General features: G+C 74.7%; 47 protein-coding genes, 2 tRNA genes and 1 pseudogene (1 of these 50 cut by a window edge). 20 read left to right on the top strand and 30 right to left on the bottom strand.

Annotated features, from left to right (window positions below; genetic code table 11):
- Nucleotides 1–70, top strand: partial view of a YbaK/EbsC family protein gene (locus tag ACQFYA_RS08095; protein WP_499127478.1) — the 3' portion only. 431 nt of this gene lie to the left of the window's left edge; only the last 70 of its 501 coding nucleotides appear in the window; the start codon falls outside the window, past its left edge; the stop codon is at nt 68–70.
- Nucleotides 71–79: 9 nt separating this feature from the next.
- On the opposite strand, the gene ACQFYA_RS08090 is transcribed toward ACQFYA_RS08095, so the two are convergent.
- Entirely contained in the window at nt 80–976 is an 897-nt protein-coding gene (locus ACQFYA_RS08090; RefSeq protein ID WP_499122859.1) for an SGNH/GDSL hydrolase family protein, read from the bottom strand.
- Nucleotides 977–1,131: 155 nt separating this feature from the next.
- Nucleotides 1,132–1,581, bottom strand: a complete 450-nt coding sequence (locus ACQFYA_RS08085; RefSeq protein ID WP_499122856.1) for a TIGR03667 family PPOX class F420-dependent oxidoreductase — start codon at nt 1,579–1,581, stop codon at nt 1,132–1,134.
- 134 nt (nt 1,582–1,715) lie between these two features.
- On the opposite strand from ACQFYA_RS08085, the gene ACQFYA_RS08080 reads away from it, so the two are divergent.
- A complete protein-coding gene (locus tag ACQFYA_RS08080; RefSeq protein ID WP_499122855.1) occupies nt 1,716–2,081 on the top strand; it encodes a VOC family protein in 366 nt (121 codons plus the stop codon).
- An 11-nt stretch (nt 2,082–2,092) separates the two neighbouring features.
- On the opposite strand, the gene ACQFYA_RS08075 is transcribed toward ACQFYA_RS08080, so the two are convergent.
- The 5 genes from ACQFYA_RS08075 to ACQFYA_RS08055 form a co-directional block, all read right to left on the bottom strand.
- A complete protein-coding gene (locus ACQFYA_RS08075) occupies nt 2,093–2,503 on the bottom strand; it encodes a hypothetical protein (protein WP_499122853.1) in 411 nt (136 codons plus the stop codon).
- 91 nt (nt 2,504–2,594) lie between these two features.
- Nucleotides 2,595–3,410 carry a coenzyme F420-0:L-glutamate ligase gene (gene cofE, locus ACQFYA_RS08070; protein ID WP_499122850.1) on the bottom strand — a complete coding sequence of 272 codons (816 nt, stop codon included), beginning with the start codon at nt 3,408–3,410 and terminating at the stop codon, nt 2,595–2,597.
- Nucleotides 3,407–4,417 (bottom strand): TIGR03557 family F420-dependent LLM class oxidoreductase, encoded by a 1,011-nt coding sequence (locus ACQFYA_RS08065; protein ID WP_499122847.1) that lies wholly within the window; start codon nt 4,415–4,417, stop codon nt 3,407–3,409. Before ACQFYA_RS08065 ends, cofE begins: the two co-directional genes overlap by 4 nt.
- Nucleotides 4,418–4,472: 55 nt before the next feature.
- Complete coding sequence (locus ACQFYA_RS08060) at nt 4,473–5,396, bottom strand: bifunctional helix-turn-helix transcriptional regulator/GNAT family N-acetyltransferase (protein WP_499122845.1); 924 nt, start codon at nt 5,394–5,396, stop codon at nt 4,473–4,475.
- Nucleotides 5,397–5,436: 40 nt separating this feature from the next.
- Nucleotides 5,437–5,799, bottom strand: coding sequence for a hypothetical protein (locus ACQFYA_RS08055; protein WP_499122843.1), 363 nt, complete (start codon nt 5,797–5,799; stop codon nt 5,437–5,439).
- Between the two features lie 114 nt (nt 5,800–5,913).
- Between ACQFYA_RS08055 and valS the strand changes: the two genes are divergently transcribed.
- Nucleotides 5,914–8,703 (top strand): valine--tRNA ligase, encoded by a 2,790-nt coding sequence (gene valS / locus ACQFYA_RS08050; protein ID WP_499122840.1) that lies wholly within the window; start codon nt 5,914–5,916, stop codon nt 8,701–8,703.
- 101 nt (nt 8,704–8,804) lie between these two features.
- On the opposite strand, the gene ACQFYA_RS08045 is transcribed toward valS, so the two are convergent.
- Nucleotides 8,805–10,055: a baeRF2 domain-containing protein gene (locus ACQFYA_RS08045; RefSeq protein ID WP_499122839.1), complete on the bottom strand. Its 1,251-nt coding sequence runs from the start codon at nt 10,053–10,055 to the stop codon at nt 8,805–8,807.
- A 132-nt stretch (nt 10,056–10,187) separates the two neighbouring features.
- The gene (locus ACQFYA_RS08040) at nt 10,188–10,577 is read right to left on the bottom strand and encodes a chorismate mutase (RefSeq protein ID WP_499122836.1); all 390 of its coding nucleotides are present in this window, start codon (nt 10,575–10,577) and stop codon (nt 10,188–10,190) included.
- A gap of 204 nt (nt 10,578–10,781) precedes the next feature.
- Here ACQFYA_RS08040 and ACQFYA_RS08035 point away from each other — a divergent pair, with 204 nt between their 5' ends.
- Nucleotides 10,782–12,584 (top strand): AMP-dependent synthetase/ligase, encoded by a 1,803-nt coding sequence (locus ACQFYA_RS08035; RefSeq protein ID WP_499122834.1) that lies wholly within the window; start codon nt 10,782–10,784, stop codon nt 12,582–12,584.
- Nucleotides 12,585–12,626: 42 nt separating this feature from the next.
- Here ACQFYA_RS08035 and clpX read toward each other — a convergent pair whose 3' ends face one another.
- The 7 genes from clpX to ACQFYA_RS08000 all read right to left on the bottom strand — a co-directional run bounded on the left by clpX (nt 12,627) and on the right by ACQFYA_RS08000 (nt 18,542).
- Nucleotides 12,627–13,901: an ATP-dependent Clp protease ATP-binding subunit ClpX gene (gene clpX / locus ACQFYA_RS08030; RefSeq protein ID WP_499122832.1), complete on the bottom strand. Its 1,275-nt coding sequence runs from the start codon at nt 13,899–13,901 to the stop codon at nt 12,627–12,629.
- A gap of 143 nt (nt 13,902–14,044) precedes the next feature.
- Nucleotides 14,045–14,761 (bottom strand): ATP-dependent Clp protease proteolytic subunit, encoded by a 717-nt coding sequence (locus tag ACQFYA_RS08025; protein WP_499122830.1) that lies wholly within the window; start codon nt 14,759–14,761, stop codon nt 14,045–14,047.
- Nucleotides 14,762–14,825: 64 nt separating this feature from the next.
- Nucleotides 14,826–15,446, bottom strand: a complete 621-nt coding sequence (locus ACQFYA_RS08020; RefSeq protein WP_499127477.1) for an ATP-dependent Clp protease proteolytic subunit — start codon at nt 15,444–15,446, stop codon at nt 14,826–14,828.
- A 181-nt stretch (nt 15,447–15,627) separates the two neighbouring features.
- Nucleotides 15,628–16,206 carry a TetR/AcrR family transcriptional regulator gene (locus tag ACQFYA_RS08015; protein ID WP_499122829.1) on the bottom strand — a complete coding sequence of 193 codons (579 nt, stop codon included), beginning with the start codon at nt 16,204–16,206 and terminating at the stop codon, nt 15,628–15,630.
- A 159-nt stretch (nt 16,207–16,365) separates the two neighbouring features.
- Nucleotides 16,366–17,736 (bottom strand): trigger factor, encoded by a 1,371-nt coding sequence (gene tig, locus ACQFYA_RS08010; protein ID WP_499122827.1) that lies wholly within the window; start codon nt 17,734–17,736, stop codon nt 16,366–16,368.
- Between the two features lie 185 nt (nt 17,737–17,921).
- Nucleotides 17,922–18,464, bottom strand: coding sequence for a DUF4190 domain-containing protein (locus ACQFYA_RS08005; RefSeq protein ID WP_499122825.1), 543 nt, complete (start codon nt 18,462–18,464; stop codon nt 17,922–17,924).
- Nucleotides 18,465–18,468: 4 nt separating this feature from the next.
- A tRNA-Pro gene (locus ACQFYA_RS08000) sits at nt 18,469–18,542 on the bottom strand.
- Nucleotides 18,543–18,697: 155 nt separating this feature from the next.
- On the opposite strand from ACQFYA_RS08000, the gene ACQFYA_RS07995 reads away from it, so the two are divergent.
- From ACQFYA_RS07995 to ACQFYA_RS07975, 5 genes and pseudogenes are all read left to right on the top strand, one after another.
- Nucleotides 18,698–18,768, top strand: a tRNA-Gly gene (locus ACQFYA_RS07995).
- A 468-nt stretch (nt 18,769–19,236) separates the two neighbouring features.
- Nucleotides 19,237–20,170, top strand: a pseudogene (gene cysK / locus ACQFYA_RS07990) (cysteine synthase A).
- Between the two features lie 67 nt (nt 20,171–20,237).
- The gene (gene epsC / locus ACQFYA_RS07985; protein WP_499127476.1) at nt 20,238–20,849 is read left to right on the top strand and encodes a serine O-acetyltransferase EpsC; all 612 of its coding nucleotides are present in this window, start codon (nt 20,238–20,240) and stop codon (nt 20,847–20,849) included.
- Between the two features lie 134 nt (nt 20,850–20,983).
- Complete coding sequence (locus ACQFYA_RS07980) at nt 20,984–21,337, top strand: GntR family transcriptional regulator (protein ID WP_499122824.1); 354 nt, start codon at nt 20,984–20,986, stop codon at nt 21,335–21,337.
- A complete protein-coding gene (locus tag ACQFYA_RS07975; RefSeq protein WP_499122821.1) occupies nt 21,334–22,353 on the top strand; it encodes a DUF1648 domain-containing protein in 1,020 nt (339 codons plus the stop codon). Before ACQFYA_RS07980 ends, ACQFYA_RS07975 begins: the two co-directional genes overlap by 4 nt.
- Before the next feature lie 46 nt (nt 22,354–22,399).
- Here ACQFYA_RS07975 and ACQFYA_RS07970 read toward each other — a convergent pair whose 3' ends face one another.
- Nucleotides 22,400–22,792 carry a hypothetical protein gene (locus ACQFYA_RS07970; RefSeq protein WP_499122820.1) on the bottom strand — a complete coding sequence of 131 codons (393 nt, stop codon included), beginning with the start codon at nt 22,790–22,792 and terminating at the stop codon, nt 22,400–22,402.
- Nucleotides 22,793–22,931: 139 nt separating this feature from the next.
- Between ACQFYA_RS07970 and ACQFYA_RS07965 the strand changes: the two genes are divergently transcribed.
- Complete coding sequence (locus tag ACQFYA_RS07965) at nt 22,932–24,068, top strand: LLM class F420-dependent oxidoreductase (RefSeq protein ID WP_499127475.1); 1,137 nt, start codon at nt 22,932–22,934, stop codon at nt 24,066–24,068.
- 33 nt (nt 24,069–24,101) lie between these two features.
- Here the strand turns inward: ACQFYA_RS07965 and ACQFYA_RS07960 are convergent, their stop codons facing one another.
- Nucleotides 24,102–24,506 (bottom strand): MGMT family protein, encoded by a 405-nt coding sequence (locus ACQFYA_RS07960; RefSeq protein ID WP_499122818.1) that lies wholly within the window; start codon nt 24,504–24,506, stop codon nt 24,102–24,104.
- A 74-nt stretch (nt 24,507–24,580) separates the two neighbouring features.
- On the opposite strand from ACQFYA_RS07960, the gene ACQFYA_RS07955 reads away from it, so the two are divergent.
- The gene (locus ACQFYA_RS07955; protein ID WP_499122817.1) at nt 24,581–25,894 is read left to right on the top strand and encodes a GNAT family N-acetyltransferase; all 1,314 of its coding nucleotides are present in this window, start codon (nt 24,581–24,583) and stop codon (nt 25,892–25,894) included.
- A 20-nt stretch (nt 25,895–25,914) separates the two neighbouring features.
- On the opposite strand, the gene ACQFYA_RS07950 is transcribed toward ACQFYA_RS07955, so the two are convergent.
- On the bottom strand, nt 25,915–28,806 hold the full coding sequence (locus ACQFYA_RS07950) for an ATP-binding protein (RefSeq protein WP_499122814.1): 2,892 nt from the start codon (nt 28,804–28,806) through the stop codon (nt 25,915–25,917).
- Between the two features lie 179 nt (nt 28,807–28,985).
- Between ACQFYA_RS07950 and ACQFYA_RS07945 the strand changes: the two genes are divergently transcribed.
- On the top strand, nt 28,986–33,647 hold the full coding sequence (locus ACQFYA_RS07945; RefSeq protein WP_499122812.1) for a S8 family serine peptidase: 4,662 nt from the start codon (nt 28,986–28,988) through the stop codon (nt 33,645–33,647).
- 79 nt (nt 33,648–33,726) lie between these two features.
- On the opposite strand, the gene ACQFYA_RS07940 is transcribed toward ACQFYA_RS07945, so the two are convergent.
- Nucleotides 33,727–34,719, bottom strand: coding sequence for an Fpg/Nei family DNA glycosylase (locus tag ACQFYA_RS07940; protein WP_499122810.1), 993 nt, complete (start codon nt 34,717–34,719; stop codon nt 33,727–33,729).
- A 1-nt stretch (nt 34,720) separates the two neighbouring features.
- Nucleotides 34,721–35,188: a ribose-5-phosphate isomerase gene (locus ACQFYA_RS07935; RefSeq protein WP_499122808.1), complete on the bottom strand. Its 468-nt coding sequence runs from the start codon at nt 35,186–35,188 to the stop codon at nt 34,721–34,723.
- Nucleotides 35,189–35,253: 65 nt separating this feature from the next.
- On the opposite strand from ACQFYA_RS07935, the gene ACQFYA_RS07930 reads away from it, so the two are divergent.
- Entirely contained in the window at nt 35,254–37,266 is a 2,013-nt protein-coding gene (locus ACQFYA_RS07930) for a M13 family metallopeptidase (RefSeq protein WP_499122805.1), read from the top strand.
- 78 nt (nt 37,267–37,344) lie between these two features.
- Here the strand turns inward: ACQFYA_RS07930 and ACQFYA_RS07925 are convergent, their stop codons facing one another.
- Nucleotides 37,345–37,929, bottom strand: a complete 585-nt coding sequence (locus tag ACQFYA_RS07925; protein ID WP_499122804.1) for a hypothetical protein — start codon at nt 37,927–37,929, stop codon at nt 37,345–37,347.
- Nucleotides 37,930–38,673: 744 nt separating this feature from the next.
- Here ACQFYA_RS07925 and pepN point away from each other — a divergent pair.
- The gene (gene pepN, locus ACQFYA_RS07920; protein WP_499122801.1) at nt 38,674–41,238 is read left to right on the top strand and encodes an aminopeptidase N; all 2,565 of its coding nucleotides are present in this window, start codon (nt 38,674–38,676) and stop codon (nt 41,236–41,238) included.
- 88 nt (nt 41,239–41,326) lie between these two features.
- Here the strand turns inward: pepN and malQ are convergent, their stop codons facing one another.
- Complete coding sequence (malQ, locus tag ACQFYA_RS07915) at nt 41,327–43,462, bottom strand: 4-alpha-glucanotransferase (RefSeq protein ID WP_499127474.1); 2,136 nt, start codon at nt 43,460–43,462, stop codon at nt 41,327–41,329.
- Nucleotides 43,463–43,729: 267 nt separating this feature from the next.
- On the opposite strand from malQ, the gene ACQFYA_RS07910 reads away from it, so the two are divergent.
- Nucleotides 43,730–44,815 carry a mechanosensitive ion channel family protein gene (locus ACQFYA_RS07910; protein ID WP_499122799.1) on the top strand — a complete coding sequence of 362 codons (1,086 nt, stop codon included), beginning with the start codon at nt 43,730–43,732 and terminating at the stop codon, nt 44,813–44,815.
- 21 nt (nt 44,816–44,836) lie between these two features.
- Here ACQFYA_RS07910 and ACQFYA_RS07905 read toward each other — a convergent pair whose 3' ends face one another.
- Nucleotides 44,837–45,085 carry a PTS sugar transporter subunit IIB gene (locus ACQFYA_RS07905; RefSeq protein ID WP_499122797.1) on the bottom strand — a complete coding sequence of 83 codons (249 nt, stop codon included), beginning with the start codon at nt 45,083–45,085 and terminating at the stop codon, nt 44,837–44,839.
- Between the two features lie 125 nt (nt 45,086–45,210).
- Between ACQFYA_RS07905 and ACQFYA_RS07900 the strand changes: the two genes are divergently transcribed.
- From ACQFYA_RS07900 to ACQFYA_RS07890, 3 genes are read left to right on the top strand one after another with little or no spacing between them, the layout of a single operon-like run.
- The gene (locus ACQFYA_RS07900; RefSeq protein WP_499122794.1) at nt 45,211–45,597 is read left to right on the top strand and encodes a globin; all 387 of its coding nucleotides are present in this window, start codon (nt 45,211–45,213) and stop codon (nt 45,595–45,597) included.
- A gap of 49 nt (nt 45,598–45,646) precedes the next feature.
- The gene (locus tag ACQFYA_RS07895; RefSeq protein WP_499122792.1) at nt 45,647–46,570 is read left to right on the top strand and encodes an acyl-CoA thioesterase; all 924 of its coding nucleotides are present in this window, start codon (nt 45,647–45,649) and stop codon (nt 46,568–46,570) included.
- A gap of 51 nt (nt 46,571–46,621) precedes the next feature.
- On the top strand, nt 46,622–47,608 hold the full coding sequence (locus ACQFYA_RS07890; protein ID WP_499122790.1) for a DNA topoisomerase IB: 987 nt from the start codon (nt 46,622–46,624) through the stop codon (nt 47,606–47,608).
- Between the two features lie 20 nt (nt 47,609–47,628).
- On the opposite strand, the gene ACQFYA_RS07885 is transcribed toward ACQFYA_RS07890, so the two are convergent.
- From ACQFYA_RS07885 to ACQFYA_RS07875, 3 genes are all read right to left on the bottom strand, one after another.
- On the bottom strand, nt 47,629–48,132 hold the full coding sequence (locus tag ACQFYA_RS07885; RefSeq protein WP_499122788.1) for an acyl-CoA thioesterase: 504 nt from the start codon (nt 48,130–48,132) through the stop codon (nt 47,629–47,631).
- A 79-nt stretch (nt 48,133–48,211) separates the two neighbouring features.
- On the bottom strand, nt 48,212–49,942 hold the full coding sequence (locus tag ACQFYA_RS07880; RefSeq protein WP_499122786.1) for a GTPase: 1,731 nt from the start codon (nt 49,940–49,942) through the stop codon (nt 48,212–48,214).
- The gene (locus ACQFYA_RS07875) at nt 49,939–51,984 is read right to left on the bottom strand and encodes a dynamin family protein (protein ID WP_499122784.1); all 2,046 of its coding nucleotides are present in this window, start codon (nt 51,982–51,984) and stop codon (nt 49,939–49,941) included. The genes ACQFYA_RS07880 and ACQFYA_RS07875 overlap by 4 nt, the downstream gene beginning before the upstream one ends.
- Before the next feature lie 181 nt (nt 51,985–52,165).
- Here ACQFYA_RS07875 and ACQFYA_RS07870 point away from each other — a divergent pair, with 181 nt between their 5' ends.
- Nucleotides 52,166–52,951, top strand: coding sequence for an SDR family NAD(P)-dependent oxidoreductase (locus ACQFYA_RS07870; protein ID WP_499122782.1), 786 nt, complete (start codon nt 52,166–52,168; stop codon nt 52,949–52,951).
- 30 nt (nt 52,952–52,981) lie between these two features.
- Here the strand turns inward: ACQFYA_RS07870 and ACQFYA_RS07865 are convergent, their stop codons facing one another.
- Together ACQFYA_RS07865 and ACQFYA_RS07860 are read right to left on the bottom strand one after the other, a co-directional pair.
- A complete protein-coding gene (locus ACQFYA_RS07865) occupies nt 52,982–53,962 on the bottom strand; it encodes a phosphotransferase (protein ID WP_499122780.1) in 981 nt (326 codons plus the stop codon).
- Nucleotides 53,963–54,069: 107 nt separating this feature from the next.
- A complete protein-coding gene (locus ACQFYA_RS07860; RefSeq protein WP_499122778.1) occupies nt 54,070–54,471 on the bottom strand; it encodes a RidA family protein in 402 nt (133 codons plus the stop codon).
- Nucleotides 54,472–54,599: 128 nt separating this feature from the next.
- On the opposite strand from ACQFYA_RS07860, the gene ACQFYA_RS07855 reads away from it, so the two are divergent.
- Nucleotides 54,600–55,574 (top strand): helix-turn-helix transcriptional regulator, encoded by a 975-nt coding sequence (locus ACQFYA_RS07855; RefSeq protein WP_499122777.1) that lies wholly within the window; start codon nt 54,600–54,602, stop codon nt 55,572–55,574.
- 62 nt (nt 55,575–55,636) lie between these two features.
- Here ACQFYA_RS07855 and ettA read toward each other — a convergent pair whose 3' ends face one another.
- Nucleotides 55,637–57,319 carry an energy-dependent translational throttle protein EttA gene (ettA, locus tag ACQFYA_RS07850; protein ID WP_499122775.1) on the bottom strand — a complete coding sequence of 561 codons (1,683 nt, stop codon included), beginning with the start codon at nt 57,317–57,319 and terminating at the stop codon, nt 55,637–55,639.
- Nucleotides 57,320–57,374: the final 55 nt, after the last annotated feature.

Raw genomic sequence — 57,374 nt, 5'->3', positions numbered from 1 at the left:
GACGTCGTTCGACGAGCTGGTGCGGATCACGGGCGGCACGCCCACCCCGGTCGCGCCGCCCGCGGAGTGACCCGGTTCCTCAGCGACCGAGCGCGGCCAGCGCCGCGTCCGCCATCGCGCTCTCGCCCCGCGCGTTGGGGTGCACGGGCACCACGTTGGTGCCGAACAGCAGGGGCTCCACCCAGCGCTCCCGCGCGGGGGCGCAGGCGTCGTGACCCTCGCTGCGCTCCGCGAGGTCGACGTACGTCGTGCCCGTCTCGTGGGCCGCGCGCTCGATGACGCCGTTCAGGGTGGCCTGCAGGTCGCGCAGGTAGGGCACGTCCCCTGCCGCGACGGGCAGCTTCGCGAAGCAGCCCTTCTCGGCGGGCAGGATCCAGGGGTAGCCGAGGATCACGACCTCGGCGTGCGGGGCCCGCGCCCGGATGTCCGCGAGCGCCTGCCGGACGGCCGGGTACGTGGACTCCTCCACCTGGCTCGTGAACCGGTCGCCGTACGTCTTCTCGCACGGATTGCCGTGGCCCGCGCTGAGGGCTCCGACCGAGCCGCAGGCCAGCAGGGCCCCGATGAAGGTGCTGTTGTCGTTGCCGCCGATCGTGAGGGTGACCAGGTCGGTGTCCTCGGACAGCGCGTCGAGCTGCGGCGCGACGCCGGGGTGCTGGGACTCGGCGAGGTGGGAGGTCTGCGCGGCTCCGCACGTGACGTCGACCAGGTCCACGTCCAGGCGGTCGGCGACGAAGTGCGGGTAGTTGAGGGTGGAGCGCAGGCAGGCGAGCGGGGCCTCCAGGTCCGCCGGCAGGATGCCGGACCCGGCCGAGTACGAGTCGCCGAGCGCCACGTACTGCTGCGGGTCGGGCGCCGCCCCGGCGGGGGCGGCCGCCGCGACGATCGCGGCGGTGGCGACGGCGAGGGCGGAGAGCGCGGCGCCGGCGCGCCTGCTCGGCCGGGCGGTGCGGTGGCTGTGACGTGCGTGGTGCATGAGACAACTCCCTTGTATGTCCGCAGGCGCTCGTCATCGAACGCCGAGACCGAGTATCACGACCTGCGACGCCGTCTACCACGCGACGCGCCGCACATCCTTGCCTCCGGCACCCGCCTGCCTCGGGAAGGCCGGGGCACGCCCCGGCGCTGCGCCTACCAGCCGCGCAGCCGCTCGGGGACCGCGCGCAGCAGCACCGCGTACTGGGCGTGGAACTCCTCGGGCGTCGTCCCGAGCCGGCGGATCGCCGCCGCGTACTTGCGGTCGAACGCCGCGACCTGGTCGGGGGCGAGGCCCACGTCGTCGACGTCCGCCCGGCCGAGGAGGACGACGACGTCGTCGCCGACCGCGTCGGTGCCGAAGTGCAGCGCCACCCGCGGCGCGCGGCGCACGTTGCGCAGCTTCGCCGTCCCCGGCCGGGAGACGATCAGGAGCTCGCCGCCGCCCGCCGCGCCCCCCGGCTCCCAGAGGAACCACACGGGCGTGGGCTGCGGCGTCCCCGCCGGGTCGACGGTGGTCAGCCACACGACCTCTTCGGTGCGCAGTCGCTCGGCGGCACGTCGCCCGTGGGTCGTGGAGAGGTCGATGGTCGCGGAGGCTGTCATGGGAGCAGGCTGGCAGACACCCGCCGACCGGCCGCGCCGGCACCCCTCGACACGCCGGGCGGGTGCGCCGCGGCGCGCCTAGCGTGAGGACCGGAACGACGCCCGCTGCCCCGCCCACGGCAAGGAGCACGACGATGGCTCACGGCGACATCACGCACATCGACATCCCCGTCACGGACACCGACCGTGCCAAGGGGTTCTACTCCGGCCTGTTCGGCTGGCAGATCGCGGAGCCTCCCGGTTTCGAGGGCTATCCCATGTGGCGCGCGCCCAACCAGATCAGCGGCGGCGGGCTCGCGCCGCGCAGCGAGGGCTTCGTCCAGCCGCGCAGCTACGTCGAGGTGGACTCGATCGACGACGCCCTCGCCAAGGCGACCGAGCTGGGCGGCACGGTGGTCATGGCCAAGTCCGAGATCAGCCCGACCAGCTGGTGGGCCGTGCTCGAGGACCCGGACGGCAACAGCGTCGGACTGTACGAGGGCACCACGGACGCCGGCTGACGGCCGAGCGCTCAGCGGGCGAACAGCACCCGGCCGTCGGGGTCGCCGTCGCGCCGCGGTCGCAGCGCGGCCGGCGCCGGCCACGGCAGCGCGAACCGCTCGACGGCCACGTCGATCGCGCCGAAGTCGTCGGTCTGCACGACCACCCGGCCGGGCGTGACCTCGACGAGCCGCACCCGCAGCGGCTCGTCGCCGTCCCGCTCGAGCATCCAGACGTCCGCCATCCACGTCAGGCCGGCCTCCTCGAGCGCCTCCTCCGCGGCGGTCCAGTCGAGCGGCCCGCTGACGTCCCTCCCGAGCAGTGACACAGCCACCCAGTCGTCGCCGACGGGGCGGAGCCAGCCGAGCGCCTCGCGGTCGTCGGGGCGGCGGTGCTCGATCCAGTCGGCGGGCAGGCCGGTGGGTGTCTCGGGCGCAGGCATGCCGGCACCGTAGGCGACCACGCACCTCCGCCGCGAGCGGAATCCCCCGAACTACCTCGCGAAGTCTCGAACTACCTCGCGGACACCTGGACTACCTCGGCGAGCCGGCGCGTCCGGCGGCGAGCCCGCGAGCATAGGCCTCGGCGCTGCCCTCGCGGAAGAGGTCGTCGGCGCTGGGGCGCACCAGCGTGCGGGCGCCGGGCCCGTCGGCGTCGGGCCCCTCCCCCGCGCGCACGTGCCGGGCGACCCCGCGCACGACGGCCACCGGGCGGCCGTCGGCCTTGCCGCGCACCAGCTCGGAGGCGGCGGCGACCTCGTCGGCCACGGCCGTGACGGTCACGGCGAGCGGGCGACCGTGCGCGTCCACGCCGCCGCGCAGGTCGTCCACGACGTCGACCCCTGCCGCGCCGATCGCGATGTCGGTGAGCCCGTCGCGCCACGGCCGGCCCGCGGTGTCGGTGACGACGACCCCGAGCCGGTCCAGCCCGAACCGCTCGCGCAGGGCGGCCCGCAGCGCGCGGGCCGACGCGTCCGGGTCCTCCGGCAGCAGCAGCACCGTGCCCTCGGGCGTGTTCGACGCGTCGACGCCTGCCGCGGCCATCACCAGGCCGAGCCGGTTCTCGACGATGCGCAGCGGGGACAACCCGCCCGGCCGCTCGCGCGTCGCGACCACCCGCACGGTCTCGTCGGTGATCGCCTGCTCGCGGTCGTCCGCGTGCACCACGCGCCCCTCGGCCTTCGAGACGATCTTCGACGTCACGACGACGACGTCGCCCTCGGCGACCGGGTCGCCCGAGGCCGCGCCGTCGGCCGCGAGCGCGTCGCCGACGAGGCGCGCGAGGTCGTCGCCGGGTCGCACCTCGGGCACGCCCTCGGGCGCCCAGGCGACCAGCCGGGGAGCGGTCACCGGCCGAGCTTCGGGAGCACATCGCGGCCGAAGACCTCGATCCACTCCTTCTGGTTGCGCCCCACGTTGTGCAGGTAGATGCGGTCGAAGCCGAGGTCGACGTACTTCTGGATGGCGGCGCGGTGCTCGTCCGGGTCGGAGGAGATCACCATGCGGCCCTCGAAGTCCTCCGGGCGCACCAGCTTCGCCATCTGCGCGAAGTCGTGCGGCGAGCGGATGTCGGCCTTGGGGAACTTCATGCCGCCGTTGGGCCACTCCGTCATCGCGTTGGCCATGGCCTCCTCGTCGGTCGGCGCCCAGGACATGTGCACCTGCAGCACCTTCGGCATCCCCTCGGGGTCGCGGCCCGACTCGCGCACGCCGTCGTCGAACTTGCCGAACAGCATCTCGATCTTCTCCAGCGGCGCCCCGACGGTGATGAGGCCGTCGGCGTGCTTGCCGGCCCGCTTGGCGGTGATCGGCCCGGCCGTGGCGACGAGGATCTCCGGCGGCACCTCGGGCATGGTCCACAGCCGCGTGGACTCCATCTTGTAGTACTGCCCCGAGTGCTTGACGTCCTTGCCGTCGATGCCCGACGCGAAGAGCTTCTTGATGATGTCGATGGCCTCGAACATGCGGTTGATCCGCTCCGGGGCCTCCGGCCAGTAGCCGGCCACGACGTGCTCGTTGAGCGCCTCGCCCGACCCGAGCCCGAGCCAGTGCCGGCCGGGGTACATGGCGGCGAGCGTGGCCGAGGCCTGCGCCACCATCGCGGGGTGCCAGCGGAACGTCGGCGCGGTGACGCCCGGGCCGAGGTCGCCGCGCGTGCGCTCGCCGAGCGCCGTCAGCACGTTCCACACGAAGGCCGCCTCGCCCTGCTGGGGCACCCACGGCTGGAAGTGGTCGGCGGCCATGACGCCGGAGAAGCCGTGCTCCTCCGCGTACGCCGAGTAGTCGACGACCTCGGTGGGGTGGAACTGCTCGAGCATCGCGGCATAGCCGATGGTCAGGTCGGGGTTCGCAGCCATGGTCCCGACCCTATCCCCGTCGGCGGACGGGGTACGTGGTACCGACCCGGGCCGGTCAGCCCAGGCGCTTGGCGAAGAAGTGCTCGGCGTACGGGTTGTCGTTGTACCGCGCGACGCGGCGGTAGCCGGCGCGCTCGTACATCGCGACCGCCTCGGTCAGCGACCCGTTCGTGTCGAGCCGCACCTCGTGGTGCCCGAGGTCGCGGCTGACCCCCTCCAGGTGGCGCAGCAGCCGCGAGCCCAGGCCGGCGCCGCGCCAGCCCGGGTGCACCCACATCCGCTTGATCTCCCCCACGCCGGCACCCAGCGACCGGACGCCGCCGCACGCGACGGGCTCGCCGTCGCTCGTCGCGACGACGAACGCTCCCGACGGCGTGGCGAGGCCCGCCGCGTCGGGGTCGGCCGTCGTCGCGGCGGGGCCCGGGTCGAACCCCCCGGGGAACCGTTCGTCGAGCTCTTGCACGTACGCCGCCACGGCCGTCCGCGCGAGATCTGACGTCGGGTCCACGCGCTCGAGCGTGACGGTGGCCGCGCGGACCAGGAGGTCGGCCTCGGCGAGCGCCGCCGCCAGGCGGGCGCGCTGGCGCGGCGTGAGGGGCGCGACGAGGTCGCGCGCGCGGTCCACCGACCGGCGCTCGAGGTCCGCCCAGGCGCGGCGACCGGCGGCCGTGAGGTCGACGCGGCGCCGGCGGCGGTCGTCGTCGTCCGGCACGACCACGGCGAGGCCGTCCGACTCCAGCCGCCGCAGCAACCGGCTCAGGTACCCCGAGTCCAGGCCGAGGCGCGCGCGCAGGTCGCGCGTGGTGCCGGGCTCGGTGCCGATCTCGAACAGCAGCCGGGCCGTCCCGAGCGGCATCCCCGTGCCCAGGAACGAGTCCTCGAGCGCGCCCACGCGCTGCGTGTAGCTGCGGTTGAACCGCCGCACGACGTCCACCGGCCCGGCGACGTCGTCGGCGGCGCCCTTCCCTGCTGTTCCCATATCTCTGACTCTAGTCAGAGAACTCACGCCTCGACAGGGGTCAGGCCCTCGCGCGCTCGCGCCGACGACGCTCCTGCAGCTGCGGGTCCGCGACGGGCGCCGCGCCGACGAGCCGGCGGGTGTACTCCTCCTCCGGGTCGCCCAGCACGCGCGCCGTCGGGCCGCTCTCGACGATGCGGCCCGCCTGCATGACGGCCACCCGGTCGCTCACCCGCTCCACGACGGGCAGGTTGTGCGAGACGAAGAGGCACGCGAACCCCAGCCGGGCCTGCAGCTCGGCGAACACCTCGAGCACGCGCGCCTGCACCGACACGTCGAGCGCGTTCGCCGGCTCGTCGGCCACCAGCGCAGCGATGCGACCGGACGATTTCGAGGGATGGCGTCCGAGGACGTCGGCCGTCACCCTACGACGGTTCCGACGCCCTCCAGAGTGCCTGTCCATACTGTGACACGGGCATCCATCAAGTGAGATATCGATGAGCGGAAGCGCCCCGCAGATCTGGGAGAATGGCCGACCATGAGCGACTTCCCGACCCACGAGGCGCCGACCGCGCCCGCGCAGACCCCCGCAGCGCCCCCCGCGACCGGCAGCAGCGCTGCTCAGGTAGCCGGCGACGTCGTGCGCGCGGTGGTCCGGGAGGTACCGGACAAGGTCAGCCTCGACGGGCTGGAGCAGCGGTTCGACGAGCGCTGGTCCGCCGAGGGCACGTACGCGTTCGACCGCACGGCCACGCGCGAGCAGGTCTACTCGATCGACACGCCCCCGCCCACGGTCTCGGGCTCCCTGCACGTGGGGCACGTGTTCAGCTACACCCACACCGACACTGTCGCGCGCTTCTGGCGCATGCGCGGCAAGAAGGTGTTCTACCCGATGGGCTGGGACGACAACGGCCTGCCCACCGAGCGCCGCGTGCAGAACTACTACGGCGTGCGCTGCGACCCCTCGCTGCCCTACGTCGAGGGGTTCGAGCCGCCGCACCAGGGCACCGACGGCAAGAACGTCAAGCCCGGCGACCAGGTGCCGGTCAGCCGCCGCAACTTCATCGAGCTGTGCGAGCGCCTCACCGCCGACGACGAGCGCCAGTTCGAGGAGCTGTGGCGCCGCCTCGGCCTGTCGGTCGACTGGGCCCAGAACTACCAGACCATCGACGCCACCTCCCGCGCGGCGTCACAGCGCGCCTTCCTGCGCAACCTCGCCCGCGGCGAGGCCTACCAGGCCGAGGCGCCGGGCCTGTGGGACGTCACGTTCCAGACGGCCGTCGCGCAGGCGGAACTCGAGGCCCGCGAGTACCCGGGCTTCTACCACCGGGTCGCGTTCCACCGGCCCGACGGCGCGGAGCCGGTCTACATCGAGACCACGCGGCCCGAGCTGATCCCGGCCGTGGTCGCGCTCATCGCACACCCCGACGACGAGCGGTACCAGGGCCTGTTCGGCACCACCGTGACGTCTCCCCTGTTCGGCCTCGAGGTGCCGGTGCTCGCGCACCCGGCCGCCTCCATGGACAAGGGTGCGGGCATCGCGATGTGCTGCACCTTCGGCGACCTCACCGACGTCCAGTGGTGGCGCGAGCTGCAGCTCGCCACGCGCTCGGTCATCCAGCGCGACGGCCGCCTGAGCCGGGAGACCCCGGCCTGGATCACCGGCGGCCCGGGCGAGGCGCTGTACGCCGAGGAGCTCGCGGGCAAGACCGCGTTCTCCGCCCGCACCGCCGTCGTCGACGCGCTGCGCGCCTCGGGCGACCTCGACGGTGAGCCCACCGCCACCCAGCGCATGACGAACTTCTTCGAGAAGGGCGACAAGCCCCTCGAGATCGTCACCTCCCGCCAGTGGTACATCCGCAACGGCGGGCGCGACTGGGAGGCACGGGACCTCAAGGCCGAGCTGCTCGCGCGCGGCAAGGAGCTCGACTTCCACCCCGACTTCATGCGCGTGCGCTACGAGAACTGGGTCAACGGCCTCAACGGCGACTGGCTCATCTCCCGCCAGCGCTTCTTCGGCGTGGCCGTGCCGCTCTGGTACCCGGTGACCGCGTCGGGCGACGTGGACCACGAGCACCCGATCGTGCCGTCGGAGGCCGAGCTGCCCGTCGACCCGACGTCGCAGGCCCCGGCCGGCTACGACGACTCCCAGCGCGGCGAGCCCGGCGGCTTCGTCGGCGACGCCGACGTCATGGACACCTGGGCGACGTCGTCCCTGTCGCCGCTCATCGTCTCCGGCTGGGAGCGGGACGCGGACCTCTTCTCGCGCGTCTACCCGATGGACCTGCGCCCGCAGGGCCAGGACATCATCCGCACCTGGCTCTTCTCCTCGGTGGTGCGCTCCCACCTCGAGTGCGGCGTCCTGCCCTGGAAGCACGCGGCCATCAGCGGCTGGATCCTCGACCCGGACCGCAAGAAGATGTCCAAGTCCAAGGGCAACGTCGTCACGCCGATGGGCCTGCTCGAGGAGCACGGCGCCGACGCGGTCCGCTACTGGGCGGCGGCGGCCCGCCTCGGCACCGACGCCGCGTTCGAGGTCGGCCAGATGAAGATCGGCCGCCGCCTCGCGATCAAGGTGCTCAACGCCTCCAAGTTCGCGCTGACCTTCGGGGTGGACGCCGAGACCGGCGCCGGCGAGATCGTGCTCGACCCGGCCCGGGTCACGGTGCCGCTGGACCGGGCGATGCTCTCCGGGCTGGCGAAGGTCGTGGAGCAGGCCACCGCGGCGTTCGAGGCCTACGACCACACCCGCGCGCTCGAGGTCACCGAGACCTTCTTCTGGACGTTCTGCGACGACTACCTCGAGCTGGTCAAGGACCGCGCGTACGGCGCGGGCGCCGCCGCCACCGAGGTGACGGCCGAGACCGAGTCCGCCCGGACTGCGCTCGCCGTCGCGGTCGACACCCTGCTGCGGCTTCTCGCGCCGTTCCTGCCCTTCGCCACCGAGGAGGTCTGGTCCTGGTGGCGCACCGGCTCCGTGCACCACGCGGCCTGGCCCGCGCCCGCGCCGCTGCGCGCGGCCGCCGGCGACGCCGACCCCGTGCAGCTCACGGCCGCGGGCCACGCCCTCGCCGCGCTGCGCAAGATCAAGTCGGAGGCCAAGGTCTCGATGCGCACGCCGATCCTCGGCGCCTCCATGGCCGTGCCGGCCGCGCTGCTCGACGGCGTGCGGTCCGCGCTGGACGACGTGCGCGGCGCCGGCCGCGCCACCGGCACCCTCGACGTCGTCGAGGCCGCCGAGGGCCAGGGCAACCCGGACGTCCAGGGCGGCATCGTCGTCACGGCCTCCGAGCTGGGCGAGCCGCCGGCCCGCAAGCCGAAGGCCTGACCAGCGCCGAGATAGAGAGGCTCCTCGCCGAGATAGAGAGAGGGGACGGACCGTAGCCGGCTACGGTCCGTCCCCTCTCTCTATCTCGGCGAGGAGCCTCTCTATCTCGGCGAACGGAACCGGTCGCCGTCGCCGCTCATCGTCGCGGCGACCTCCTTCGGCGTCCCGTCGTCGTGCCACCGCAGGGTGGCGCCGACGCCGTCCACCAGGTCGACGGACCCTTCGGGCGCGAAGGTCAGCACCGCGTCCTGGGCGATCGCCGCGCGGAGCAGGGCCGACGTCGCGGGGAGCTCCTCGAGCCCGTCCTCGAGGCCGAGGTCCGTCAGGTCGGCCCGCGACGTGGCGATGTGCATCGGGTCCGGCCCGATCCACAGCGTGCGGCCGCCCAGCAGACCGTTCACCCCGCCCGCTCCCCCGGCCCCGTCGCCGGAGGCGGCGAGGGCGGACGTCGCGTCCAGCGCGATCTCCTCGGCCAGCACCAGCGCCTTCACCTGACCGCGCGCGAGGACGGACACCACGTCGTCGACCGACGACACGGAACCCTCCTCCCGGCCCTGGTCCTGCCGGTACTCGGCGAGCACCACCTCGCGGCGCCGCTCGCGATAGGAGTCGAGGGCGTCCTCGACGCTCGACGCGAAGTCGCCGGCCCGCACGCCCTGGCCGCGGCCGCCGCCCGTGACCTCCACGGTGCGCCGCCCGGCCTCCTGCCCGAGCTCGGCGCGCACCCGCTTCACGGCGCGGACGTCTCCGGTGAGCAGCACGACCTCCGGCCGGGCCTCGGCCACGCGGCGGCCGATCTCGGCCGCGACGGCCTCGGCGTTGCGGTCCCACGAGTCCTCGGCGCGCGACTCGATCGTGGCCCGCTTCGTGCCGGGGCTGGAGGTCTTGCTCACCTCGTCGTGCGGGGCCGCGAAGGTCTCGCGGGCGCCGCTCGCCCGCCCGCCGGCGTCGCAGGGCCAGAAGTCGGCGCCGCTGCGGTCGACGGCGACGCACAGCGCGTCCACCGCCTCGTCGGCGGCGAGCGCCGCCTGCAGCAGCGCCGGCACGGGCAGCCAGACGCCCGTCGCGACAGCGGGCGGGTTGCGCAGCACGCGGTCCACGGCGACCCCGCCGTCCTCCGCGATGAGCACCCTGCCGTGCGCGCCCGTGGCCCGCGTGGGCCGCAGCACCGCCGCCTCGAGCGCGTCGAGCACCCCCGCGGGCGCGGACTGCCGCTCGAGAGATCGCCGCACCGCCCGCCACCGGTTCGCGACGTCCCTGTCGCCCGCCTCGGCCGAGGGCGTCGCGTCCAGGTAGACGGTCGCGAACGGTCCGGGGCGGCCGACGAGGGGCTTGAGCCAGTCGATCTTCATCCGTGGTCCCCCTGGTGTCCGTCGTCGGCTGTGGCATCCAGCGTGCGACGGATCCGGGCTCGGCGCCACCGCGTCGGCCGGGCGATCACGACCCGGCGCGCGCCCCCGCGCGCAGGGTCAGATCTCACCCCTTCAAGCGTAGGTGTCCAGGGGCGGCAGCTCGCCCTTGAGCAGCCCCGCGGCGTGCTCCTCGGCGATGCGCTCGTGGTGCCGGATCACCTCGGAGACGATGAAGTTGCGGAACTGCTCCGTGAACTCCGGGTCGAGGCCCGCGCCCGCGGCGAGGTCCTTGAGCCGGTCCACCTGCTGCCGGTCGCGCGACGGGTCGGCCGGCGGGAGACCGCCCACCGCCTTGAGCTCGCCCACGCGCCGGGTCATCTTGAACCGTTCGGCCAGCAGGTGCACCAGGGCGGCGTCGATGTTGTCGATGCTCGCGCGCAGGTCGAGGATCTCCTGCGGCATCGCTCCCGCCGCGGGGCGGCCGACCGGCGCGGACGTGGTCTCGTCAGAGATGTCGGGCATGGGTCGATCCTACGAGCCCGCGACGGCGTCCGAGCGCGTTCGGACGGGTCGGGCCGGAGCGGGCGTGCGACCTCCGCCACGGTGAGCCCGGTCGCCGACGAGCGTGTAGGGTCCCTGATCGGCCTGGACACGGGCCACGACACCCACCGACCTGGAGCACGGTGCGGCGCCCGCGGCGGCGCCGACCGCACGGAGAGAGAGCAGATGACGGTCGCGACGACGCCGAGCCTCGTGGACGTGCCCGAGGGCACCAGCATCAGCACGCTGCTGGCGGACCGGGTGGCCCGGGCCGGCGACCGGCCGCTGATCGAGCGCCGCGCGGCGACCGACGGGTCCTGGGTGCCGGTCAGCGCCGGGGAGTTCCAGGCCGACGTCCTGACCGTGGCGCGCGGGCTCGTCGCCCGCGGGATCGAGCCGGGCGACCGCGTCGCCGTCATGTCCCGCACGCGCTACGAGTGGACGCTGCTCGACTTCGCGGCGTGGGCCGCCGGCGCCGTCGTCGTCCCGGTCTACGAGACCTCCTCCCCCGACCAGGTGCGCTGGATCCTCGCGGACTCCGGCGCGCGCCTCGTCGTGGTGGAGACGCCGGCCCACGCCGACGCCGTCCGCCAGGTGCGCGACGACCTGCCCGACCTCGAGGACGTCCTGGTGATCTCGACGGGCGCCGTCGACGCCCTGCGCGAGGCCGCGGCCTCCGTGCCCGCGCGCGACGTCGCCGCCCGCCGGGACGCCGTGGGCCGCGACGACCTCGCGACGATCGTGTACACCTCCGGGTCGACCGGGCGCCCCAAGGGCGCCGAGCTCACCCACGGCAACTTCGCGCACCTGACGATGAACGCCCGCCTGGCCCTCCCCGAGCTCCTGGAGGCCGACGGCGCGCGGACGGTCCTGTTCCTGCCCCTCGCGCACGTCTTCGCCCGGCTCATCCAGGTCGCCGTCATCGGCAGCAGCTCCGTCCTCGGCCACCTCCCGGACGTCAAGACGCTCACCGACGACCTGCGGACCTTCCGCCCCACGTTCCTGCTGGCCGTCCCGCGCGTGTTCGAGAAGGTCTACAACTCCGCCGAGCAGCGCGCGGGCTCGCCCGCGCGGCGGCGGGTGTTCGCCTGGGCCGCCCGCGTCTCCGGCCAGTACTCGCGCGCCCTCGACGACGGCGGCGTCCCGGCGGGCCTGCGGGTGCGCCACGCCCTGGCCGACCGGCTGGTGCTCGCGCAGCTGCGGGCCGCGATGGGCGGCTCCCTGCGGTACGCGATCTCGGGCGGCGCGCCGCTCGGCGACCGCCTGGGCCACTTCTTCCGCGGCGCGGGGCTGACGGTGCTCGAGGGGTACGGCCTCACCGAGACCACGGCGCCGACCGCGGTGAACCTGCCCTCCGACCTGCGCATCGGCACGGTCGGCCCGCCGTTCCCGGGCACGTCGGTGCGGGTGGACGACGACGGGTCGGTGCTCGTCGCCGGGCCCCACCTGTTCCGTGGCTACCGCGGCCGCCCGGACCTCACCTCCCGCGCCGTGGTGGACGGGTGGTTCCGCACGGGCGACGTCGGAGCGCTGGACCACGGGCACCTGCGCATCACGGGACGCACCAAGGAGATCATCGTGACCGCGGGCGGCAAGAACGTGGCCCCCGCGCCGCTGGAGGACCGGGTGCGTGCCCACCCCCTGGTCTCGCAGGTCGTGGTGGTCGGCGACGGCCGACCGTTCATCGGCGCCCTCGTCACGCTGGACGCGGAGATGCTGCCCGGCTGGCTGGCCACCCAGGGGATGTCGCCGATGTCGGCGGGTGCGGCGCGGACCGACCCGCGCGTGCTCGCGGCGCTGGACGCCGCGGTCGAGGAGGCGAACACGGCCGTGTCGCGCGCCGAGTCGATCCGCAAGTTCCGCGTGCTCGAGAGCGACTTCACGGAGGCGAACGAGTACCTCACGCCGTCGCTCAAGGTGAAGCGGGACCTCGTGCTGCGCGACTTCGCGGACGAGGTCGACGCCCTGTACGCGGCGCCGCGCTCCTGACGGCTCTGCGGCCGCGTACCCGGCGGGGCCCGGCCGGGCGGGTCAGGCCGACTTCTCCCGCGGGGGGCGGCGGCGCACGGGCGACGTGCGCGGCACGAGCGTCGGGTTGACGTTCTCCAGCACGACCTCGCGCGAGACGACCACCCGCTCCACGTCGTCGCGGCTCGGCACGTCGAACATCACCTGCTGGAGGACCTCCTCCATGATGGCGCGCAGGCCGCGCGCCCCGGTGCCGCGCAGCAGGGCCTGCTCGGCGATCGCCTCGACCGCCTCCTGGTCGAACTCGAGCTCGACGCCGTCGATCTCGAACATGCGCTGGAACTGCTTGACGAGCGCGTTACGGGGCTCCGTGAGGATCCGCACCAGCGCCTCACGGTCCAGGGGCGACACGGACGCGATGACGGGCAGGCGGCCGATGAACTCGGGGATCAGTCCGTACTTCTGCAGGTCCTCGGGCCGGACCTCGGCGAACAGGTCGTCGTCGACCGTGCTCTCCATGGGGGCACTGAAGCCGATGCCGCGCTTGCGCGCGCGGGAGGCCACGATGTCGTCGAGGCCGGCGAACGCGCCCGCGACGATGAACAGCACGTTCGTGGTGTCGATCTGGATGAACTCCTGGTGCGGGTGCTTGCGCCCGCCCTGCGGGGGCACCGACGCCGTCGTGCCCTCGATGATCTTCAGGAGTGCCTGCTGCACGCCCTCGCCGGACACGTCGCGCGTGATCGACGGGTTCTCCGCCTTCCGGGCCACCTTGTCGACCTCGTCGATGTAGATGATCCCCGTCTCGGCCTTCTTGACGTCGTAGTCGGCGGCCTGGATGAGCTTGAGCAGGATGTTCTCGACGTCCTCGCCCACGTACCCGGCCTCCGTGAGCGCCGTGGCGTCCGCGATGGCGAACGGGACGTTCAGCATCTTCGCCAGGGTCTGCGCCAGGTACGTCTTGCCGGTGCCGGTGGGGCCGATGAGCAGGATGTTCGACTTCGCGATCTCGACGGCGTCGTCGCCGTCGCGCGCGGCCTCGCCCGCCTGCACCCGCTTGTAGTGGTTGTAGACCGCCACGGCCAGCGCCCGCTTGGCCGGCTCCTGACCGATGACGTACTGCTCGAGGAAGTCGAAGATCTCCCGGGGCTTCGGCAGCTCCGTGAGCCCCAGCTCCGCGGCCTCGCCGAGCTCCTCCTCGATGATCTCGTTGCAGAGGTCGATGCACTCGTCGCAGATGTACACGCCGGGGCCTGCGATCAGCTTCTTGACCTGTTTCTGCGACTTCCCGCAGAACGAGCACTTGAGCAGGTCTGCGCCGTCACCGATCCGAGCCACCGGGAGCCTCCATGTCCTGAGTGCTGATCCTGCGTCCATTCCACACCACGGGGGCGCCGTTGTCAGCCGAGTACCCCGGTGCGTCGTGTCACGGGCCCGCGATCCTCTCCGCGAGAGGACCGCGGGCCCCGTGACCGTGCAGGTCAGCGCGCCGCGAGGGCGGCCGGCTTGCGGCTCTCGAGCACCTGGTCCACCAGGCCGTAGTCCTTCGCCTGCGCGGCGGTGAGGATCTTGTCGCGCTCGATGTCCTCGCGGATCTGGTCCACGGTCTTGCCGGTGTGCGACGCCAGCGTCTCCTCGAGCCACTCGCGCATGCGGATGAGCTCGTTGGCGTGGATCTCGATGTCCGAGGCCTGCGCGTAGCCGCCGCCCTCCATCGCGGGCTGGTGGATCAGCACGCGCGCGTTCGGCAGGGCGAGGCGCTTGCCGGGCTGGCCGGCGGCCAGCAGCACGGCGGCGGCGGACGCCGCCTGGCCCAGGCACACGGTCTGGATCTGCGGCTTGATGAACTGCATCGTGTCGTACAGCGCCGTCATGGCCGTGAACGACCCGCCCGGGCTGTTGATGTAGATCATGATGTCGCGGTCGGGGTCCTGGCTCTCCAGGACCAGCAGCTGCGCCATGATGTCGTCCGCCGACGCGTCGTCGACCTGGACACCCATGAAGATGATGCGGTCCTCGAACAGCTTCGTGTAGGGGTCCTGGCGCTTGAACCCGTACGCGGTGCGCTCCTCGAACTGCGGCAGCACGTACCGCGACGACGGGGCGCCGTGCGGCAGCGCGACGCCACCGGGGCGGCCCGCGGCGCCGGCCAGGCTCTGCGCCCGGAGGGCGAACTGGTACTCCTCGGAGTGGCTCACGGTTGTCTCCTCAAGTGAAGGTCGGTGGTGTCCTCGCGGGACGGGGCGATCGGGGCGCGTCCGCTCAGGACGCCGCCGTGCCGCCGCCGCCCGAGACCGAGGAGGCGTTGGTGACCACGTGATCGACGAAGCCGTACTCGAGGGCCTCGTCCGCGGTGAACCAGCTGTCGCGGTCGTTGTCCTTGAGGATCTGCTCGAGCGGCTTGCCGGTCTGCTCCGACGTCAGCTCGGCGAGCACCTTCTTCATGTGCATGATCAGCTGCGCGCCGATCCGCACGTCGGTCGCGGTGCCGCCGACGCCGCCGGAGGGCTGGTGCATCAGCACGCGCGCGTGCGGGGTGATGTAGCGCTTGCCCTTGGCGCCCGAGGACAGCAGGAACTGCCCCATCGACGCCGCCATACCCATCGCGATGGTCGCGACGTCGGGCTGGATGTACTGCATCGTGTCGTAGATCGCCATGCCGGCCGTGATGGATCCGCCGGGGCTGTTGATGTACAGCCAGATGTCCTTGTCCGGGTCCTCCGCGGCCAGCAGCATCATCTGGGCGCAGATGGCGTTCGCGTTCTCGTCGCGCACCTCCGAGCCGAGCCAGATGATGCGCTCCTTGAGGAGCCGGTTGTAGATGGAGTCGTTGAGGCCGAGGCCCGGGCCATCGGCGCGCGCCACCGGCGTCGCACCGTCCATCCGCAGCAAGTCGTTCACGTCCGTCTCCTTCGTCATCGCCGTCGATCGACCCTAACGTGCGGCAGCCACGCGAAACGTCCCGGCGGAGGGCCTTTTCGCTGCGGGCGCACACGGGTGCGGGGTCGGGCGGCGGTCTGCGCGGTGGCCGGCGCGGTGGCCGGCGCGGTGGCCGGCGCGGCGGTCAGCGCCCGGCTGCGCGGCACAGCGTCGCTGCTGCGCGGCGCGCGGTGCCGAACGGTTCGCCCGGGACGCCGGTCCCCGACGCCGCGAGGGCGCCGTCGTAGAGGAGCACGAGCGCGTCCGCGAGCTCGCCCGGCCGGGCGAGCCCCGCCTCCCGGCACTCGTGGGACACCAGGCGGCGCACCCACTCCTTCTGGCGCGCGACCTCGGCGGCGACGGGGTGCGCCGGGTCGTCGACCTCCGCCAGCGCGTTGATCGCGGCGCAGCCCCGCCCGCCCTCGGCCGCCGTCCAGCCCTCGACGGCGTCGAAGAGGACGAGCACCCGGTCGATCCCGGCCTCGGGGTGCGCGGCCAGGGCGGCGCGCAGGTGCTCCTCCCACCGCACGTCGCGTGCGCGGAGGTAGGCGACCTCCAGCGCCTCCTTCGAGCCGAACCGGTCGTACAGCGTCTTCTTGGTGACGCCCGCCTCGGCGGCGATGGTGTCGACGCCGACGGCGTGCAGCCCGCGGGCGTAGAAGAGGCGGGAGGCCGCGTCCAGGATCCTGCGCGCGGCCGGCGTGAGGGCGGTCTGCTCGGTCATGCGCCCGACTATACAGATCGGTATACCGCACTGGTGCGGGGGGTGCAGGCGTGTCATGCCCCGGCGCTCCTCGCGACGCCGGGGGCGCCACGCCCGGCGGGGACGACGACGGCCCGCACCGTCCGTGAGGACGATGCGGGCCGTCGGTGTCCGGGTAGGTCAGGCCTTGGCCGTCTCCTCCGAGGACTCCTCGGACTCCTCGGCGGGCTCGACGACCTCGGTCGCGCCCTCGGCCTCGGCGTTCGCGGCGTCGTCCTCCTCGGAACCGATGAACTCGGTCAGGTCGACGACGTTGCCCTCGGAGTCCTTGACCTCGATGTCGCGCAGGGCGACGGCGAGCGCCTTCGAGCGGGCGACCTCACCGACCATGGCGGGGATCTGGCCACCCTGGTCGAGGGACGAGATGAACTGGTTCGGGTCCATGCCGTACTGCTGCGAGGCCTGGACCAGGTACTCGACGAGCTCGCCCTGGCCGACCTGGACCTCGAGCTTCTCGGCCAGCGTGTCGAGCAGGATCTGGTTCTGGAGGGCCTTGGTGGCGTCCACGGTCACCTCGGCGCGGTGCTCGTCGTCCTCGAGCCGGTTCTCCGACTCCAGGTGACGGTGCACCTCGGCCTCGACGGCGCCCGACGGCACCGGCACCTCGACGGCCTCCAGCAGCTTCTCGAGCAGCAGGTCGCGCGCGGCGACGGCCTGGTTCGACGTCTTGATCGACGCAACCTGCTCGCGCAGGTCCGCCGTCAGCTCCTCGAGCGTGTCGAACTCGGAGGCAAGCTGCGCGAAGTCGTCGTCCGGCGTCGGCAGGTCGCGCTCCTTGACGGCGGTGGCCGTGACGGTGACCTGCGCCTCCTCGCCCTCGTGCTCGCCGCCGGCGAGCTTCGTGGCGAAGGTCGTGGTCTCGTCCGTCGACAGGCCGGTGAGGGCCTCGTCCAGGCCGTCCAGCATGTTGCCGGCGCCGATCTGGTAGGAGACGCCGGAGACCGAGTCGATCTCCTCGTCGCCGATGACGGCCCTGAGGTCGATGACGACGTAGTCGCCCTCGGCCGCCGGGCGGTCGACGCCCACGAGGGTGCCGAAGCGCTCGCGCAGCGCGTCCAGGCGCTCGGTGACGTCCTCGTCGGACACCTCGGTGGTCTCCACCGTGATGTCGATGTCGGACAGCTCGGGGAGGGTGATCTCCGGGCGGACCTCGACCTCGGCGGTGAACGCCAGCTGGCCCTCGCCGGCCTTGGCGGGGATCTCGGTGACCTCGACCTCGGGCTGGCCCAGCGGGCGCAGCGACTCCGACGTCACGGCGTCGCGGTAGAAGCCCGAGAGAGCGTCGTTCACCGCGTGCTCGACGACAGCACCCCAGCCGACCCGCTGGTCGATGATGCGCGGGGGAACCTTGCCCTTGCGGAACCCCGGGATGTTCACCTGCTCGGCGATGTGCTTGTACGCGTGCTCGATGCTCGGCTTGAGCTCGTCGTACTCCACCTCGACGGTCAGCTTGACCTTGGTGGGATCCAGGGTCTCGACGGCGCTCTTCACTTCGATGGTCTCCAACGGTTCGGGTGCGTGCGCGCGCGTCTCACCGGCGCGAGCCGGCCTGGTTGCTGCGGCGCGGGGTGCGGGGCCGTACGACGGACGTACGGGCAACCCGTCCATCCTACGCCACGGTCGGAGCCGCCGGTCCGCCGCCCTCGTCGCCCCGGCACCGACCGCCGCGCGGCACGTCAGGGGCAGGTGTAGGTGACGTTGCCCTGGACGTGCTCGCCGGACCCGAGCTCGTTGCAGACCTCGATGAAGTGGCCGGCGGCGACACCGAGGATCACGCCCAGGACGATCGTGCCGAGGAGCACCAGCGCGCTCACGATGATGCCGGCGATCGCGACGCCGTTCGGCTGGCCGACCTTGCGCGACTTCACCAGGCCGACGATCGACAGGACGAGGCCGACGATCGACAGCGGGCCGAGGAAGCCGAGCACCAGGCCCACGATGCCGAGCGTCGTGCCCGGGTTCTCGGGCTTCTGGCCGTAGGCCGGCGCGTACTGCCCCGGCGGCGCGGGGTACGGCTGACCGGCCCCGGGCTGACCGGGGTACGGCTGGGGGTACGCCTGACCGGTCGCGGACGGGTACGCCTGGCCGGGGGCGGGCTGCTGGGGCCGGGCGTCACCGGGGGCGTGGACGGGCCGCCCTGCTCGGGCGTGCCCGGCGTCTCGGGGTCCGGGGTGGTCATGAGGTTCTCCTCGCGCTCGTCCGTACCTCGTCGTCGGCACGTCGTCGGGGTGACAGGATTCGAACCTGCGACCCTCTGCTCCCAAAGCAGATGCGCTACCAAGCTGCGCCACACCCCGCGGCCCGCGGCGACTGCCGTGGGGCCTCGGTCAGTGTAGTGCGGCCACCCTCGGGAACCGCCACGACGTGCGCGGACGACGGTCCGGGAGCCGGAGCACCTTTGCTAGGGTGAGCCCCGCGTTCCCACCCCGCGGCGATGTCCCGGGGCGGTCGTGCGGGCGTAGCTCAATGGTAGAGCCCCAGTCTTCCAAACTGGCTACGCGGGTTCGATTCCCGTCGCCCGCTCCCCTCCTGATCCTCGCTCCACCCTTCCCCTCCTGTCTCGCGCCTCGGCGCTGCCGTGCGCACACTCGTGCCTCCGCTCCCATCGACGATGTCGATCGGTGAGATGCTCCTTGTCGATCGGTCGCTACCTGGTTAGGCTCGGCGCCGCACTCAGCGACAGACCGCAGCACCAAGAGGGAGGGCCGGGCATGACGATCGTCGACCCCCGCGTCGCCCCCTCGTCCTCGCACGGGACGGTGCCGGCGTCGACGCCCCGCACCCTGACGTGCGCCGCGGCGACGACGCCGCGATGCTGTCGATAGAGCGTCCACGCCACGTCCGACCCGTCGGCTGACGGGTCCCGACGACCGTGCGGCGCTCGCACCGACCTGCCGACGCCCGCGCGCTCCCGTCAGGGGGCTCCTCGACCGCACGCGACGGCCACCGCACCACCTTCGCCCGCACGCTCTCCCCTCGAGAAGGATCACCATGGCACGCATCTACGACGACGCGACGAAGCTCATCGGCCGCACCCCGCTCGTCCGGCTCAACCGCCTCACCGCCGGCCTCGACGCGACGGTCGTCGCGAAGCTCGAGTTCTACAACCCGGCCAACTCCGTGAAGGACCGCATCGGCGTCTCGATCATCGACGCCGCCGAGGCCTCGGGCGCGCTGCAGCCCGGCGGCACGATCGTCGAGGGCACGTCCGGCAACACCGGCATCGCCCTCGCCTGGGTCGGCGCCGCGCGCGGCTACAAGGTCGTCCTCACGATGCCGGAGACGATGTCGAAGGAGCGCCGCGCCCTGCTCCGCGCCTACGGCGCCGAGCTGGTGCTCACGCCCGGCGCGGACGGCATGAAGGGCGCGGTCGCCGCGGCCGAGCAGATCGCCGCGGAGCGACCGGGCGCGATCCTCGCCCGCCAGTTCGCGAACGAGGCCAACCCGAAGATCCACCGCGAGACCACCGCGGAGGAGATCTGGGCCGACACCGACGGCGAGGTCGACGTTGTCGTCGCCGGCATCGGCACGGGCGGCACGATCACGGGCGTCGGCCAGGTGCTCAAGGAGCGCAAGACCGGCGTGCGGATCGTCGCGGTCGAGCCCGCCGAGTCGCCGATCCTCAACGGGGCTCCCCGGCCCGCACAAGATCCAGGGCCTCGGCGCGAACTTCGTGCCCGAGATCCTCGACACCTCCGTCTACGACGAGGTGCTCGACGTCGACGCCGAGACCTCCGTCGAGCTCGCCCGTCGCGCGGCGAAGGAGGAGGGCCTGCTGGTCGGGATCTCCTCGGGCGCCGCGATCGCGGGGGCGCTGGAGGTCGCGAAGCGGCCCGAGAACGCCGGCAAGCTGATCGTCGTCGTCATCCCCGACTTCGGTGAGCGGTACCTGTCGACGATCCTGTACTCGGACCTGCTGGACTGACGTGTCGAGCCACCGCACCGCGCACGCCGACGCCCGTGACGGCATCGACGGCGACGTCGACCACCCGATGCCGGACGGGCACCGCCCGGGCCTGCGGCACCTGATCGAGATCCTCGCGGAGGACCTCGAGGCGGCGCACGCCCACGACCCGGCGGCACGCTCCCGGTTCGAGGTCGCGCTCGGCTACCCGGGCGTGCACGCCGTGTGGGCCCACCGGGTGAGCCACCGCATGTGGCACCGCCCGGGGCTGCGCCTGCCGGCACGCCTGGTGTCGCAGGCCGCGCGGTGGGTCACCGGGATCGAGATCCACCCGGGGGCGCGGATCGGCCGGCGGCTCTTCATCGACCACGGCATGGGCGTGGTGATCGGCCAGACCGCCGTCGTCGGCAACGACTGCGTCCTGTTCCACGGTTCCACGCTGGGCGGGCGCTCGATGACCCGGGGCAAGCGGCACCCGACCCTGGGCGACCGGGTGATGGTGGGCGCGGGGGCGAAGATCCTCGGCCCGCTGTGGATCGGCGACGACGCGCAGATCGGGGCGAACGCCGTCGTCGTGCACGACGTCCCCACCGGGATGGTCGCGGTCGGCGTGCCCGCCCACGTGCGGTCGCCCGGCCACCGGCCGGACCACGGCCAGCACGTGGAGGACGCGTCCGAGCTGCTCGAGTACGTGATCTGAGCCGGCCCCCGGACCGTCCGCCCACGGCCCGCCCGCCCCGCCCTCGGCGGCGGCGTGCGGGCCGTCGCCGTCCCGGCCGAGGGCGCGCCGGAACGAACTTGTTCTAGTTCTCGTAGAACAACTAGCATGACGCCATGCTCTGGAGGATCGACCCCGGCGGCGACGAGCCGCTGTACGCCCAGCTCGTCGGTCAGGTGCGCCTCGCGGTCGCGCGGGGCGAGCTGGCGGCGGGCGAGCGCCTGCCCGCCGCGCGCGTGCTGGCCGCGTCGCTCGACCTCAACGTCCACACGGTGCTCAAGGCGTACCAGGCGCTCCGTGACGACGGGCTCATCGAGCTCCGCCGCGGCCGGGGCGCCGTCGTGACCGCCGCCGGCGAGGACCTGAGCCTCGTGGAGCGGGCGCTGGCCGACCTGGTCGCCGCCGCGCGCCGGGCGGGCCTGTCCGCCGAGACCACCACCACCCTCGTCAAGGAGGCGATGCACCGATGACCACCGACCGGCGTCCGACCACGGATCCCGCACCGGAGGCCTGGCGCGCCCGCGCCCGCCGGGCCATGGGCTGGGCGACCGCCGTCGGGGGCGCGCTGACGCTCGCGGCCGCCGCGGTCGCCTGGTCCTGGCTCGACGACCTCCCGGACCCGGTCGCGTCGCACTGGAGCGGCGGCGGCGCCCCGGACGGGTTCTCGGCGCCGGGCCCGTTCGTCCTGGTGTTCGCCGCCCTCGGCATCGGGCTGATCGCCGTCTTCGTCGTGATCGGCAGCGTGGCCGGCACGGCCGCGTCCACCCGGCGGTTCGCCGTGGCGGGGAGCGTCTGGTCGGGCGGGTTCGTCGCCGGCATGCTGCTCACGACGCTGGCGCCGCAACGCGGGCTCGCGGACGCCTCGCAGGTGGCCCTTCCCGGCTGGGCGATCGCCGTCGTGCTGGTGGCCCCGCTCGTCCCGGCCGCGATCGTGGCGCTGCTCGTGCCGGCGGACCCGCCGCTCCCCGCAGCCGGGCCGCTCGCGGACGACGCGCCGCGCACCCCGGTGCGCGCCGGTGAGCGCGCCGTGTGGCTGCGGCGCGCGACCGGCGGCCCGGGCCTCGCGGTCGGCATGGTCGCGATCCTCGTGACCGCGGTGCTCGCGGTCGCGCTCGAGACGTGGGCGATGCTCGTGCTCCCGGTGCTGCTGGCCGGCCTGTTCGCGGCCATGTTCGCGTTCACCGTGCGGGTCGACGACTCGGGGCTCACGGTGCGCTCGGTGCTCGGCTGGCCGGGCACGCACGTGCCCGCCGACGAGGTGCTCGGCGCCTCGGTGGTCCAGGCCCGGCCGTTCGCGGAGTTCGGCGGGTGGGGCTGGCGCATCGGCCGGGGCGGCCGGGTCGGCGTGGTGCTGCGCGCGGGCGAGGCGCTGCTGGTGGAGCGCACCGGCGGGCGGTCGTTCGTCGTGACGATCGACGACGCCGCCACCGCCGCCGCGCTGCTCCACACGGTCGCGGACCGGTCGCGCGCCGGCGCCGACGGCTGACACCCGCCCCTCCGGACGGCTCGTCCGAACGGCTCCGCCGAACAGGTCAGCCGAGCAGCTCGGGGTGCGCCCGCGCGACCCGGCGCGGCGCCCGGGCGAGCCAGGCGTCCACGAGCAGCTCACGCACCGCGGCCTCCCCCGCGGCCTCGAGCCGGACCAGCACGACCGGGACACCGTCGAGGTGCGGGATCGTGAACGTCTCCTCGGGTCGCGCGGCGAGCACGGCCTCCTTCTCGCCGAGGTCGTCCACGAAGACGGCGAGGATCGGCCCGCCGGGGACCGGACCGTCCCCGAAGCGGCGCAGGTCGGCCTTGCTGAACGGCCGCTCCCACGCGAACAGGCGACCGGCCGCCGCCCAGGCGCGGTTCCCGTACGTCGTCGTCTCGGAGACCTCGGGCAGTGCCGCAGCGGCGCGGGCGGCGGCGTCGACCGTGACCATGGTCCGAACGTAGCGGGGCGACGGCCGCCCGCACCCCGGCGGGTCGGCTAGGGTGTGACGGGCGTTACCCCATACTCCCGGTACCGGGAACGTCTCGACGGTTCATCTCAACGAGGAGCACCCCGCACCCATGAGCACCCTGCGCATCGGCATCCAGACCGGCTACTGGTCCCGCAAGCCCCCGAAGGGCATCGTCCCCGCGCTGGTCGCTGCGGAGGCGCTGGGCCTGGACTCGGTCTGGACGGCGGAGGCGTACGGCTCGGACGCGTTCACCCCGCTCGCCTGGTGGGGGTCGCGCACCCGGAGGCTGCGGCTCGGCACCGGCATCGCGCAGATGGCGGCCCGCACCCCGACCGCCACCGCCATGCAGGCGATCACGCTCGACCACCTCTCGGGGGGCCGGTTCGTGCTGGGCCTCGGGGCCTCGGGGCCGCAGGTCGTGGAGGGCTGGTACGGCCAGCCGTACCGCCGCCCCCTGGCGCGCACGCGCGAGTACGTCGACGTCGTGCGCCAGGTCTTCGCCCGCGAGCGCCCGGTGTCGGCGGACGGCGAGTTCTTCCGCCTCCCCCTCCCCGCCGACGCGCCCGGCGCCACCGGGCTCGGCAAGGCGCTCAAGCCGACCGTGCACCCGCGCCGCGCCGACATCCCGATCGTGCTCGCCGCGCAGGGCCCGAAGAACGTCGCCCTCGCGGCCGAGATCGCCGACGGCTGGATGGCGGGCTTCTACGCGCCGCGGGCCGACGCCGAGCACCGCGAGCTGCTCGCGTCCGGGTTCGCGCAGCGCGCCGAGGAGCGCACGCCGTCGTCGCGGTTCGAGGTCCTCGCGACCGTGCCCGTCGTGGTGCGCGACGACGTCGAGGCCGCCGCGGACGTCATCCGCCCGCACATCGCCCTGTACGCGGGCGGCATGGGGTCCAAGGAGGCGAACTTCCACAAGGCCTCGCTGGACCGGCTCGGCTACGCGAGCGAGCTCGACGAGGTGCAGGCGCTCTACCTGGCGGGGCGCAAGGAGGACGCCGCGCGGGCCGTCCCCACCGAGCTGGTCGAGGAGATCGCCCTGGTGGGACCCGCGGAGAAGGTCGCCCGCGACCTGGCCCGCTGGGACGGCACGGCCCTGACCACCCTGCTGCTGCAGGGCGACCCGTCCTCGATGCTCACCGTGCTCGCCGCGTCCCAGGCCGCGCGTCGCGACGCCGACGGGGGCACCCCGCTCGGCGCCCGCGTGCGCGCCACCGCCGGGTCGTGGGCGGCGCGGGTCGCGCCCACGAAGGCCTGAGCGCCGGTCGACCTCGTTCGGACTCGGTCGACCTCAGTCCTCCACGGGGAACCAGACGGCGCGGCGCAGGTCCACGCGCCGGCCGTCGCGGGTCAGCGGGCAGCCCTCGGCGCGCAGGGCGTCGAGCGCGGCCGTGACGTGCCGGGCGGGCGGGGCGCCGGACGCGTTGACCACCCGCCACCACGGCACCGGGTGGTTGTCCTGCACCGGCCCGACCACCGCGGCCCCCTCGGGTACGAGGTGGGCGTAGCGGTCGCCCGACCCGGCCATGACGTTGCCGACCTGCCGCGGGCCGCCGCGGCCCAGCCGCTCGCCGACGATCTCGGCGACGAGCCCGTACGTCATGGCGCGACCGGACGGGATCCGACGCACCAGGGCGAGCACCGCCGCCGCGTACTCGTCGGGGGCGTCCAGGGGCTCGGCGGCAGGCGGGGGCACACGGCGACCCTACGACCACCCGCCGACGCGGATATGCGCTGGCACCGGGCGCGAGGCCGGGCCACGATCAGGCGGTGACCTCCGATCGCGCCCGCTCCGCCCTGCCCGCCGGCTACCGCTTCCGGCAGCTCACCGCAGACGACCGCCGCGCCCTGCTCGACCTCGACACCTGGGCCTTCCCCGACCCGCACTCCGTCGACGAGCTCGACGCGACGGCCCTGCCCCTCACCTGGGAGCGGACGGTGGGCGTCGAGGACGACGGCCCGGTGGGCGCGCCCGCGGCCGGCCTGGCCGCGCTGCATGCCTCGTACCCCTTCTCCCGCTTCCCGGTGCCGGGCGCCACGCTGCCTACCGCAGGCCTGACCTGGGTGGGCGTGCACCCGCAGCACCGCCGCCGGGGGCTGCTCACCGCGATGATCGACCAGCACCTCGCGCGCTGCCGCGAGCGCGGCGAGGCGCTGTCGGCGCTGTTCGCCGCGGAGACCGCCATCTACGGCCGGTTCGGGTACGGGAAGGCGGCCGACGACCTGCGTGTGTCCGTGCCGCGCGGGGCCGCCCTGCGCGACGTCGCCGGGGCGGACGAGCACACAGTGCGCATCGATCACGCGGACCGCGCGCGCCACGGCGAGCTCGTCGCGCGCCTGCACCGGGCGCCCGGCCTCCCGACGGGACCGGCGGGCATCAACCGCCCGGGCTGGGCCACCCGGGAGTCCGAGGAGCTGTGGGCGAGCTACTGGTCGGACCCGAAGGCGTTCCGCACGGGCGGCCGGGAGTCGCTGCGGATCGTCGTCGTGGAGCGCGACGGCGAGCCGCGCGGGTACGCCACCTTCCGGCGCACCCTGGACTGGCAGGTGACCGGGCCGCGCGGCACGGTGCACGCGGGCGAGGTCGTGGCGCTCGACGCCGCGGCCGCGCGCGCCCTGTGGGGCGTGCTGCTGGACGTCGACCTCATGAGCTCCACCGAGCCGTTCCTGCTCCCCGTCGACGACGCGGTCACGAGCCTGCTGGTCGACCCGCGCGGGGCGGCACCCAGGGTCGCGGACAACGTGTGGGTGCGCATCGTGGACGTCCCCGCCGCCCTCGCGGGCCGCCGCTACCAGGCGGACGTCGACGTCGTCCTCGGCGTCGCCGACTCCCGGCTGTCCGACAACGCCGGGTCGTGGCGCGTCCGGGCGTCCGCGTTCGGGGAGGCGACGTGCGAGCGGACCGCGGCGGAGCCGGACCTGGAGCTCGACGTGCGGGAGCTGGGGGCCGCGTACCTGGGCGGGACGTCCCTCGCCGCGCTCGCCCGCGCGGGGCTCGTCGCCGAGCGCTCGCCGGGCGCGCTGGCGCACGCGAGCGCGGCGTTCGGCTGGCCCGTCGCGCCGGCCTGCGGCTGGGTGTTCTGACGCGGGTCGGGACGCCGCGGTCAGCCCGGCCCGAGGAGGTGCGCGAGCCCCGACCGCGTCGCGGCGCCGAGCTTGCGCCGCGCGGCCGCGAGGTGCTTCTCCACCGTGCGGGGCGACAGGTGCAGCTCCCGCGCGATCTCCCGGTCCGTGCGCCCCGCGGCCGCGAGGACGGCCACCTCGCGCTCGCGGGGCGACAGCGCGTCCCCGTAGCCCCGCCGACCGCCGCGGTGCCGCGCCGGGGCGGCGAGGCCCGCAACCCGCGCCGTCCGCGCCGCACGCCCCTCGTCCCACGTCGCCCCGAGGACGCGGAAGACCGCGAGCGGCTCGGTCAGCAACGCCGACGCCTGGGGGTCGCCGCTCTCCAGGAGGCACCCCGCGGCGGCCTCGCGGGCCAGGGCGGCCTCGTGGACGCAGCCGTGGTCGTCGTAGGCGGACGCGGCGCCCAGCAGCGTCACCGCCGCGCTGTCCCACTCGCGCTCCGCGCGCTCGCGAAGCCCCGTCGCGTGCCGCTGCGCCGCCGTCTCGAGCGGCACGTCCAGGCCGGCGACGTCGAGGGCGAGCCGGTCGACGACGTCGGACGCCTCCTCGACCTCGCGGGGCGACGTCGCCGCCTCGACCCAGGACGGCAGCACCCGCACGACCGGCGCCCAGAGCCCCGCCCCGCGGGCCTCGTCGAGCACGCGCCGCCCCAGGGCGAACGCGGCGTCGTGCCGCCCCCGCGCCACGAGCAGCCGCAGCAGCGACGTCACGGCCAGGGGGCGCAGATCGACGGCCTCCCGGACCCCGACCGCCCGCTCGAGCAGGCGCTCCGCGCGCACGAGGTCGCCGCGCGAGAGCGCGAGGCCGCCGCGGAGCGCGTCCGTGACCACCCGGACCGACGGGTACGCCCCGGCATTCCGCGCGAGCTCGACCAGGCGCTCGTCGAGCCCATCCCAGCGACCGGTGCAGAAGTCGAGCAGCGCCGCCGTCCGACGCACGCGCAGGCCGGTCCCCGCGTCCGTCGCCGCCGTCGCCGCGGGAACCGCGGCGAGGAGGCGCCGCGCCGCCTCGTGGTGCCCGCTGAACGCGGCGTCGGCCGCGACCGACTCGAAGCCGCTCGCCTCCCGACGCCCTGCGGCGACCCCGCCCGTGGCGCGTAGCATCTCGTCCACGAGCCCGCGCCAGACCGGGTCGCCCATCGTCACCAGCACCATCGCCGCCTTGCCCCGCAGGAACACCCGGTCGCGGGCGCCCGGCACCGCCGGCAGGACGTCGAGCGACCCGTGCAACCACCGCCGCGGCTCCTCGGGGCGACGGTCCGGATACGTCGGGTCCCCCAGAGCCACCATGGCGCGCGCCCGCAGGTCGGGCCGCTCCCCCAGGTCGTCGACCGCTCGCTCGAAGTGCTGCTGCCGCGCCGCGGGGTCGCGTTCCACCTGGGTCCGCAGCAGCGCGATCGCGAGGTGGAGCTCGCCGCGATCGGTGCCGGCGGCGAGCGCCGTCGCCGGCTCGAGCAGGTCGAGCACGTCGGGGACGGTGTGGATCGCGGCGACGGCCGCGCGGCCGAGCCGGACCGCGAGCGCCACCCGCCGCCCGTCCGCGAGGTCCCCGTGCCGAAGCAGGTCGGCGAGCAGCCGCGCCGCCTCCGCGTCGTCGCCCCGCGCCGCCGCGTCGTCGGCCGCGCGCTCCGTCGCGGCCGCCCAGGCCTCCCGCTCGCCCGCGTGCCACCGGTGGCGCGCCACCCGGGCGGGCTCCGCCCCGCGCCGCCCGAGGATCTCCGCCGCCCGGGCGTGCAGGGGTTCCCGGCGCCATCGCGGGATCGCCTCGTGCACGGCCTCGGCGGCCAGCGGGTGCCGGAAGCCCAGGTCGCCGCCGTGCTCGACGAGAACACCGGCCCGCAGGGCCTCCTCGAGCGGCTCCAGCGCGGCGTCGGTGGTGGTGCCGGCGCACGCGGCGAGGACCTCGACCGAGGACGGGCGGTGCAGCACGGCCGCGACGTCGACGACCCTCCGCGCCGCCGCCGGGAGTCCCTGCACCCGTGCGAGCACCGCGTCGCGCACGCCGTCCGGGACGGACTGCGGGCCGGCGCGCAGCGACAGCGCCCCCTCCTCGCCGACGAGGAGGCCCCGCTCGGTGAGCGCGCCCACCAGCTCCTCCACGACCAGCGGCACGCCGCCGGTCCGCTCGTGCAGCCGGAGGGCGACGTCGTCCGCGATCAGCTCCGCCCCCGTCATGGCGGTCACCAGGCGGCGGGTCCCGTCCACGGACAGCGCGCCCAGGCGGACGGTGACGCGGTGCAGTCCGCGCGCCTGCGCGACCGCGCCCGTCAGGGGCGCGTGCGGCGCGTCGTCGCGGAACGTCAGGACGATCCCCAGGCCCGACGGCGGGTCGGAGACGAGGTACGCGAGCAGCTCGAGCGTGAGGACGTCCGCACGGTCGACGTCCTCGAGGACCAGCACCACGTCGCCGAGCGCCGCGAGCACCTCGCGGGCAGCGCGCAGCAGCCGGTGCCGGACGGCATCCGGGTCGTGGGGGGCGACGCCGTCGTCGGGCAGGACGTCGGCCAGCTCCGGCAGCCAGGGCCGCAGCGCACCGGTGACGGCCGGCAACCGGAGCCCGGCGAGCGCCGCCCGCTGGTGCCGCAGGCCCTCGACCACCGGCCCCAGCGGGACGGGGACCCGCGCCCAGCGGCACGACCCGGTGACGACGTGCCGGCACAGCTCGGGGGACGCCACCCCCTCGCGGACCAGCCGCGACTTGCCGATCCCGGACTCCCCCGCCACGACGACGAGGGCCGGCCGGCGGGTCAACGCGTCGACGAGCGCCGCGGCCTCCCGCTCGCGGCCGACGAACGGCGCCCGCGGTCCGCCCGGCGTCCTCGCCGCTCCCGAACCCCCGGTCACCCGCGCCCCTCCCGTCGATGTCGTGTCCATCGTCGACGATCCTGACCGGCCCGAGGCACCATGGGCCGCCCTCACGGGCGGCGAGAAACCGACATGGCGGGTACTCGTCACCCCCTGTGGGGGAAATTCCCCATGGCAACGGTCGTCGGGAGGCGGCGAGGGTGAGCGCGGAGCGGTCCCGCTCCGCGCAGTCGTCCCGTGGAGGTCCCATGTCGTCCCCCTGGTCCAGGTTCTCGGCCCGACGGTCGGCCCCACCCGGCGCACGACGCCGCGGCGCCGCCCGCACCGTGCCCGCCCTCGTCGCGGCGGCGGCGCTGACAGGTCTCGCGCTGCCCGCCGCGGCCGTCCCCGCGGTGGCACCCGCGACGTCGAGCGCGACCTCGACCGGGACCGCGACCGGGTCCTCGACCGGCACCTCTACCGCCGATGTCGGCGACAAGATCCGGCCCGGCGTGTCCCGCGCGCTCGACGCGCACGGCACGGCCGACTTCTGGGTCCGCTTGGGCGACACCCCCACCGCCGGGCTGGACGCCGCGGCGGGCACCGCCGACTGGGACGCGCGCGGCGCCGCCGTCGTCGACGCGCTGCGCGAGAACGCGCGCGAGAGCCAGAAGGGCGTGCTCGCCACGCTCGACGCCGCGGACGCCGACTACGAGACGTTCTGGGCGACCAACGCCGTCTACGTCTCCGACGGGTCCACCGAGCTGGCCTCGACGCTCGCCGGGCTGGCGTCCGTCGACGCGCTGTGGCCGTCGCGCACGTACGACCAGGTCGAGCCCGCCACCCCCGAGGCGGCCCGCGACGCCGCGACCACCGCCGTCGAGTGGGGCCTGACGCAGATCCACGCCGACGACGTCTGGGCATCCGGGGTCGACGGCAAGGGCGTCACCGTCGCCAGCATCGACTCGGGCGTCCAGTACGACCACCCCGCCCTGGTCGGCAAGTACCGCGGCAACAACGGCGACGGCACCTTCACCCACGACTACAACTGGCTCGACACGAGCGGGCGGTGCGACGGCGCACCCTGCGACGTGAACGGGCACGGCACCCACACGATGGGCACCATGGTCGGCTCGGACGCGGACCACGAGATCGGCGTCGCCCCCGGAGCCACGTGGATCACGGCCAACGGCTGCGACACCTGCTCGGACGTCGATCTCGTCGAGGCAGCCCAGTGGATGCTCGCCCCGACGAAGACCGACGGCACGGGCGCCGACCCGGCGAGGCGGCCGCAGATCATCAACAACTCCTGGGGCACCCAGACGGCCTCCGTCGACCCGTTCATGGAGGACGTCCAGGAGGCGTGGGCCGCCTCCGGGATCTTCGCCGTGTGGTCCAACGGCAACATCGGACCGAGTTGCAGCTCCGCCGGCTCGCCCGGGTCCCGGATCATCAACTACTCCGTGGGTGCCTACGACTCGACCGGCACCATCGCGTCGTTCTCGTCGCGCGGCTCCGGGCAGGACGGCGGCGTCAAGCCCGACATCTCCGCGCCCGGCGTCGCGGTCCGCTCGTCCGTGCCCGGCGGCTCCTACGGGGTGCTGGACGGCACGTCCATGGCCGCCCCGCACGTCTCCGGCGCGATCGCGCTGCTGTGGTCGGCCCAGCCGAGCCTGGTGGGCGACCTGCTGACCACCCGGGCCATGCTCGACGAGACCGCGGTCGACGCCGAGGACCTCCAGTGCGGCGGCACCGCCGACGACAACAACGTCTACGGCGAGGGCCGCCTCGACGCCCTCGCCCTCGTGCAGGCGGGCGACCGCGGCCCGATCGGCACGCTGGCGATCGACGTCACCGACACCGCGACCGGCGACGCCGTCACGGGCGCCGAGGTCCACCTCACCGGGCCGGACACCGACCGCGACGTGACGCTCGACGCCGCGGGGCACGGCTCCCTGACCCTCCCCGTCGGCACCTACGACGTCGCCGTCCGCGCGTTCGGCTACGACGACGCCGCCGCGACCGCGGATGTCACCGAGGACGCCACGACCAGCCGGAAGGTGGCGCTCACGCCGACCCCGCGGGCGGAGGTGACCGGCACCGTGACCGACGGCTCCGGCCACGGCTGGCCGCTGTACGCGACGGTCGCCGTCGACGGGACGCCGCTCGGGACCGTGCACACCGACCCGAAGGACGGCACCTACACCCTCTCGCTGCCGGTCGGCGCCGAGTACGACCTGCGGGTCGCGGCCGCCTACCCCGGCTACGAGACCGTAGCGCGGACGGTGGACATGACGGACGCCGCGGCCGGCGACACGGTCTCCCTCGACGTCGACGTCCCGGTGGACACGCTGCCCTGCACCGCGCCGGGCTACCACCAGGTGCAGCCGCGCGTCGCGGCCGTCACCTTCGACCCGGGCAGCGAGATCGCGAAGCTCTTCGCGGCCGAGGGCCTGACGGTCGACCTCTTCACCCCCGACGAGCTGGACCAGGTGCGCGGCTACGACGTCGTCCTGTGGGGGTACAACTCCAGCGCCCCCACCCGGGCGCAGTTCGACGCCTTCCTGGCCGACAGCGACGCGAACGGCACCGGCGTCGTCTTCCTCGATTACGCGTTCGGCACGTGGAACGGCATCGCGACCCTCTCGGCGATGACCGGCGTGCCCACCGCCGTGCAGCGCAGCAACGGCAGCGGCACCGGAACCTACTACGAGGTCTCCGCCACCCACCCTGTCCTCGACGGGCTCGCCGTCGGCGACCGGGTGCGCCACGAGCGCCCCTCCGGGCGCACGGCGTGGTTCACCGGCTGGACCGGCGAGGGCCGCGAGGTCGTCGCCACCGCGGGCACCGAAGGCTCGGCGCCACGCGGAGCCGGCATCGGCCTGCAGCAGCGGCCGAACAACCGCCACGTGCTGATGTCGATGAGCGCCCGGTACCCGGCCGACTGGTCGGCGGACTCGAAGCAGGTCCTGTGGAACGCCGTCTCCTGGGCCAACACCTCCGGCGACGAGGTCGCGTGCGTCCCCGACCCGGGGGCGCTCGTGCTCGGACAGGTGACCGACGCAAACACCGGCTCGGGCGTGCCCGGCGCGACCGTCACCGCGGGCGACATCGAGGTCCGTGCCGCCGCCACCGAGGACGACGACGCGACCGGCGACGGGTTCTACTGGTTCTTCGCGCCCGACGCCGGCGACGTCGCGGTCGAGGCCGCGGCCACCCGGTACTCCACGGCGTCGACGACGGTCACCGCCGCGCCGGACACGGTCGCCGTGGCCGACGTCGCGCTCCCGGCCGGCCGGATCGACGTCACCGCCACGGGCACGACGCCGCGGCTCACGCTCGGCGGGGCCGCCGCCATCGCGACGATCAACGTCACCAACACCGGGACCGCGCCCGTCGACCTGCGGTTCGGCGAGCGGGACGGCGACTTCACGCTGCTGCGGGCGGACGGGTCCAAGCTGGCCGGCGGCGCCGTCGCCGACGCGAAGGGCGCGCCGCTGCGCGAGCTCGACGGTCCGGTGACGCTGGGCGCGCACGGGTCGGCGAAGGACGCCCGGGCGGCGTCCGCCGCGGAGCCCGCGGCCGGCCCCGCGGCCGAGCCGTGGACGCCGGTCGCGGACTACCCGACCGCCATCATGGACAACGCGGTGGTCCGCCTCGACGGCACGATCTACTCGATCGGCGGCTCGGACGGCGCGGGCCCGACGGCGGCCGTGTGGGCCTATGACCCCGCGACCCTCGCCTGGCGCGAGGTCGCCCCGCTCCCCGCGGCCCGCAACGCCATGACCGCGGCCGTCGTCGACGGCCGGATCGTCGCCACCGGCGGCTGGGGGCCGGACGGCGTCGCCGCCGAGACGTGGATCTACGACGCCGCGAAGAACGCCTGGGAGCAGGCCACGTCGATGCCCGCGGCCCGTAGCGCGGCCGGCGCGGCCGTCGTGAACGGCGAGCTGTACGTGATCGGCGGGTGCTCCACGTCGAGCTGCGCGCCGATGTCCTCCGAGGTGCTCACCTACGACGTGGGCGCCGACGCCTGGTCCGCCGTGGCGGACTACCCCCAGGGCGTGGCATTCGCGGGCTGCGGGGCGATCGACTGGACGGTCGTGTGCTCGGGCGGCAACAACGGCGCGTCGACGGAGCGGACGTACCAGTACGACCCCGGGACCGACGAGTGGAGCCGCCGCGCCGACGCCCCCGTCGACGCGTGGGGCGCCGCGTCCGCCGTCGCGAACGACCGCCTGCTGGTGGTCGGCGGCGTGCAGGCGGGGACAATCACCAACGCGGCGTTCGCGTACGACCCCGGCGCAGACACCTGGGAGCGGATGCCCAACGCCGGCACGTCGCGGTACCGCGGCGGCGCCGCCTGCGGCTTCTACAAGGTCGGCGGCTCCGTGCAGAACTACATCCCGGACCCCGCGGCCGAGGTGCTGCCCGGGTTCGACGACTGCGCGGAGGGCTCGACCGACGTGGCCTGGCTGTCGACCGACACCACCTCCGCCGAGCTCGCCGTCGGCGAGTCCGTCGAGGTCGCGGTCGCCGTGACGCCCGCGGTCGACCAGCCCGGCGCGTACACGGGCACCGTCGCCGTGCAGGAGAGCACGCCGTACCCGCAGGCGCCGGTCGCGTTCGCGATGACCGTCGACCCCCCGAAGTCCTGGGGCAAGCTCGCCGGCGTCGTGTCCGGCGCGTCGTGCAGCGCCGCGACCGCCCCGCTGCAGGGCGCCACGGTGCAGCTCACGTCGGCCGGCGACCGGTGGACGTTCACCACGCCGGCGGCCGGCTCCTGGTCCCGCTGGTTCGACAAGAAGGCGCACCGCGCGTTCGACGTGGCCGCATCCAAGGACGGGTACTCGATCGGCACCATGCGCGCGTCGATCCGGTCCGGGGGCACGGTCCGGGCCGATCTGACGCTCGACCGGCTGGGCTGCTGAGGGCCGGACCACCTGACCGCGGCCCCGGCCGGCGCCCCTCGCGCCGACCGGGGCCGCGGTGCGTCCGACAGGTCCCTCGTCAGCCCTGGCAGACCCCGCACCAGAAGAGGTTGCGCCCGGCGAGCTCCTTGGTGAGCACCGGCGACCCGCACACGCGGCATCCCAGCCCGGCACGGTGGTAGACGTAGAACGACGCGTCGCGCGGGACGGCGTCCACGTCGCCGTCGGTGTTCTGCCGGGTGACGCGACGAGGGTCGCCCCCGCCGCCGTCGGGCACCCGGTGCTCGGGGCAGGTGGTGACGATCGCGCCGCGGTCGGCGCCGTCGCGCATGAGGACGACGAGGTCGTCCCAGATCGCGGCGAGGGTCGCGGCCGGCACGTCGCGGCCCGGGCGCAGCGGGTCCAGGCCGGCGCGGAACAGCGCCTCCGCTCGGTAGATGTTGCCGACGCCGGCGATCACCGCCTGGTCCATGAGCTGCTGGCCCACGGTCACCCGCGAGCGCCGCACCCTGTCGACGAACACGTCCCGGTCGCCGTCGGAACGGATCGGGTCAGGACCCAGGCGCGCCTCGACGGCGGCATTCTCGGCCGGTGTGAGCACCTCGCACGCCGTCGGGCCGGTGAGGTCCGCGACCGCGTGGTCGGCGAGCAGCCGCAGGCGGACCGCGCCGCGCGGCTCCGGCGCCTCCCAGCCGCCGTCCGCGGTGGGCGCGGGGCCGGCGGGGACGGTCTCGCGCTCTCCCACGCGACGACGCGGCGCGCCGATGGCGTGCACGACGTCGGGACCATCCCCCGCGAACGTCCACGCCCCGTACAGCCCCAGGTGCACGCGCAGCCAGCGCAGGTCGGCGCGGCCGTCGGCAGGGTCATCGGCGGGGTCGGCGGCAGGATCGGCGGCGAAGCCGCAGAACAGCTGCTTGCCCCACGCCTCGCAGGCGACGAGGACGGCGCCGTCGAGCAGCGCGGCACCGCCGGCGAACCGGCCCTGCGGGCTGGACGCGGCGAGCGGCCGCCCGGCGAACAGCGCCTCGAGGGCCCGCGCGAGGCGGTGGACGGTGTGCCCCTCGGGCACGTCAGGCGATGGCCGAGACGTCGTGCGACGCCTCGTACGCGGCCAGCTTGTCGATGCGGCGCTGGTGGCGGGCGTCGCCGCTGAACGGCTCGGCGACGAAGGCCTCGACGAACGACGTCGCCTCCTCGACGGAGTGCATGCGGCCGCCCACGGCGATGACGTTGGCGTCGTTGTGCTGGCGACCGAGCCGGGCCGTCTCCAGGGACCAGGCGAGCACCGAGCGCACGCCGACCACCTTGTTGGCCGCGATCTGCTCCCCGTTGCCCGAGCCCCCGATGACGACGCCGAGCGAGCCGGGCTCCGCGACGACGGCCTCGCCGGCGGCGATGCAGAAGGCCGGGTAGTCGTCCTGGGGGTCGTACTCGTGCGCCCCGTGGTCGACGACGTCGTGGCCCGCGGCGCGCAGGTGGTCCACGAGGTGGGTCTTGAGCTCGTATCCGGCGTGATCGGCGGCGATGTGCAGACGCATGCGGCACATTCTCCCCTACCTCCGGGGGCGCCCCGCGCGTGGGCGTCGCGCCGTAGGGTGACGCCATGACTGCCGACGCGACCGGGCTGCGGTCCGGTATCGACCTCTCCGCCCTCGACCAGGCCGTCCGCCCGCAGGACGACCTGTACCGCCACGTCAACGGGCGCTGGCTCGCCCAGCACGAGATCCCCGCGGACCGCGCCATGGACGGCGCGTTCCGCGCGCTGCACGACCTCTCCGAGGAGCGGGTCCGCGCCATCATCACGGACCTCGCGGCCACCGAGGACCTCGACCCCGCGTCGACGCCCGCCAAGATCGGGGCACTGTACGCGAGCTTCCTCGACACCGACCGGGTGCAGCAGCTCGGCACCGAGCCGGTGGCGGCCGAGCTCGCGCAGGTCGCGGGCGCGGCCTCGACCGCCGAGCTCGTCGACGTGCTCGGCGCGCTGCAGCGCACCGGCGGGGGCGGCGCCGTCGCGTTCTACGTGGACAACGACGCCAAGGACCCCGAGACGTACGTGACGTACCTCGTGCAGGGCGGGCTCGGCCTGCCCGACGAGGCGTACTACCGCGAGGAGCAGTACGCGCCGGTCCGCGAGAAGTACGCGCCGCACCTGGCGCGCATGCTCCGCCTCGCCGGTGTCTCGGCCGACTCGGCCTGGGGCGCCGACCCGGAGGACGCCGCGGCCCGCGTGCTCGCCCTCGAGACGAAGCTCGCCGCGCACCACTGGGACGTGGTGCGGGACCGCGACGCCGACCTCACCTACAACCCGATGACGCTCGCCGACCTCGTCGAGCAGGCGCCCGGGTTCGACTGGCGCGCCTGGGCGGCGGCGCTCGGCGCCCCCGCCGGGTCGCTGGACTCCCTCGTCGTGCGCGAGCCGTCGTTCGCCACCGGCTTCGCCGAGCTCTGGCAGTCCGAGCCGCTCGCCGACTGGAAGCTGTGGGCCGCGTACCACCTGCTCACCGCCCGCGCCGCGTACCTCGACGACGCCACGGTCGAGGCCAACTTCGACTTCTACGGCCGCACGCTCTCGGGCGCCCAGGAGGTGCGCGACCGGTGGAAGCGCGGCGTCGCGCTGGTCGAGCGGGCGCTCGGCGAGGCCGTCGGCGAGCAGTACGTGGCCCGCCACTTCCCGCCGGAGCACAAGGAGCGGATGGACACGCTGGTCGCGAACCTCGTGGCCGCCTACCGCGAGTCCATCGAGGCGCTCGACTGGATGACGCCCGAGACCAAGCTCAAGGCGCTCGCCAAGCTCGAGCGGTTCACGCCCAAGGTCGGCTACCCCGTGAAGTGGCGCGACTACGCCGCCCTCGAGGTCGACGCCGCCGACCTGGTCGGCAACGTCCGCCGCGCGCACGCCTTCGAGCAGGACCACGAGCTCGGCAAGATCGGCCGGCCGATCGACCGCGACGAGTGGTTCATGACGCCGCAGACGGTCAACGCCTACTACAACCCCGGCATGAACGAGATCGTCTTCCCCGCCGCGATCCTGCAGCCCCCGTTCTTCGACCCCGACGCCGACGACGCCGTGAACTACGGCGGCATCGGCGGCGTCATCGGGCACGAGATCGGGCACGGCTTCGACGACCAGGGCTCCAAGTACGACGGCGACGGCCGCCTCGAGGACTGGTGGACCGAGACCGACCGCAGCGAGTTCGAGAAGCGGACCACCGCGCTCATCGCGCAGTACGACCAGTTCCGCCCCGCCCAGCTGCCCGACGACGGCCCGCACGTCAACGGCGCCCTCACGATCGGCGAGAACATCGGCGACCTCGGCGGGCTGTCCATCGCCATCAAGGCCTACCGGATCGCGCTCGGCACGTCGCTCGACGACGCCCCCGAGGTCGACGGGCTCACCGGGCTCGAGCGGGTCTTCCTCGGGTGGGCGCAGGTGTGGCAGTCCAAGGGCCGCGACGAGGAGATGGTGCGGCGCATCGCCACCGACCCGCACTCCCCCAACGAGTTCCGCTGCAACGGCGTGATCCGCAACATCGACGAGTTCCACACCACCTACGGCGTGGGCCCCGACGACGAGCTCTGGCTCGCCCCCGAGGAGCGCGTCCGCATCTGGTGACCGCCCGATGACGACGAGAGCCGCCGGCCACGATCGTGGCCGGCGGCTCTCGCGCTCGGAGGGGTCCTGCTCAGGCCCTCAGCTGGTGCCGATGCCCGCGCGGGCGAGGGAGAAGCCGTTGCCCGACGGGTCGTGGGTGCACGACATGCCCGTGTCCTCGCTGCGGCAGGTGAAGTCGCCCTCGGTGATCGAGTCGCCGTAGTCGAGGACGTCGACGTCGCCGCCGGCGGCCTTCGGCTGGTCCTTCGCGGGGACGCACGGCTGCGCCACCTTCCCGTCGGCGTCGACGGTCACGACGTAGCCCGTGGTGCCGTCGCAGCCCTCCGTCGGGGCGGGCTGCTGGTTGAGCTCGGCGATCCCGCAGGACGCGCCGTCGGCGTAGATCGAGCAGGTGATGTTCGTCGACGGCGCCGCGAAGTGCGCCAGAGGCTCGCCCTGCATCGGCGCCTCCGCGGAGGCGGAGGCAGAGGCCGACGGAGTCGGCGAGGCCGCCGTGTCGGCGCCGGCCTGCGCGCCGCCGGGCGACGGCGCGGTGAACATCTGCACCGCGAACACCACCATGGCGACGACCAGCACCACGTCGACCGCGATGAACGCGATCCAGCCGCCGGAGAGCCGGCGCCGACGACCCGGAGCCCGGGGCGGCGGCGGGGGCGCGCCCACGGCCGCGGCCGGCGGGTAGCCCCACCGGGGGCCGGCGGGGCGGGCTGCGCGTAGACGGGCTGCGCAGAGGCGGGCTGCGCGGGAACGGGCTGCTGGACCTGGGTGGCCGCGGCGGCGTACGCGGGCGGGTACTGCCCGGGCTGCGGCGCGTACGGCGCGGCCGGCGGGATCTGCTGGGTCGGCTGGTGCACCGGCGCCGGCCGCGCGGGCGCCGCGTCCGGCGGCGGGGGCACCGGGGCGTGCACGGTGGGCGCGCCCGCGCCCGGCGTCGACGCCTGCGGCGCCGTGGGCTGCGGCACGGCCGCGGCGGACGGAGCGGTGATCTGCTGCAGCGGGACCTCGGCCGCGGTGTCGGCGGACGTCGGTCGTCGGTACGCGGACGCGACGCGGCGGACGCCGGTGGCCGGCGACGCCGGCGGCACGGACGGCGGCCTGCCGTCGTGCCCCGGCGGGGGCGGCGGAACGGTGCCGGACATCTGGACTCCCTCCAGTGGCTCTCGGGCGCCGTCGGGCGGTGTGCGGGGCACCCTCGCCCCGACGACGCACCGGGCAGGATGTCACGATCGGGTCTCGGCGGTCGAACCCGTCCCCGCGCCCCGCTACGCGGCGCCCCGCCCTGACCGCCGTCCGCACCCCGCGCGACCGGGGGAAAGCCGTGCGTCGACCGGGGCCCGAGGTGGCATCATCGTGCGCGAGCCTGCGCGCCCATCACGCGCGGCACCACCTTGAGACGAGGGAGAACCCGTGCCCGGAGAGAACCTGACCCGCGTCGAGGCGATCGAGCGCGCCGACGTCGTCACCGACGTCGAGTCGTACGCCATCGACCTCGACCTGACCACCGGACCGACCACGTTCGCGTCCACCACCGTCATCCGGTTCTCGGCCACCCCCGGCGCGGGCACGTTCGTCGACCTCGTGGCCCCGTCCGTGCGCGAGATCGTGCTCAACGGCCGCGCGCTGGACCCTGCGGAGGTGTTCGCCGACTCGCGCATCGCGCTGACCGACCTCGCCGCGCAGAACGAGCTGCGCGTCGTCGCCGACTGCGGCTACACGAACACCGGCGAGGGCCTGCACCGTTTCGTGGACCCCGTCGACGGCGAGGTCTACCTGTACACGCAGTTCGAGGTGCCGGACGCCCGCCGCGTCTTCGCCACCTTCGAGCAGCCCGACCTCAAGGCGCCGTTCCAGGTGACCGTCACGGCGCCCGCGGCGTGGCACGTCGTGTCCAACCAGCCGACGCCGGAGCCGACCCCCGCCACGCACGCGACGGACGCCGACGTCCAGGCCGCGACGTGGACCTTCGGGGCGACGCCGCGCATCTCGTCCTACCTCGTCGCCCTCGTCGCCGGCCCGTACGCGGTGCAGCGCGGCGAGCTCACGTCGTCCGACGGCCGCACCATCCCGCTCGGCGTGTTCTGCCGCACGTCCCTGGCCGAGCACCTCGACGCCGACTACATCATGGAGACCACCCGTAAGGGCTTCGTCTTCTACGAGTCCACGTTCGGCGTGCCGTACCCGTTCGACAAGTACGACCAGCTGTTCGTGCCCGAGTACAACATGGGCGCGATGGAGAACCCGGGCTGCGTCACCTTCACCGAGTCCTACGTGTTCCGCTCCCAGGTCACGGACGCCATCCGCGAGCGCCGGGTCGTGACGATCCTGCACGAGCTGGCCCACATGTGGTTCGGCGACCTCGTCACCATGAAGTGGTGGAACGACCTGTGGCTCAACGAGTCGTTCGCGGAGTACGCGTCCACGCTCGCCACCGCCGAGGCCACCGAGTGGGAGGCGGCCTGGACCACGTTCTCCGCGATGGAGAAGACGTGGGCCTACCGGCAGGACCAGCTGCCCTCCACGCACCCGATCGTCGCGGAGATCCGCGACCTCGAGGACGTGCAGGTCAACTTCGACGGCATCACGTACGCCAAGGGCGCCTCCGTGCTCAAGCAGCTCGCCGCGTGGGTCGGCCGGGACGAGTTCCTCGGCGGGGTGTCCGCGTACTTCCGCAAGCACGCCTGGTCCAACACGGAGCTGCGCGACCTCCTGGTCGAGCTCGAGGCCACCAGCGGCCGCGACCTGGCCGCGTGGTCGGAGGCGTGGCTCGAGACGGCGGGCGTGAACACGCTGCGCCCCGAGATCGAGCTCGACGACGAGGGTCGCATCAGCGGCTTCGCCGTCCTGCAGTCGGCGGCCGCCGACTACCCGACCATCCGCCCGCACCGCCTCGGCATCGGGTGCTACGACCTCGTGGAGGGCGCGCTGGTGCGCACGCACCAGGTCGTCATCGACGTCGACGGCGAGCGCACGGAGGTGCCGGACCTCGTCGGTCGCGAGCGCCCCGACCTCGTGCTGCTCAACGACGAGGACCTCGCGTACGCGAAGATCCGCCTCGACGACGCCTCGCTCGCCGCCGCCGTCGAGCACCTGTCGCGCATCACCGACCCGCTGGCCCGGTCCCTCGTCTGGGGGTCCGTGTGGGACGCCGTCCGCGACGGCGAGACCCCCGCCTCGGCGTACGTCGACCTCGTCCTCGGCAACATCGCCGCGGAGACGGAGTCGACCACCGTCCGCACCACCCTGAACCAGCTCGGCCTGGCCGCGCGGTCGTACGTGGCCCCGGAGCGCCGGGCGGCGACGCTCGCACGCATCGGCGACCGCCTGTGGGCCCTCGCGCAGGAGGCGTCCGCGGGCTCCGACCTGCAGCTGCAGCTCGTGAAGTTCTTCGCGGCGCTGGCGTCCACGCCCGACCACGTGACCCCGCTGCGCGGCCTGCTCGACGGGTCTGTCGCCCTCGACGGCCTCACGGTGGACACCGACCTGCGGTGGGAGCTGCTCGAGAGCCTCGTGCAGCTGGGCGCGGCCGAGACCGCGGAGATCGACGACGCCCTCGGCCAGGACGACACGGCCACCGGCCGGCAGGCGGCCGCCCGGGCGCGTGCCGCCTCGCCGTCCGTCGAGGGCAAGGAGGCCGCCTTCGCCTCCGTCGTCGACCGCTCCGACGTGCCCAACGCGATCATCCGTGCGACGGCCGCCGGCTTCGTGCACGTGACCGACCCGGCCGTGCTGGAGCCGTTCGCCGCCCGCTACGTGGACGCGCTGCTGCCGATCTGGACCACGCGCAGCTACCACATCGCCGAGGAGCTCATCGAGGGGCTCTACCCGGCGCCGCTCGCGTCCGTCGAGCTGCGCGACGCCGTCCGCGGCTGGCTGGACGCCCACGCCGACGCCCCGGCGGCCCTGCGCCGCATGGTCGTCGAGCAGCTCGCGGGCACGGAGCGTGCGCTCGCGGCGCAGGCCGCCGACGCCTGATCCCGCTGGTTGAGCCTGTCGAAACCCTCGTCAGGTTTCGACAGGCTCAACCACCGACCAGTTTCGACAGGTTCGACCGCCGGAGTCGTCAGCGCGCGGTGCGCACCGCCTGGACCAGGGAGCGCAGGCGCGCGTTCTCGAAGAGGTCGTCCACCAGCACGACGTTCCCCGACCCGTCGGCCAGCGGCACCTTCCAGTTGGGGTACTCCTGGTCGGTGCCCGGCTGGTTCTGCGTGCGCCGCTCGCCGACGCCGTCGGTGAGCTGCACGCCCACGAGAGCGGCCGGCGTCTTGCGCAGGTACCGGTGCAGCCCCTCGACGATCTCCCGCTCCGACGGGTGGTCGGAGACAAGCCCCCGCATCGCGAGGGCCAGCACGGCGGCGTCCCGCTCGGCGCGGGCCTCGCTGCGCAGCTCCTGGGCGTCGTCGGCGAGCAGCCCGAGGCGCTCGCGCAGGTCCACGTGCTCGCCGGCGAGGTAGCCGGCCGCGGGCGGCATGTCGTGCGTGCCGACGGTCGCGAGCGACGCGCGCCGGTACTTCTCCGGCTCCAGCGGCCGCCCGTCCTCCTTCTCGAACCACAGCACGGAGGTGCCGAGGACGCCGCGGTCGGCGAGCTCGTCGCGCACCCACGGCTCGAAGACGCCGAGGTCCTCCCCCACGACGACGGCGCCCGCGCGCCGCGCCTCCAGGCAGAGGATCCCGACCAGCGCCTCGTGGTCGGACCGCACGTAGGCACCGGCGGACGGCTCCGCGCCGGCGGGCACCCACCACTGCCGGAAGAGGCCGAGCACGTGGTCGACGCGCAGCGCGCCCGCGTGCCGCAGCACGGTGCGCAGCATGTCGCGGTACGGCGCGTAGCCGGCGCGGTCGAGCGCACGCGGGTTCCACGGCGGCTGCGACCACGACTGCCCGCGCTGGTTGTACATGTCCGGGGGCGCCCCGACGGAGACGTCGCGGGCCAGCACGTCCCGGTGCGCCCACGCGTCGGCGCCCTCGGGGTGGGCGCCGACCGCGAGGTCGTGCATGATGCCGATCCGCATCCCGGCCTCGCGCGCCACGCGCTGCGCCGTCTGCTTCTGCTCGTCGGCCACCCACTGCAGCCAGACGTAGAACTCGACCCGCTCGGCGAGCTGCTCGCGCAGCGCGGCGACGGCGGGTGAGGCCGGGTCGCCCAGCTCGTCCGGCCGCGGGCGGGACCCGAGGTGCTCGACGATCGCGCACCACGTCGCGAAGTCGCGCAGGCCCACGCCCTCCTCGGCGACGAACTCCTGGTACGCGGCCTCGCGCGCGGCGCGCCGCGGCGCGGTGAACACCACCTCGAGGGCCGCCTTCTTGGCCTCCCACACCGCGTCGCGGTCCAGCGCGCCCGGGTCGGCCACGAGGTCGCGCACCGGGTCGGCCGCCCACTCCACGAGGGAGCGGTCGGCGGCGGAGAGGTACGCCGTCTCCGGGATGTCCTCCACCCGCACGTACAGCGGGCTGAGGAAGCGCCGGCTGGTCGGCAGGTACGGCGACGGGGTCAGCGGCGTCACCGGCTCGGTGGCCGACAGGGGGTTCACGCCGACGAAGTCCGCGCCGCCGCGGTGCGCGGTCAGCCACGCCAGGTCGGCGAGGTCGGCGAGGTCGCCGATGCCCCACGACGTGCGCGAGCGCACCGAGTACAGCTGGACGAGGAAGCCCCACCACTGGTCGTCCTCCAGCCCCGCCGGCAGCTCGAGCCGGCGCGGCGTGACGACGACCGTGGCGCGCGACTCGTGGCCCTCCGTGAGCGCGTGCAGCGAGTGCCAGCCCAGCGGGAGGTCGGCCGGGAGGGCGAAGGTCGCGCGCCCGACGCGGCGCCCGTCGACCGTGCGCGGCTCGACCAGGACGTCCAGCTGCTCGAGGTCCTGGCGGCGGCGCACGGCGTGCTCGCGCGCGGCGGGCTCGGCGCCGTCCAGCTCGAGCCACACGTGCACGGCCGCGCCGTCGGTCACGTGCACCGGCACCTGCGCGTCGGCACCCTCGCGCACGACGACCGTCGGGGGCAGCACGGCCCGCCACTCGTCGTCGCGCACCCGCTGGAGGCTGTGGGTGACCTGCGCCGCGGAGTCCGCCGGCACGCCCAGCGCGCGGAGGAGGGCGACCAGCGTGGACGCGGGGGCGGTCACGACCTCGCCGCCGAAGCCGTGGTGCTCGGTGAGCACCCCGTGCAGCTCGGCGAGCTCACGCAGCTCGTCGCTCGGCACGTCGGCCGGCTCGTCGGCCCGGGGCTGGGTCGAGGGATCGGTCGAGGGACCGGGCGACGGGTGCGTCGGAGTGTCGGCCACCGCCTCGGGCGCATCGGCGCTCACGTCGTCGGGCGTCTCGTCCGTGTCGTCCGGGGTGGTCGGCTGATCCTTGCTCACGGGGACGATCCTGCCATCCCGCGCCCCACCAGGCAGTCCACCCACGCGGCGCGGGACCGGGCCGCGCGGCGTTTCGTCGAGACGCCCGCTCTCGTTACCGTGGGTCGGGTGACCCCCGTGATCTCCGCGCTCCGGACCGCTGCCCATGCCTCGGCCGCGACGTCGACGACGCCGGACCCGGCACCCTCACCCACGCCGACGAGCACCGGTGGCGTGGTGGAGCAGGGCGTCGAGGCCGCCGCCGAGGCCGGCAACGCCTTCTGGGACTGGTTCACCGGCTGGCCGCTGCAGATCCTGATCATCCTGGCGATCGGCGGCATCGTCCTCGCGCTGCTGCGGCGCGTGATCGGGCACGTGACCGAGCGCATCGCCACGGGCGCGGGCACGAAGACCACCGAGCCGCCGAAGGACCCCTCGGCGCCCGCCGGGGCGTGGCGCCGCTACCTGAGCCGCACGCCGTTCATGGAGGACGCGCTCGCGATGGCGAACCCGCTGGCCAGCCAGCGGCGCGCGCAGCGGGCCCGGACCGTCGGGTCGGTGCTGCGCTCGACCGCCAACATCGCGGTCGGCACGATCATGGCGCTGATGATCCTGCAGCAGTTCCAGGTCAACGTCGCCCCGCTCGTGGCCTCCGCCGGCGTGGTCGGCGTCGCGCTCGGCTTCGGCGCCCAGAGCCTGGTGAAGGACTTCATCTCCGGCGTCCTCCTGCTGGTCGAGGACCAGTTCGGCGTGGGCGACGTGGTGGACCTCGGGTCCGGGGCGATCGGCACGGTCGAGGAGGTGCAGCTGCGCGTCACCCAGGTCCGGGCCTTCGACGGCACGCTCTGGTACGTGCGCAACGGCGAGATCCTGCGGGCGGGCAACTTCAGCCAGCAGTGGTCGCGCGCGGTCGCGGAGATCCTCGTGCCGCTGGACTCCGACGTCGACGTGGTGCGGACCGCCCTCGGCCGCGCGGCGGACGCCGTGCAGGCCGACCCGGAGCTGTCCCCGTTGCTGCTCGAGGCGCCGTCCGTGCGCGGGGTCGACGCCGTGACGGACTTCTCGATGACGTTCACGCTGCACGCGCAGACCCGGCCCGGCGAGCAATGGGGTGTCTCGCGCGAGATGCGGCGCCTCGCCCAGGCGGAGCTGCGCACGGCGGGCGTGCTGCAGGGCACCACCCTCCTCGAGCGGGCGGCCGACCCCGAGGGCTGACCGGTCCGGGCCCCCGGGCGGTCAGGAGACGAGCAGCGGGTCCATCTGCGCGGCCAGGTCGTCGGCCTCCGGGCCCACGATGACCTGCACCACGCGACCCGAGCGCACCACGCCGAACGCGCCCGACGCCTTGAGGCCCGGCTCGTCCACCAGGGCAGGGTCGCTCACCTCGACCCTCAGGCGGGTGATGCAGGGCTCGAGCTCGACGACGTTCCGGCTACCGCCGAGCGCCGCGAGGATGTCGTCCGCCTTGTGCGCCGCGATGGTCATAGGGGCCTCCCGTGGAGTGCGTCGTTGCAGGTCCGTGACCAGGGTAACCCCCCGGGCGCACGAGCGGGGGCAGCAGCGTGCCCGGTGTCTGGGAAGATGGCCCGGTGACGGACCAGACTTCACCCGTGCCTCCCCCCGAGTCGTTCTACGACGCCGTCGGCGGGCACGCGACCTTCGAACGCCTGGTCGACGTGTTCTACGAGGGCGTCGCCACCGACGAGGTGCTGCGCCCGATGTACCCCGAGGAGGACCTCGGCCCCGCGAAGGTGCGGCTCACGCTCTTCCTCGAGCAGTACTGGGGCGGCCCCACGACGTACAGCCAGCAGCGCGGGCACCCGCGGCTGCGCATGCGGCACGCGCCGTTCAAGGTCAACCCCGACGCCCGCGACCGCTGGCTGCACCACATGCGTGCCGCCGTCGACTCGCTGGACCTGGCGCCGATCCACGAGTCCCAGCTGTGGGACTACCTGGAGCGGGCCGCCTTCAGCATGATCAACACGTTCGACGAGTGACCCCACGACCGTCCCCGGGCTCGACCCGACGAGTGACCCTGGAGTGCGCGTGAGCGAGACGTCCACCACCGCCCCCGCCTCGGCGGGCATCCCCGACGCCCTGGACCGCCTCCTGTCGACGCTCGACCTGCGCGAGGTCGACGGCTGGGGCCCGCGCGGGGAGGACGACCTGTGGCGCGGCGACTCCGTGCCCGGCCCCGCCCGGCGCGTGTACGGCGGTCAGGTGCTGGCGCAGGCGCTCCTCGCGTGCGGCCGCACGGTCGACGACGACCGCCTGCCGCACTCGCTGCACGCGTACTTCCTGCGCGAGGGCACCCTGGACACGCCGATCGACTTCGCCGTGGAGCGGCTGCGCGACGGGCGGTCGTTCAGCGCCCGGCGTTCGCACGCCATCCAGCACAACAAGCCGATCCTGTCGCTCACCGTGTCGTTCCAGGTGGACCAGCCGGGCTACGAGGCCTCCGAGCCGGCGCCCGGCGACGTGCCGCCGCCCGAGGAGGTCCCCTCCGCGATCGACGTGCTCCACGGCATCGACCACCCGGCCGCGAAGTTCTGGTCGCACGAGTCGGCGTTCGACCTGCGGCACGTGGGCGGCTCGCTGTACCTCGGCCCTGACCCCGACCCGAAGCCCACCCAGCAGGTGTGGGTCCGCGCACGGCACGCGATCGAGTCGGACGACCGCCTGCTGCACCGGGCGCTGCTGGCCTTCGCCTGCGACCAGGTCATGCTCGAGCCGGTGCTGCGGCAGGCCGGGAAGTCGTGGACGGAGGTCGGCGGCACCGTGCCGATGGCGAGCCTCGACCACGCCATGTGGTTCCACCGCGACGCCCGCGCCGACGACTGGCTGCTGTACGTGCAGGAGTCCCCGGGCGCGCAGGGCGGGCGCGGCCTCGGCCTGGCCCGCGTGTACGACCGGGAGGGCCGGCTGGTGGCGAGCATCGCGCAGGAGGGCATGCTCCGCCTCCCCGGCTGACGGCGAGGACCACACCGCGCGGGGCCGGCGCGCCCGCCGCAGACTGTGCGCGTGCGCCTGCGCCGCGTCTCCGCGTCCTCCCCCGGCTACTCCCGCCGCCCGAAGGGCGACGGCTGGGTCTTCCTCGACGTCGCGGGCGTGCCCCTCGACGACGAGGCCGAGGTCGCCCGTTGCACGCGCCTCGCCGTCCCGCCCGCCTGGTCCGACGTGTGGATCTGCCGGTACGCGGACGGCCACCTGCAGGCGTTCGGCCGGGACGACGCCGGGCGCGGCCAGTACCTCTACCACGAGGAGTGGCAGGCGCGGCGGGCGCGGCGCAAGCACGACCACGTGCTCGACGTCGGGCGACGCCTCCCCGCAGCCCGGGCCAGGGTGACACGCGACCTGGCCGCACCCGGGCTCGGCCCGCGCACGGTGCTCGCGCTGGCGTTCCGGCTGCTCGACGAGGCGTACTTCCGGGCCGGCGGCGAGGTCTACGCGAAGCGCCACGGCAGCTACGGGCTCGCGACGATCCGCAAGGAGCACGCCACCGTGCGGCGCGACGGCAGCGTGCACTTCCGCTACCCGTCCAAGTCCGGGCAGCGGCGCGACGTCCTGGTCGAGGACCCGGTCGTGGCCCGGCTCGTCACGACGCTGAAGCGACGGCGCGGCGGCACCGACCTGCTCGCCTGGCGCGAGGACGACCACGACCGCCGGGTCCGCTACCACGACGTCACGAGCACCGACGTGCAGGCGGACGTGCGGGACCGCCTGGGCGAGGACGCGACGCCCAAGGACTTCCGCACCTGGCACGCCACGGTGCTGACCGCCCGCGCGCTCGCCGACGCCGGCGCTCCGCCTGCCTCGCACCGGGCACGACGCCGGGTGGTCACCGCGATCGTGCGCGACGTCGCGGACGAGCTCGGCAACACCCCGGCCGTCGCGCGGTCGTCGTACATCGACCCCCGCCTGTTCGACCTGTGGGAGCACGGCGAGACCATCGGCACGACCCGGTCCCGCTCGGCCGCCGAGCGGGCGGTGCTGGACCTGCTGGGCTGACCGCGCGCGACGGCGTGTCGTCAGCCGCGGCGGCGGAAGGCCACGGGCTCCTCGACGAACTCCTCCCAGGCGGCGCGCTCGTCGTCGGCGATGCGGCGCGGGGCCCCGGTCGCGGCGTCGACGACGACGATCGTGGTCACCGCCTTGACGTACGCCTTGCCGCCCGAGGCGGGACCGGTGCGGTCGACCCCGCCCGGCACGCCGTCGTGCACCTCGTAGCAGACCTCCAGGCTCGCGCCGCCGATGGAGCCGATCCACATCTCCACGCGCACGGGCGTCCGGGAGAAGCCGAGCGGCCGCAGGTACTCGATCTGCTGCCCCGCGACCAGCGTGTGCGACGTCGCGTGCGGGCCGGTGTCGAGGATGGCGGTGGGCCACTCCTCGCCGTCCACGGCCTCCGGGTGCCGCCAGAACGCCGTGATCCGCGCATCCTCCAGGAGGCGGAGCATCGCGACGTTGTTGACGTGCTGGTACGCGTCGAGGTCGGACCAGCGCAGGGGGACGGGGACGTGCAGACGGGTCATGGCTCGCATCGTCGCACGCCGCCGCACCTGCTCCGGAATCGACCCCGAATCGACCCCGAATCGACCCGGCACCGACCCGTCAGCCGGCGGCGATCGCGGCCGCGGCGCGGCAGCGTGCGAGCGCGCTCAGCTCGTCGCCCACCGGCACGCGCACCAGGCGGTCGGCGACGGCCGCGACGGCCTCGCGCAGCCGTCGGCGCACGCGGACGGCGCGACGCCGGGCGCCCCAGGCGGCCGCGCCGCGGGCGACCAGCGCGAGCAGGAGGCCCAGCACGAGCCCGCCGAGCGCCAGCAGCGTCGGCCACGGGACCTCGAGGACGCCGCCGCCGGCGCCCGTGAGATCCACCGTGAGCACGGGCAGGATCAGCGACGGCAGCCGGAAGTACTCCACGACCGCGGCCGCGGCCAGCCACAGCAGGCCCACGACCGCCGCGGCGAGCAGCAGCCACTGCACCGTCCCGACGACCGCCCACCAGCGGGGTCGCCGCGCGGCCTCGAGCTGCGTGCCGACGACCGCCTGGTCGAGGTCGCCGGGCAGCCGGTCGATCGCGTCCTGCGCGCGCGCCCGGGCGACCAGCACCCACGGGTCGGGGGCGCCGTCGGTGACCTCGTCGACGTACCGGCGCACCGCCGAGGCCGCCGCGGCGCGCACCGCCGGCCGCGTGGTGGGCAGGGAGCTGCGCACCAGGTCCGGACGGTCGGAGCCCTCCCGCCCGGACGTCCCCCGGTCGGCCACGCCGCCGTCGGGCCCGCGGCGCAGCCCGAGCCGGCGCAGCGGGTCGCGCCGGAGCCGGGACACCCAGCGGGTGACCGGCCACCCCGTGGCGAGGTGGGCGTCGCGGCGGTGGGCCGACGCCACGGCCTGCGCGACCGTGGGCACGCCCGCCGCGTCCTCGAGGGCGTCCACGAGCGTGCCCGCGGCGCGCTCCCCCGTCCGCGGGGCGGAGCTGGTCCCGCACGCGTCCGCGATGCGCTGCGCCGCGGCCCGGGCGTCCGCGGCCAGGCGCGCGGTCGCCGCCTCGCGCCGCGCCGCGGCGTCGGCGAGCAACCCCTTGAGCTGGTCCGTCCCCTGCCCCGTCGCGGCCGACACCGCCAGGACGCGGGAGCCGTCCAGCCCGTCGGCGGCGACCAGGCGGCGCAGGTCGGCCAGCATGGCGTCGGTCTCCGCGTCCGAGAGCCGGTCGGCCTGGTTGAGCACCACCACGACCACCTCCGACCGGCCGGCCAGCGGGCGCAGGTACCGCTCGTGCAGCGCGGCGTCGGCGTACTTCTGCGGGTCCACGACCCACACCAGCAGGTCCGCCCGCTCGACCAGCCGCTCCGCCCGCACCCGGTGCTCGACCACCACCGAGTCGTGGTCGGGCAGGTCGAGCAGCACGAGGCCGGTCGAGATGCCCGCGGGCGCGCGCCTCCCGCGCAGCCGGCCGAGGCCCCGCCGCGGGGACCGCGCCTCGGCCTCGTCGTCGGCCGGCGTCGGCATCTCCTGGCGCCGCTTCACCTCGAGCCAGTCCAGCAGCGGGCCCGCGCCTTCGCCCCACACGGCCGCGACGGCGTGGGACGTGGTGGGCCGCCGCACGCCGACGGTCGCGATCTCGTCGTCCGCGACGGCGTTGAGCACGCTGGACTTGCCGGACCCCGTCGCGCCCGCGAGCGCCACGACCGTGTGCTCCGCGGACAGCCCGCCGCGCTCGCGCGCCCGCGTCACGACAGCGCGCGCCGCGTCGAGCAGCCCGCGGTCGAGGCGGCCGTTCGCCGTCACGACCGCGGTCTCCAGCGCCGCGGTGCGGTCCGCGAGGTCGATACGGCTCACTGGGCGCCCTCCTCGCCGCGGTCGCGGGACCGCCAGCGCGACCACCAGCCGCGGCGGCCGGCGTCGTCCTCCCGGCGCGCGGGCTCCTCGGCGGGCGCCCCGCGGTCGGGGCCGTCCGGCGGGCGGAGCCGCCCGGCGCCCCGCAGCAGCCCCCCGCTCCAGGGGCGGGTGGCGCCCTCGTCGGGCACCGACCGGGCGGCGCGCTCGGCGCGGGCCGCCCCGGCCACGCGGTGCGCGGCGTCGCGCACGCCTTCCGCGCCCGTGTCCTGCGTGCCGAGCGCGTCGAGCTGCGCGGTGTACCGCGCGGCCTGGCCGCGGAGCACCGCGTCGAGGCGGCCGTTGAGCCGTTCCTTCGCCTGGGCGGCGAGCCGGCGCACGGCCTCGTCGCCGAAGACCGCCTCCAGCAGCTTCTGGGCCACCACGGCCGTGCCGCCGGCGATGCCGATCTCCGCGCCTGTGAGCCCCGCGGTCGACGCGAAGACGATCACCATGAGGCTGACGCCCAGCGCGTTGACCCCGAACGAGACCGCACGCGCGGTGCCGCGCCGCGACTCGCCCTGCTCGCGCACCAGCGACAGCACGTCCTCCTGCCAGCCCCGGATCTGTTCCGCCACCTCGGTGCGCAACGCCGCCGGCACCCTGGCCAGGTCCAGACCGTCCAGCAGGGCGGCCCCCGCGCCGTCGCCCCGCCAGGCCGCGTAGGTGCGCTCGGCCGCCTGCTCGGCCGCGTCCAGGATCACCGACTCCAGGCCGTGCGCGATGGCCTGCTCCACCTGTGGGGCCTCCTTCGGCCGGCCGCGGAAGAACCGCACCACGGCGTCGCGCGCCCGACCCACCCCGACCTCGACGGCCCGGAAGAACTCCCCCGTGCCGACGAAGTCCTGCCAGCGGGCCAGCACCTCGCCGCGCAGCAGCGCGCCGTCGGACGTCGCGGCCTCGACCTGCGCCAGCGCCTCGGCGTGGTACCGCCGCACCGCGTCGCGCAGCCGCGCGTCGGCCACCTCCTGACCGTCCGCGGTCTCGGCGAGCGCCACCGCGCGGCGCACGAGGTCGTCCACGACGCCGTCCCGCGTGGCGGCGATGACCCGCGCCCGCGCCTCGGGGTCGCCGCCGAGCCCCGACAGCCACGTCGCGACCTCCGCGACCGCGGCCTCCGGCAGCAGCCCGTCGACCAGCGCGCCCGGCCCCTGCTCGGCGGCCTCGCCGAGCACGAACACGCGGGCGTCGCCCAGCCCGTGCTCGACGGTCATGCGGCGCAGGTCGTCGGCCACCACCTCCGCGCCCGGGTCCACGCGGTCCAGCACGATGGCGACCTGCGCGCGCCGGCGCGCCGCCTGGCCGAGCAGGTCCCACGGCACCGCGTCGGCGTAGCGGGCTGCCGTCGTGACGAAGAGCCACAGGTCCGCCGCGCCGAGCAGCTGCCCGGCCAGCTCGCGGTTGGCGGTCTCCACGGAGTCGATGTCGGGCGCGTCCAGCAGCGCGAGCCCCTGCGGCAGGGCCTCGCTCGCGACCAGCCGCAGCGCGGCCGCCCCCTCCGCCGGCGCCCGGCCGGTGGCGCCGTCCGCCCCGGCGGCCCGGCCGTCGGGGGCGGTGCCCGACGACGTGACCCGGGCCAGGCCGGGCAGCACGCGGTCGGTCGTGAACCAGCGGGCGTCGAGCGGGTGGTGCACCAGCACGGGCGCCCGGGTGGTGGGGCGCAGCACGCCGGGTGCGGAGACGGGCTCCCCCAGCAGCGAGTTGACCAGGGTCGACTTGCCCGCCCCCGTGGACCCGCCCACGACGACCAGCAGCGGCGCCCGCTCCGAGCGCAGCCGCGGCAGCAGGTAGTCGTCGAGCTGGTCCACCGCCTGGCGCAGGTCCGTGCGCGCGGCGGGGACCCCCGGCGTCTCCAGGGGCAGCCGCATCGCGCCGAGCCGGGCGCGCAGCAGGTCGAGGGACTCCACGAGGGCGGCCGCCGGCGCTGCCGCGGCCGTCCCCTCCTGACGCCGGTCGTCCGCGCCGCCCCCGGAGGTCGGGGAGGGCGTGGCGTCCGGGTCCGTCATGTGCTCAGTGTGCCCAGGTCGGACGATCGGCGCAGGTCCGGCGCAGGGCCGGCGCAGGTCCGCCGCCGTCCCGACCCGTCCGCGGGCGCGCCGACACCGAACACCTACCGAACATCTACCGTGAGGCGTCGTCCACGAGACTGTGGGGGTCGCTGCCTACCCTGTCGAAAGGAACTCCCCCATGCCCCTCGACCTGCACGGGACCACCACGGTCGTCACCGGCGCGAGCTCGGGCCTCGGCGCCGAGTTCGCGCAGGTGCTCGCCGCGCGCGGCTCCGACCTGGTCCTCGTGGCGCGCCGGGCCGACCGGCTCGCCGCGCTCGCCCAGGAGCTCGAGGACGGGTACGGCGTCCGCGCGCACGTCCTGCCGCTCGACCTCGCGCAGGACGACGCCGTCGCCACCCTGACCGAGTTCCTCGACGCACGGTCCCTCGCGGTCGACTCGCTCGTGAACAACGCCGGCTTCGCCACGTCGGGCGGGTTCGCCGACGCCGACGCCACACGCCTGGACCGCGAGGTCCGGCTCAACGTCGGCGCGGTCGTGGCGCTCACGCGCGCGCTGCTCGGCCCGATCACGGCGTCGGGCCGCGGGTTCGTCCTGAACGTGTCGAGCATGGCCGCGTTCCAGCCCATCCCGACCATGGCCGTGTACGGCGCCACGAAGGCGTTCGTGCTGAGCTTCACCCAGGCGCTCGCCCACGAGCTGCGCCGCACGGGCGTGCGGGTCACCGCCCTGTGCCCGGGCCCGACGCGCACGGAGTTCTTCGACGTCGCGGAGTCGCCGCTCGCGGCCTCGGCGAGCCTGCAGTCCGCCCCCGAGGTGGTCGCCGCCGCGATCCGGGCGCTCGACGCCCGTCGCACGCCGTCGAGCGTCGTGCCGGGGGCGCTCAACCGGTTCGGCGCGGGCCTGGGGCGCCTGCTCCCCCGCTCCCTCGTCGTGCCGCTCGCCGCCCGGCTCACGACCTGACGGACGGCGCCCTTCTGGAGCGGCCGACCGTCAGGACCCGAGCCGGCGGCGCAGCCACGCGACGCACGCGTCGCCCTGGGCGCGCTGGAACGCCCGCACGTGCGGGATGCCCGGGGGCGGCGGCTGGAGCGACGAGTGCACGAAGTACCCCGCCATCGCCACGAGGTAGGCCGTCACCGCGTCGTCGTCCGTGCCCGGCGGCAACGGGCGGCGGCGCAGCGCCTCCTCCGGGGGCGGCCCGCCCTCGACCTCGACCGCTGGCAGCATGCCCACCAGGTTGCAGAAGGCCGCGCCCCGGGCAGCGTTCGGCCAGTCGACGGCCAGGGCCCGCGTGCCACCGGGGCCGCGGTCGGGCGCCTCGAGCAGCAGCGCGTTGTCTCCGCGCAGGTCGCCGTGCACCAGCGACGTCCCGGCGACGGCGACCGGTTCGTCGCGCTCGGTCTCGGCCAGCCGGTCCAGCTGTGCCGCGAGCCACGGGTCGTAGGCAGCGAGCCCGGCGGGGAGCTCGGCGGCCAGCCGCTGCATCCGGCCGGTCGGGAACTCGGTCTCGAAGCCGGGCAGGGTGCCGGCGGGCACCGGGTGCTCCCCCACCGCGACCGCGAGGTCGAGAACGACCTGCAGCTCGTCGTCGTCCCACGGCGTGCGCGGGTTGCGCGAGTCGAGCGTCTCGAACGCGAGCGCGACCCACGCGTCCCGACCCGTGTCGCCCGGCGCCGGGATCTCCGTGGACCACAGGATCCGCGGCGTCGGGACACCGTCGGGCAGCAGCGCCGCGCGCCGCGCCTCCTCGCGGTACAGCCCGACCGTGAACGGGTGCTCGGGCCCGATCGCCTTGACGAACACCGCGCCGCCGCCGGTGCGCAGCGTGGAGGCGAGACCCTGCGAGTAGCCGCCGTCGTGGCTGGTCCAGCCCATGACGGTCGCGCCGAGGCGCGCCTCGATCGCGGACCGCACGGGCACGGGCAGCTCGGGCCAGACGGGGCGGGTCCGGGTGGGGCTCGTGGCGCTCATCCGGGGAGTATCACCGGCCAGGGCGGGCCGCCCCAGTCAAATTGCTGCCCGCCCGCCGCTCGTGCCGGCGCGACCGGCACGAGCAGCGGTGGGGTGGAGCGGTCGTCTCACGCGACGGCGGTGCCTTCGAGCTCGATCATCTGGCCGGGGATCGCCAGCCGTGCCACTTCGAGCATCGTGGTGGCCGGCGCCGCCCTGGCGGCGCCGAGCCGCGCCGCCAGCACCCCGTAGTGCCGAAAGAGCAGGTCGACGTCGGTGGTGTAGACGTTGACCCGGACCAGGTCGGCGAGGGTCATGCCGGCCGCGCCGAGCACCGCCTCGACGTTGTCGAGGCTCAGCGCCAGCTGTGCCGCCATGTCGCCGTCGTGCCGGGGTCCACCGTCGGCACTCATGGCCGTCTGGCCCGAGATGTACAGGGTCCGGCCGTGCCCGGAGACGACCTCGCCCTGGTTGAACCCCCTCTCCACCGACCACGTCACCGGGTTGACCGCCGTTCGTTCCGTCGCCACATCAGCTCCATCCGTCTCGTGGGGCACGTCCGCCCGACGGCTCGATGGCCGCCGGTCGTGACGTCGTGGAGCCGAGCCTGCCCACTCATCACGACACCTTGTGTCATGTATGTCGATAGGTTCGTGCCATGCGCGCCGATCGGCTGGTCTCGCTCGTCCTGCTGCTGCGCCAGCGCGGGCGGCTCTCCGCGGCCACGCTGGCCCACGAGCTGGAGGTGTCCACCCGCACCGTGCTGCGCGACATCGAGGCGCTCTCGGCCGCCGGCGTCCCGGTCTACTCCGAGCGCGGCCGGCACGGCGGCTTCGCGCTGCTGCCCGGTTTCCGGACCGAGCTGACCGGGCTGAACCACGACGAGGCACTGGCCCTGCTGACCGCCGGGTCGAAGGGGGGCAGCCAGGTGTTCGGCCTCGGCTCGGCGCTCGCCTCGGCGACGCGCAAGGTGGTCGACGCCCTGCCCCAGAACCACCGCGACACCGCGGTCGACGTCGCTCAGCGCTTCCTCGTCGACCCGGAGACCGACCTGCTCTCACGCCGCTACGTCACCGAGGAGGTGCCCGGCGCCGTCATGACCGAGGTCCGGCGCGCGGTGCTCGCCGGGCACCGGCTCCGCCTCCACTACGCGGCGGCGGGCCAGGGCCCGAGATGGCGCACGGTGGACCCGATCGGCCTGGTCACCGTGCGCGACAAGGGCTATCTGCTGGCCACGACGTCCGGCGCGGACCGCACCTACCGGCTGTCCCGGATCCTGGCCGCCGAGATGCTGCCCGAGCCGTCCCGGCGTCCCGACAAGGTCGACCTGGGCCAGGTCTGGCGGGAACGCAGCGCACGGTTCAGGGCCGGCGGCGAGCAGGTCGGCGTGCGGCTCCGGTTGAGCCCGGCGCGGCGCGACGAGCTGGCGGGCACCGCGCTGGCCCTCCACTCCGAGGAACCCGACGACCACGGCTGGCTGCGGCTGGAGGCGACGTTCCAGGACTCACGTCACGCCGAGTGGGCGCTGTGGCAGCTCGGCACGGACGCGGAGGCGCTGACCCCGCCGTCGTTGCGCGCCGCCCTCCGCGAGCGCGCTGCCGCCCTCGCCGCGCGCTACGAGGCCCCCGACTGAAGCGCCACGACGAACGACGCCCCCGGCACCTCGAGGGTGTCGGGGGCGTCGTGGTACGCGGGTCAGTCGCGCGTGAGCTTGCGGTAGGTGACGCGGTGCGGGCGCGCCGCGTCCGCACCCAGGCGCTCGACCTTGTTCTCCTCGTAGGAGGCGAAGTTGCCCTCGAACCAGTACCAGTTGGCCGGGTCGTCCTCCGTGCCCTCGTAGGCGAGGATGTGCGTCGCGACGCGGTCGAGGAACCACCGGTCGTGGGAGACCACGACGGCGCAGCCGGGGAACTCGAGCAGCGCGTTCTCCAGCGAGCCGAGCGTCTCGACGTCCAGGTCGTTGGTCGGCTCGTCGAGCAGCAGCAGGTTGCCGCCCTGCTTGAGCGTGAGCGCCAGGTTCAGGCGGTTGCGCTCGCCGCCGGACAGCACGCCCGCGGGCTTCTGCTGGTCCGGGCCCTTGAAGCCGAACGACGCGACGTAGGCACGCGACGGGATCTCCACGTTGCCGACCTTGATGAAGTCGAGCCCGTCGGACACGACCTCCCACAGCGTCTTCTTCGGGTCGATGCCGCCGCGCGACTGGTCGACGTAGGAGATCTTGACGGTGTCGCCGACCTTGAGGTCGCCGCCGTCGAGCGGCTCCAGGCCCACGATCGTCTTGAACAGCGTGGTCTTGCCGACGCCGTTCGGGCCGATGACGCCGACGATGCCGTTGCGGGGCAGCGTGAAGCTCAGGCCGTCGATGAGCTGGCGCCCGTCGAAGCCCTTCTGCAGGTTCGCCGCCTCCAGGACCACGCTGCCCAGGCGCGGGCCGGCCGGGATCTGGATCTCCTCGAAGTCGAGCTTGCGCGTCCGCTCCGCCTCGGCCGCCATCTCCTCGTAGCGGGCCAGGCGGGCCTTGGACTTGGTCTGGCGGCCCTTGGCGTTGGAGCGCACCCAGTCCAGCTCGTCCTTGAGGCGCTTGGCGAGCTTCGCGTCCTTCTTGCCCTGCACCTCGAGGCGGGCCTGCTTCTTCTCCAGGTAGGTGGAGTAGTTGCCCTCGTAGGGGTACAGGCGGCCGCGGTCGACCTCGCAGATCCACTCGGCCACGTGGTCGAGGAAGTACCGGTCGTGGGTGACCGCCAGGACGGCGCCCGGGTAGGAGGCCAGGTGCTGCTCGAGCCACAGCACGGACTCGGCGTCGAGGTGGTTGGTGGGCTCGTCGAGGAGCAGCAGGTCGGGCTTCTCGAGGAGCAGCTTGCACAGCGCGACGCGACGGCGCTCACCGCCCGAGAGCACCGTGACGTCGGCGTCCGGCGGCGGGCAGCGCAGCGCGTCCATCGCCTGCTCGAGCTGGGAGTCGAGGTCCCAGGCGTCGGCGGCGTCGATCTCCTCCTGCAGCGTGCCCATCTCGGCGAGCAGCGTGTCGAAGTCGGCGTCCGGCTCCGCCATCAGGGCGGAGATCTCGTTGAAGCGGTCGATCTTCGCCTTGATGGGGCCGACCGCCTCCTCGACGTTGCCGAGCACCGTCTTCTCCTCGTTGAGCGGCGGCTCCTGCAGCAGGATGCCGACCGTGTAGCCCGGGGAGAGGCGCGCGTCACCGTTCGACGGCTGGTCGAGGCCGGCCATGATCTTGAGGATCGTGGACTTCCCGGCGCCGTTGGGGCCGACGACGCCGATCTTGGCGCCGGGATAGAAGTTCAGCGACACGTCGTCGAGGATGACCTTGTCGCCGTGCGCCTTGCGCGCCTTGTACATGGAGTAGATGAACTCAGCCACTGGCTCTGCTTCCACCGTTCGATCGCGCGGAGAGTCCGAAGACTCGGTTCGAAGG

Source organism: Promicromonospora sp. Marseille-Q5078 (genome assembly GCF_050315395.1).
Lineage (GTDB): Bacteria > Actinomycetota > Actinomycetes > Actinomycetales > Cellulomonadaceae > Isoptericola.
This window is presented reverse-complemented; position numbering and strand designations above follow the sequence as displayed.

Excerpts from the sequence above, each read along its gene's own strand:
- ACQFYA_RS08090 (WP_499122859.1), bottom strand. The coding sequence starts at position 976 with ATGCACCACGCACGTCACAGCCACCGCACCGCCCGGCCGAGCAGGCGC.
- ACQFYA_RS08085 (WP_499122856.1), bottom strand. The coding sequence starts at position 1,581 with ATGACAGCCTCCGCGACCATCGACCTCTCCACGACCCACGGGCGACGT.
- ACQFYA_RS08080 (WP_499122855.1), top strand. The coding sequence starts at position 1,716 with ATGGCTCACGGCGACATCACGCACATCGACATCCCCGTCACGGACACC.
- ACQFYA_RS08075 (WP_499122853.1), bottom strand. The coding sequence starts at position 2,503 with ATGCCTGCGCCCGAGACACCCACCGGCCTGCCCGCCGACTGGATCGAG.
- ACQFYA_RS08065 (WP_499122847.1), bottom strand. The coding sequence starts at position 4,417 with ATGGCTGCGAACCCCGACCTGACCATCGGCTATGCCGCGATGCTCGAG.
- ACQFYA_RS08060 (WP_499122845.1), bottom strand. The coding sequence starts at position 5,396 with ATGGGAACAGCAGGGAAGGGCGCCGCCGACGACGTCGCCGGGCCGGTG.
- valS (WP_499122840.1), top strand. The coding sequence starts at position 5,914 with ATGAGCGACTTCCCGACCCACGAGGCGCCGACCGCGCCCGCGCAGACC.
- ACQFYA_RS08045 (WP_499122839.1), bottom strand. The coding sequence starts at position 10,055 with ATGAAGATCGACTGGCTCAAGCCCCTCGTCGGCCGCCCCGGACCGTTC.
- ACQFYA_RS08040 (WP_499122836.1), bottom strand. The coding sequence starts at position 10,577 with ATGCCCGACATCTCTGACGAGACCACGTCCGCGCCGGTCGGCCGCCCC.
- ACQFYA_RS08035 (WP_499122834.1), top strand. The coding sequence starts at position 10,782 with ATGACGGTCGCGACGACGCCGAGCCTCGTGGACGTGCCCGAGGGCACC.
- ACQFYA_RS08020 (WP_499127477.1), bottom strand. The coding sequence starts at position 15,446 with ATGGACGGTGCGACGCCGGTGGCGCGCGCCGATGGCCCGGGCCTCGGC.
- ACQFYA_RS08015 (WP_499122829.1), bottom strand. The coding sequence starts at position 16,206 with ATGACCGAGCAGACCGCCCTCACGCCGGCCGCGCGCAGGATCCTGGAC.
- epsC (WP_499127476.1), top strand. The coding sequence starts at position 20,238 with ATGCCGGACGGGCACCGCCCGGGCCTGCGGCACCTGATCGAGATCCTC.
- ACQFYA_RS07980 (WP_499122824.1), top strand. The coding sequence starts at position 20,984 with ATGCTCTGGAGGATCGACCCCGGCGGCGACGAGCCGCTGTACGCCCAG.
- ACQFYA_RS07975 (WP_499122821.1), top strand. The coding sequence starts at position 21,334 with ATGACCACCGACCGGCGTCCGACCACGGATCCCGCACCGGAGGCCTGG.
- ACQFYA_RS07970 (WP_499122820.1), bottom strand. The coding sequence starts at position 22,792 with ATGGTCACGGTCGACGCCGCCGCCCGCGCCGCTGCGGCACTGCCCGAG.
- ACQFYA_RS07950 (WP_499122814.1), bottom strand. The coding sequence starts at position 28,806 with ATGGACACGACATCGACGGGAGGGGCGCGGGTGACCGGGGGTTCGGGA.
- ACQFYA_RS07945 (WP_499122812.1), top strand. The coding sequence starts at position 28,986 with ATGTCGTCCCCCTGGTCCAGGTTCTCGGCCCGACGGTCGGCCCCACCC.
- ACQFYA_RS07935 (WP_499122808.1), bottom strand. The coding sequence starts at position 35,188 with ATGCGTCTGCACATCGCCGCCGATCACGCCGGATACGAGCTCAAGACC.
- ACQFYA_RS07930 (WP_499122805.1), top strand. The coding sequence starts at position 35,254 with ATGACTGCCGACGCGACCGGGCTGCGGTCCGGTATCGACCTCTCCGCC.
- ACQFYA_RS07905 (WP_499122797.1), bottom strand. The coding sequence starts at position 45,085 with ATGACCATCGCGGCGCACAAGGCGGACGACATCCTCGCGGCGCTCGGC.
- ACQFYA_RS07885 (WP_499122788.1), bottom strand. The coding sequence starts at position 48,132 with ATGACCCGTCTGCACGTCCCCGTCCCCCTGCGCTGGTCCGACCTCGAC.
- ACQFYA_RS07875 (WP_499122784.1), bottom strand. The coding sequence starts at position 51,984 with ATGACGGACCCGGACGCCACGCCCTCCCCGACCTCCGGGGGCGGCGCG.
- ACQFYA_RS07870 (WP_499122782.1), top strand. The coding sequence starts at position 52,166 with ATGCCCCTCGACCTGCACGGGACCACCACGGTCGTCACCGGCGCGAGC.
- ACQFYA_RS07865 (WP_499122780.1), bottom strand. The coding sequence starts at position 53,962 with ATGAGCGCCACGAGCCCCACCCGGACCCGCCCCGTCTGGCCCGAGCTG.
- ACQFYA_RS07855 (WP_499122777.1), top strand. The coding sequence starts at position 54,600 with ATGCGCGCCGATCGGCTGGTCTCGCTCGTCCTGCTGCTGCGCCAGCGC.